Annotated in this window: 49 protein-coding genes, 3 tRNA genes, 3 pseudogenes and 1 riboswitch (2 of these 56 cut by a window edge); of the genes and pseudogenes, 33 read left to right on the forward strand and 22 right to left on the reverse strand. The window is 70.9% G+C overall.

Features of this window, described 5'->3' with window-relative positions:
* Positions 1-1,545 carry the beginning of a BTAD domain-containing putative transcriptional regulator gene (locus ACFT7S_RS14200; RefSeq protein WP_382731085.1) on the reverse strand. 1,689 nt of this gene lie to the left of the window's left edge, so only the first 1,545 of its 3,234 coding nucleotides appear in the window; the start codon lies at positions 1,543-1,545; the stop codon falls past the left edge of the window.
* A 325-nt stretch (positions 1,546-1,870) separates the two neighbouring features.
* Here ACFT7S_RS14200 and ACFT7S_RS14205 point away from each other — a divergent pair, with 325 nt between their 5' ends.
* Positions 1,871-3,559, forward strand: a complete 1,689-nt coding sequence (locus ACFT7S_RS14205) for a lysyl oxidase family protein (protein WP_382731087.1) — start codon at positions 1,871-1,873, stop codon at positions 3,557-3,559.
* Positions 3,560-3,633: 74 nt separating this feature from the next.
* Here the strand turns inward: ACFT7S_RS14205 and ACFT7S_RS14210 are convergent, their stop codons facing one another.
* Positions 3,634-3,777: a hypothetical protein gene (locus tag ACFT7S_RS14210; RefSeq protein WP_382731089.1), complete on the reverse strand. Its 144-nt coding sequence runs from the start codon at positions 3,775-3,777 to the stop codon at positions 3,634-3,636.
* 46 nt (positions 3,778-3,823) lie between these two features.
* On the reverse strand, positions 3,824-7,429 hold the full coding sequence (gene cobN / locus ACFT7S_RS14215) for a cobaltochelatase subunit CobN (protein WP_382731092.1): 3,606 nt from the start codon (positions 7,427-7,429) through the stop codon (positions 3,824-3,826).
* A 91-nt stretch (positions 7,430-7,520) separates the two neighbouring features.
* Positions 7,521-7,598, reverse strand: a riboswitch (cobalamin riboswitch).
* A 598-nt stretch (positions 7,599-8,196) separates the two neighbouring features.
* Here cobN and cobG point away from each other — a divergent pair.
* From cobG to ACFT7S_RS14230, 3 genes are read left to right on the forward strand one after another with little or no spacing between them, the layout of a single operon-like run.
* Complete coding sequence (gene cobG / locus ACFT7S_RS14220) at positions 8,197-9,504, forward strand: precorrin-3B synthase (RefSeq protein ID WP_382731094.1); 1,308 nt, start codon at positions 8,197-8,199, stop codon at positions 9,502-9,504.
* Between the two features lie 38 nt (positions 9,505-9,542).
* Positions 9,543-10,169, forward strand: a complete 627-nt coding sequence (locus ACFT7S_RS14225; protein WP_382731097.1) for a precorrin-8X methylmutase — start codon at positions 9,543-9,545, stop codon at positions 10,167-10,169.
* A 20-nt stretch (positions 10,170-10,189) separates the two neighbouring features.
* A complete protein-coding gene (locus ACFT7S_RS14230) occupies positions 10,190-11,725 on the forward strand; it encodes a precorrin-2 C(20)-methyltransferase (RefSeq protein WP_382731354.1) in 1,536 nt (511 codons plus the stop codon).
* A gap of 18 nt (positions 11,726-11,743) precedes the next feature.
* On the opposite strand, the gene ACFT7S_RS14235 is transcribed toward ACFT7S_RS14230, so the two are convergent.
* Positions 11,744-12,499 carry a cobalt-precorrin-6A reductase gene (locus ACFT7S_RS14235; protein WP_382731357.1) on the reverse strand — a complete coding sequence of 252 codons (756 nt, stop codon included), beginning with the start codon at positions 12,497-12,499 and terminating at the stop codon, positions 11,744-11,746.
* 20 nt (positions 12,500-12,519) lie between these two features.
* Between ACFT7S_RS14235 and ACFT7S_RS14240 the strand changes: the two genes are divergently transcribed.
* A complete protein-coding gene (locus ACFT7S_RS14240) occupies positions 12,520-13,638 on the forward strand; it encodes a cobalt-precorrin-5B (C(1))-methyltransferase (RefSeq protein WP_382731100.1) in 1,119 nt (372 codons plus the stop codon).
* A 115-nt stretch (positions 13,639-13,753) separates the two neighbouring features.
* Here ACFT7S_RS14240 and cobM read toward each other — a convergent pair whose 3' ends face one another.
* Genes cobM through cbiE form a run of 4 tightly spaced genes read right to left on the reverse strand, consistent with a single transcriptional unit; the run spans position 13,754 to position 17,860 of the window.
* The gene (cobM, locus tag ACFT7S_RS14245; RefSeq protein WP_382731103.1) at positions 13,754-14,503 is read right to left on the reverse strand and encodes a precorrin-4 C(11)-methyltransferase; all 750 of its coding nucleotides are present in this window, start codon (positions 14,501-14,503) and stop codon (positions 13,754-13,756) included.
* 25 nt (positions 14,504-14,528) lie between these two features.
* Positions 14,529-15,941: a zinc ribbon domain-containing protein gene (locus tag ACFT7S_RS14250; RefSeq protein ID WP_382731106.1), complete on the reverse strand. Its 1,413-nt coding sequence runs from the start codon at positions 15,939-15,941 to the stop codon at positions 14,529-14,531.
* A complete protein-coding gene (locus ACFT7S_RS14255) occupies positions 15,938-16,549 on the reverse strand; it encodes an IS607 family transposase (RefSeq protein ID WP_382731109.1) in 612 nt (203 codons plus the stop codon). Before ACFT7S_RS14255 ends, ACFT7S_RS14250 begins: the two co-directional genes overlap by 4 nt.
* A 45-nt stretch (positions 16,550-16,594) precedes the next feature.
* Entirely contained in the window at positions 16,595-17,860 is a 1,266-nt protein-coding gene (cbiE, locus tag ACFT7S_RS14260; protein WP_382731112.1) for a precorrin-6y C5,15-methyltransferase (decarboxylating) subunit CbiE, read from the reverse strand.
* Positions 17,861-18,064: 204 nt separating this feature from the next.
* Between cbiE and ACFT7S_RS14265 the strand changes: the two genes are divergently transcribed.
* The 7 genes from ACFT7S_RS14265 (at position 18,065) to ACFT7S_RS14295 (ending at position 25,397) form a co-directional block, all read left to right on the forward strand.
* Entirely contained in the window at positions 18,065-18,481 is a 417-nt protein-coding gene (locus ACFT7S_RS14265) for a YciI family protein (RefSeq protein ID WP_382731115.1), read from the forward strand.
* Positions 18,482-18,491: 10 nt separating this feature from the next.
* Positions 18,492-19,724 carry an RNA polymerase sigma factor gene (locus ACFT7S_RS14270; protein ID WP_382731117.1) on the forward strand — a complete coding sequence of 411 codons (1,233 nt, stop codon included), beginning with the start codon at positions 18,492-18,494 and terminating at the stop codon, positions 19,722-19,724.
* Positions 19,725-19,922: 198 nt separating this feature from the next.
* Positions 19,923-21,554, forward strand: a complete 1,632-nt coding sequence (abc-f, locus tag ACFT7S_RS14275; protein WP_382731120.1) for a ribosomal protection-like ABC-F family protein — start codon at positions 19,923-19,925, stop codon at positions 21,552-21,554.
* Between the two features lie 55 nt (positions 21,555-21,609).
* Positions 21,610-22,248, forward strand: a complete 639-nt coding sequence (locus ACFT7S_RS14280; RefSeq protein WP_382731123.1) for an HhH-GPD-type base excision DNA repair protein — start codon at positions 21,610-21,612, stop codon at positions 22,246-22,248.
* Between the two features lie 128 nt (positions 22,249-22,376).
* Entirely contained in the window at positions 22,377-23,900 is a 1,524-nt protein-coding gene (locus ACFT7S_RS14285; RefSeq protein ID WP_382731360.1) for a M28 family metallopeptidase, read from the forward strand.
* 462 nt (positions 23,901-24,362) lie between these two features.
* On the forward strand, positions 24,363-24,659 hold the full coding sequence (locus ACFT7S_RS14290) for a type II toxin-antitoxin system VapB family antitoxin (protein WP_003955420.1): 297 nt from the start codon (positions 24,363-24,365) through the stop codon (positions 24,657-24,659).
* A 141-nt stretch (positions 24,660-24,800) separates the two neighbouring features.
* Complete coding sequence (locus ACFT7S_RS14295) at positions 24,801-25,397, forward strand: LytR C-terminal domain-containing protein (protein ID WP_382731361.1); 597 nt, start codon at positions 24,801-24,803, stop codon at positions 25,395-25,397.
* Between the two features lie 81 nt (positions 25,398-25,478).
* Here the strand turns inward: ACFT7S_RS14295 and upp are convergent, their stop codons facing one another.
* Complete coding sequence (gene upp, locus ACFT7S_RS14300; protein WP_382731126.1) at positions 25,479-26,114, reverse strand: uracil phosphoribosyltransferase; 636 nt, start codon at positions 26,112-26,114, stop codon at positions 25,479-25,481.
* Between the two features lie 103 nt (positions 26,115-26,217).
* Between upp and ACFT7S_RS14305 the strand changes: the two genes are divergently transcribed.
* From ACFT7S_RS14305 to ACFT7S_RS14345, 9 genes are all read left to right on the forward strand, one after another.
* Positions 26,218-26,454, forward strand: a complete 237-nt coding sequence (locus ACFT7S_RS14305; protein WP_382731129.1) for a hypothetical protein — start codon at positions 26,218-26,220, stop codon at positions 26,452-26,454.
* Between the two features lie 204 nt (positions 26,455-26,658).
* A complete protein-coding gene (locus ACFT7S_RS14310) occupies positions 26,659-27,225 on the forward strand; it encodes a hypothetical protein (protein ID WP_382731364.1) in 567 nt (188 codons plus the stop codon).
* Positions 27,226-27,306: 81 nt separating this feature from the next.
* Positions 27,307-27,735 (forward strand): tRNA adenosine(34) deaminase TadA, encoded by a 429-nt coding sequence (gene tadA, locus ACFT7S_RS14315; protein WP_382731367.1) that lies wholly within the window; start codon positions 27,307-27,309, stop codon positions 27,733-27,735.
* 45 nt (positions 27,736-27,780) lie between these two features.
* Positions 27,781-27,865: transfer RNA gene (locus tag ACFT7S_RS14320), tRNA-Ser, on the forward strand.
* A gap of 362 nt (positions 27,866-28,227) precedes the next feature.
* On the forward strand, positions 28,228-28,398 hold the full coding sequence (locus ACFT7S_RS14325; protein ID WP_382731388.1) for a hypothetical protein: 171 nt from the start codon (positions 28,228-28,230) through the stop codon (positions 28,396-28,398).
* 9 nt (positions 28,399-28,407) lie between these two features.
* A complete protein-coding gene (locus ACFT7S_RS14330) occupies positions 28,408-28,701 on the forward strand; it encodes a Dabb family protein (protein ID WP_382731132.1) in 294 nt (97 codons plus the stop codon).
* Positions 28,702-28,888: 187 nt separating this feature from the next.
* Positions 28,889-29,746: an RNA polymerase sigma factor SigF gene (locus ACFT7S_RS14335; RefSeq protein ID WP_382731135.1), complete on the forward strand. Its 858-nt coding sequence runs from the start codon at positions 28,889-28,891 to the stop codon at positions 29,744-29,746.
* Positions 29,747-29,980: 234 nt separating this feature from the next.
* Entirely contained in the window at positions 29,981-30,847 is an 867-nt protein-coding gene (locus tag ACFT7S_RS14340) for an RNA polymerase sigma factor SigF (protein WP_382731138.1), read from the forward strand.
* Positions 30,848-30,927: 80 nt separating this feature from the next.
* On the forward strand, positions 30,928-31,779 hold the full coding sequence (locus ACFT7S_RS14345; RefSeq protein WP_382731140.1) for a hypothetical protein: 852 nt from the start codon (positions 30,928-30,930) through the stop codon (positions 31,777-31,779).
* 28 nt (positions 31,780-31,807) lie between these two features.
* Here ACFT7S_RS14345 and ACFT7S_RS14350 read toward each other — a convergent pair whose 3' ends face one another.
* The gene (locus tag ACFT7S_RS14350) at positions 31,808-32,023 is read right to left on the reverse strand and encodes a hypothetical protein (RefSeq protein ID WP_382731143.1); all 216 of its coding nucleotides are present in this window, start codon (positions 32,021-32,023) and stop codon (positions 31,808-31,810) included.
* A 278-nt stretch (positions 32,024-32,301) separates the two neighbouring features.
* Between ACFT7S_RS14350 and ACFT7S_RS14355 the strand changes: the two genes are divergently transcribed.
* The 5 genes from ACFT7S_RS14355 to ACFT7S_RS14375 all read left to right on the forward strand — a co-directional run bounded on the left by ACFT7S_RS14355 (position 32,302) and on the right by ACFT7S_RS14375 (position 37,809).
* A complete protein-coding gene (locus ACFT7S_RS14355) occupies positions 32,302-32,814 on the forward strand; it encodes a MarR family winged helix-turn-helix transcriptional regulator (protein WP_382731146.1) in 513 nt (170 codons plus the stop codon).
* A gap of 23 nt (positions 32,815-32,837) precedes the next feature.
* Positions 32,838-35,306, forward strand: coding sequence for an MFS transporter (locus ACFT7S_RS14360; protein WP_382731149.1), 2,469 nt, complete (start codon positions 32,838-32,840; stop codon positions 35,304-35,306).
* 222 nt (positions 35,307-35,528) lie between these two features.
* On the forward strand, positions 35,529-36,344 hold the full coding sequence (locus ACFT7S_RS14365; RefSeq protein ID WP_382731152.1) for a YceI family protein: 816 nt from the start codon (positions 35,529-35,531) through the stop codon (positions 36,342-36,344).
* A gap of 28 nt (positions 36,345-36,372) precedes the next feature.
* On the forward strand, positions 36,373-36,843 hold the full coding sequence (locus ACFT7S_RS14370; RefSeq protein ID WP_382731155.1) for a PPOX class F420-dependent oxidoreductase: 471 nt from the start codon (positions 36,373-36,375) through the stop codon (positions 36,841-36,843).
* 3 nt (positions 36,844-36,846) lie between these two features.
* Positions 36,847-37,809, forward strand: coding sequence for an NAD(P)-dependent oxidoreductase (locus ACFT7S_RS14375; RefSeq protein WP_382731158.1), 963 nt, complete (start codon positions 36,847-36,849; stop codon positions 37,807-37,809).
* Here the strand turns inward: ACFT7S_RS14375 and ACFT7S_RS14380 are convergent.
* The 8 genes from ACFT7S_RS14380 to ACFT7S_RS14415 all read right to left on the reverse strand — a co-directional run bounded on the left by ACFT7S_RS14380 (position 37,803) and on the right by ACFT7S_RS14415 (position 48,181).
* Entirely contained in the window at positions 37,803-38,579 is a 777-nt protein-coding gene (locus ACFT7S_RS14380; RefSeq protein WP_382731160.1) for a TetR/AcrR family transcriptional regulator, read from the reverse strand. The two genes, ACFT7S_RS14375 and ACFT7S_RS14380, sit on opposite strands and share 7 nt — an antisense overlap.
* Before the next feature lie 120 nt (positions 38,580-38,699).
* A complete protein-coding gene (locus ACFT7S_RS14385) occupies positions 38,700-40,253 on the reverse strand; it encodes an MFS transporter (RefSeq protein ID WP_382731162.1) in 1,554 nt (517 codons plus the stop codon).
* Positions 40,254-40,397: 144 nt separating this feature from the next.
* Positions 40,398-42,638: a glycosyltransferase family 39 protein gene (locus ACFT7S_RS14390; RefSeq protein ID WP_382731165.1), complete on the reverse strand. Its 2,241-nt coding sequence runs from the start codon at positions 42,636-42,638 to the stop codon at positions 40,398-40,400.
* Complete coding sequence (locus tag ACFT7S_RS14395) at positions 42,635-43,915, reverse strand: glycosyltransferase (RefSeq protein ID WP_382731167.1); 1,281 nt, start codon at positions 43,913-43,915, stop codon at positions 42,635-42,637. The genes ACFT7S_RS14390 and ACFT7S_RS14395 overlap by 4 nt, the downstream gene beginning before the upstream one ends.
* A gap of 103 nt (positions 43,916-44,018) precedes the next feature.
* On the reverse strand, positions 44,019-45,536 hold the full coding sequence (locus ACFT7S_RS14400; protein ID WP_382731369.1) for an ATP-binding protein: 1,518 nt from the start codon (positions 45,534-45,536) through the stop codon (positions 44,019-44,021).
* A gap of 22 nt (positions 45,537-45,558) precedes the next feature.
* The gene (locus ACFT7S_RS14405; protein ID WP_382731170.1) at positions 45,559-46,302 is read right to left on the reverse strand and encodes a response regulator transcription factor; all 744 of its coding nucleotides are present in this window, start codon (positions 46,300-46,302) and stop codon (positions 45,559-45,561) included.
* Positions 46,303-46,369: 67 nt separating this feature from the next.
* Positions 46,370-47,242: an amidohydrolase family protein gene (locus ACFT7S_RS14410; RefSeq protein ID WP_382731173.1), complete on the reverse strand. Its 873-nt coding sequence runs from the start codon at positions 47,240-47,242 to the stop codon at positions 46,370-46,372.
* Between the two features lie 54 nt (positions 47,243-47,296).
* Positions 47,297-48,181: a DUF2797 domain-containing protein gene (locus tag ACFT7S_RS14415; RefSeq protein ID WP_382731372.1), complete on the reverse strand. Its 885-nt coding sequence runs from the start codon at positions 48,179-48,181 to the stop codon at positions 47,297-47,299.
* Positions 48,182-48,255: 74 nt separating this feature from the next.
* On the opposite strand from ACFT7S_RS14415, the gene ACFT7S_RS14420 reads away from it, so the two are divergent.
* The 4 genes and pseudogenes from ACFT7S_RS14420 to ACFT7S_RS14435 all read left to right on the forward strand — a co-directional run bounded on the left by ACFT7S_RS14420 (position 48,256) and on the right by ACFT7S_RS14435 (position 50,209).
* On the forward strand, positions 48,256-48,711 hold the full coding sequence (locus tag ACFT7S_RS14420) for a GNAT family N-acetyltransferase (protein ID WP_382731176.1): 456 nt from the start codon (positions 48,256-48,258) through the stop codon (positions 48,709-48,711).
* Positions 48,708-49,100, forward strand: a complete 393-nt coding sequence (locus ACFT7S_RS14425; RefSeq protein WP_382731178.1) for a winged helix-turn-helix transcriptional regulator — start codon at positions 48,708-48,710, stop codon at positions 49,098-49,100. The genes ACFT7S_RS14420 and ACFT7S_RS14425 overlap by 4 nt, the downstream gene beginning before the upstream one ends.
* A 47-nt stretch (positions 49,101-49,147) precedes the next feature.
* A pseudogene (locus ACFT7S_RS14430) lies at positions 49,148-49,360 on the forward strand (hypothetical protein); the annotation flags it as partial.
* Between the two features lie 150 nt (positions 49,361-49,510).
* Positions 49,511-50,209, forward strand: a complete 699-nt coding sequence (locus ACFT7S_RS14435; RefSeq protein ID WP_382731179.1) for a hypothetical protein — start codon at positions 49,511-49,513, stop codon at positions 50,207-50,209.
* A 118-nt stretch (positions 50,210-50,327) separates the two neighbouring features.
* Here ACFT7S_RS14435 and ACFT7S_RS14440 read toward each other — a convergent pair.
* Positions 50,328-50,437 (reverse strand): annotated as a pseudogene (locus tag ACFT7S_RS14440) (NUDIX hydrolase); the annotation flags it as partial.
* Here ACFT7S_RS14440 and ACFT7S_RS14445 point away from each other — a divergent pair.
* Positions 50,422-50,601, forward strand: a pseudogene (locus ACFT7S_RS14445) (replication initiator); the annotation flags it as partial. The pseudogenes ACFT7S_RS14440 and ACFT7S_RS14445 sit on opposite strands and share 16 nt — an antisense overlap.
* A 127-nt stretch (positions 50,602-50,728) precedes the next feature.
* Here ACFT7S_RS14445 and ACFT7S_RS14450 read toward each other — a convergent pair.
* Together ACFT7S_RS14450 and ACFT7S_RS14455 are read right to left on the reverse strand one after the other, a co-directional pair.
* Positions 50,729-50,801: transfer RNA gene (locus ACFT7S_RS14450), tRNA-Arg, on the reverse strand.
* 238 nt (positions 50,802-51,039) lie between these two features.
* A tRNA-Ser gene (locus tag ACFT7S_RS14455) sits at positions 51,040-51,130 on the reverse strand.
* A 214-nt stretch (positions 51,131-51,344) separates the two neighbouring features.
* Here ACFT7S_RS14455 and ACFT7S_RS14460 point away from each other — a divergent pair.
* Complete coding sequence (locus tag ACFT7S_RS14460) at positions 51,345-51,863, forward strand: SSI family serine proteinase inhibitor (RefSeq protein WP_382731182.1); 519 nt, start codon at positions 51,345-51,347, stop codon at positions 51,861-51,863.
* Positions 51,864-52,112: 249 nt separating this feature from the next.
* A complete protein-coding gene (locus ACFT7S_RS14465) occupies positions 52,113-56,105 on the forward strand; it encodes a PAS domain-containing protein (RefSeq protein ID WP_382731184.1) in 3,993 nt (1,330 codons plus the stop codon).
* 60 nt (positions 56,106-56,165) lie between these two features.
* On the opposite strand, the gene ACFT7S_RS14470 is transcribed toward ACFT7S_RS14465, so the two are convergent.
* On the reverse strand, positions 56,166-57,671 hold the 3' portion of the coding sequence (locus tag ACFT7S_RS14470) for a long-chain fatty acid--CoA ligase (protein WP_382731187.1). It continues 141 nt past the right edge of the window; the window shows 1,506 of its 1,647 coding nt (coding positions 142-1,647); its start codon lies off the right edge, out of view — the gene reads right to left on this strand; the stop codon is at positions 56,166-56,168.

Raw genomic sequence — 57,671 nt, forward strand, 5'->3', positions numbered from 1 at the left:
CTGGCGCGGCAGCGCGGTCCTGCTCCCCGAGGTCAGCAGCCGGAACCGGTCGTCGAGCCGCCGTGCGATCTGGTCGACGCCCATCGAGCGCAGTCTGGCCGCGGCCAGCTCCAGCGCGAGCGGCAGGCCGTCGAGACGCCGGCAGATCTCCACCACGGGGCCCACCGTGGAGTCGTCGAGCGCGAAGCCCGGCCGGACCCCTGCGGCGCGGTCGATGAACAGGCGCACCGCGGCCGAGGCACCGGCCTCGGCGACTTCGGGGGTGCCCGTGGGTACGTCGAGCGGGCCGAGGTGGCAGAGCGCTTCTCCCGTAATGGCGAGGGGCTCTCTGCTGGTGGCGAGGATCGTCAAGTGCGGGAGCCGGTCGAGCAGTTGGTACGTGAAATCGGCGGCCGCCGCGACGAGATGCTCGCAGTTGTCCAGTACGAGCACGGCCTCACCGACGTCCAGTACCTCCCTCACCCGGTCTTCCGGCGCGTCCGGTGAGTCCGGCCCGGTCCGCCCCGCGTCCGGCAGCCGGAGGTCCCCGGTACCGAGCGCGGTGCGCACCGCGTCGGCCAGCTGGTCCGGTGTGCGCACCCCGGCGAGCGGTACGAACCACACCCGGCCCCGCCGGTACGCCCTGTGCCGGGTCACCGCTTCCAGGGAGAGCCTGGTCTTGCCCGCGCCACCGGGTCCCACCAGGGTGACCAGGCGGGAGTCCGCCAGCAGCCCGGCGAGCCGGTCCAGCTCCGCTTCCCGGCCGACGAAACCGGTAAGCCGGGCGGGGAGCCGGTTCGGTACGGCCGCGGGCGGCGGAGGCGGGCTCTCCACCTCGCCCCGCAGTACGGCGAGGTGGGTGTCCCGCAGGGCGGCGGACGGATCGACGCCCAGTTCCTCGCCCAGTCCCGCGCGCATCTCCTCGTACACGGCCAGCGCCTCGGACTGACGTCCCGCAGCCGCCAGCGCGCTCATCCGCAGCCCGGCCAGCCGCTCGCTCAGCGGGCGTTCCGCGCTCGCCGCCGTCAGATCGGGCAGCACCACGGCGCCCCGTCCGAGCCGCAGTTCCGCGTCGAACCGGTCCTCTTCGGCGGCCGCCCGCAGATCCTCGAGGCGCGCGGCACAGGCGCGGGCGAACGGCGCCTCAAGCACATCGGCCAGCGCCGCTCCCTGCCACAGTCCCAGCGCCGTACCGAGCACCGCCGCCGCTTCCTCGGGCCGGTCCGCCGCCAGCTCACGCCCTCCCCGGCCGGCCAGCTCCTCGAAGCGGTGCGCATCCACGTCCTCCGGCCGCACCGACAGCCGGTAACCCCCGGGCGCGGAGTCCAGCGTCCCCGCCCCGCGCAGGGCTTTGCGCAGCCGGGAGACCAGTGCCTGGAGTGCGTTGGCCGCGTCCGCGGGCGGCCGCGTACCCCACAGGTCGTCGACCAGTGCGTCCACGGAGACCGGGCGGCCCGTGTCCACGGCCAGCCTGGCCAGGAGCATGCGCAGCCGTACGCCACCAAGGGCGACGGGCATCGCGTCGTCGGACCAGGCCCGCACCGGACCGAGCACGGAAATCCTCACGAACACCAGCCTCCCCCGGGCCCCACCCCACCGGTGCCGCCCGCCCAACGCCGGGTCAGCATCGCCCACTTGATGTACGCAGTAAAGCGAGGACCGCCCACCACGACGCCTCGGAGCGCCTTACGACACACACGTCCCCCGCACCCCCGAAACCGTCCTCCTAAGGCTCAAACCCACGCACCTACAACACTTTTCAGCCAACAATGGGTGACTCCTGGGTCCGCAGACAACCTTTGATGCCATTCACCGGCTCTCCACAGGTGGGGAAAGAGTTCCGCTCCCAGCAGGCATGCGGAACCCGTGTAAGAAACGGAGTACGGGGAAAATGACCACATCCCGCCAAACCCGTCTGTGGCGCTCGACGATGGCCGCCGCCGCGGCGATCACCGTGACCGCCGGAGTCGTGGCCGCCGCGCCGGAAAGCAAGGCGTCGAGCACGCCGAAGCTCAGCCTGATCGCGGCCTCCACCTCTGTGACCCTCGACTCGTGGAAGGACGACCCCGGTGTCTATCTCGACCTCGGTACGTACGTCACCGCCGAGAACGGGCCCTTCGAACTCAAGGTGACGCGTAAGTCCTACAAGGACCCGGTCGTCGCCACCCAGATCATCCGCGAAGGGAAGAAGACCCGGACCAAGACCCTTCCCCCCGGTGTGGTGAAGGACTTCGCGGGGCTGCCCGACTTCTCCCGGATCGTCATCACCGACGCCGCGGGCAAGGTCGTGACGAACCGGACGGAGGCCTTCTGCCCGAACAACGCCTCCGGGCGGCTACGTCCCGACGGGCCGTCCACGTCGAAGTATCCGGAGAGCTGCCCGATCAACCCGTTCACCATGGGTTCGGTGTGGGGCGTCGAGAACGGCTGGGCGTCCAACACGTACGCGGGCTACTACGGCACCCCGGTCGCCATGAAGCCCGGCAAGTACACCGCCAAGGTGTCCGTGACAAAGAAGTACCGGGACCTGTTCGGCATCGCCGACCAGCCCCGGACCATCAAGGTGACGGTCCGCGAGCGCAGTTGGGACAACGAGCCCGGCGAGGGGCAGACGCAGGGCAAGGCGTCTGCCATGGCCGGGCACGCCGGACACGGCGCGGTGCGCTCACCGGCCCCCGCGTCCGCGACGAGCGGCGCCGGTCCCTCGTACAACGTGGGTCACGGCCCCCTCACCCCCGCACCGCCCGCCCTCCCCTGGGCGCTGAAGAAGAGCGCGCTGCGGGCGTCGAACACGGGTGACGCTCCCGGCCAGACCGACGGCTCCAGGAAGGCTCCCGCCGTCGCGCCCAACGCCGCACGGCCGAAGGGCAAGGCGTCCGTGCCTGACGTGCCCAAGCCGGACCTCCGCTCGCTGCCGGCCTACGGCATCACGATCAGCGACGGCGAGGAGAACGTGAAGGGCAAGGACTACCTGGCCTTCAGCGCCAACGTATGGAACGCGGGCCCCGCCCAGCTCGTCGTGGACGGCTTCCGCGCCCCCGGCAAGAAGCTGATGGACGCCTATCAGTACTTCTACGACGCCAAGGGCAAGCAGGTCGGCTACACGCCGACCGGCACCATGGAGTGGGACCCCCGCCCCGGTCACGAGCACTGGCACTTCACCGACTTCGCCAGCTACCGGCTGCTCAAGGCCGACAAGAAGGAGAAGGTGCGCAGCGGCAAGGAGGCGTTCTGCCTGGCCAACACCGACGCCGTCGACTACACGGTGAAGAACGCCAACTGGCACCCGGACAACACCGACCTGTCCACCGCGTGCGGCCAGGAGAACTCGATCTCCGTGCGCGAGGTGCTCGACGTGGGCTCCGGCGACACGTACACGCAGGACCTTCCGGGTCAGTCCTTCGACATCACCGGTCTGGCGAACGGCACCTACTACATCCAGGTGCTGGCCAACCCGGAGAATCGGCTCAAGGAGACCAACCTCAAGAACAACAGCGCCCTGCGCAAGGTGGTCCTGGGCGGCACGCCGGGTGCGCGCACGGTGAAGGTGCCCGCGCATGACCTGGTGAACGCCAACTGACGTCGCTCCACACCAAGCACGACGCACTGCGGCCCCTGGAACCTACGGTTCCGGGGGCCGTTCCCGTGATCAGGTCACTTCACATGCCGCGCGCGCTCGATGACCACCCCGGAGACCATGCACGCCAGGGCCGCACCGGTCGTCCCCCCGACCAGGAATCCGCGGATCAGGGATATCGGCCCCGTGGTCTCTTCCAGCCTGGCATCAGAGGTCCCCATGACCGCGATTGTGCCGTGCCGGAAGAGTCACCACGCGTGGTTCGACTCAGTCCTCGCCCTCCAGTTCGCCTTCCGTCTCCAGGAAGACCTTGCGCAGGGCGTCGAGCACCGCAGGGTCGGGCTTGGCCCACATACCGCGCGACTCGGCCTCCAGGAGGCGTTCCGCGATGCCGTGCAGCGCCCAGGGGTTGGCCTGCTGGAGGAACTCGCGGTTCGTCGGGTCCAGGACGTACGTCTCGGTGAGCTTGTCGTACATCCAGTCGGCGACCACGCCCGTCGTCGCGTCGTACCCGAAGAGGTAGTCGACCGTCGCCGCCAGCTCGAACGCCCCCTTGTACCCGTGGCGGCGCATCGCCTCGATCCACTTGGGGTTGACCACCCGGGCGCGGAAGACGCGGGACGTCTCCTCGACCAGCGTCCGTGTCCGGACGGTCTCGGGGCGGGTCGAGTCCCCGATGTACGCCTCCGGGGCGGTGCCCTTCAGCGCGCGGACCGTGGCGACCATGCCGCCGTGGTACTGGAAGTAGTCGTCCGAGTCCGCGATGTCGTGCTCACGGGTGTCGGTGTTCTTCGCGGCGACCTCGATGCGCTTGTACGCGGTCTCCATCTCGTCCCGCGCCGGGCGGCCGTCCAGCTCGCGGCCGTACGCGTATCCGCCCCACACCGTGTAGACCTCGGCGAGGTCGGCGTCGGTACGCCAGTCTCGCGAGTCGATGAGCTGGAGCAGGCCCGCGCCGTACGTACCGGGGCGGGAGCCGAAGATACGTGTGGTGGCGCGGCGTTCGTCGCCGTGCTCGGCCAGGTCGGCCTGGGTGTGCGCGCGTACGTAGTTCTGCTCGGCGGGCTCGTCCAGCGAGGCGGCCAGCCGCACCGCGTCGTCCAGCAGGCCGATGGTGTGCGGGAACGCGTCCCGGAAGAACCCGGAGATGCGCAGCGTCACATCGATACGCGGCCGGCCGAGCTCCTCGTACGGGATCGGTTCCAGCCCCGTGACACGGCGCGAGGCGTCGTCCCACACCGGGCGGACACCGAGCAGCGCGAACGCCTCGGCGATGTCGTCGCCCGCCGTACGCATCGCGCTCGTACCCCACAGCGACAGACCGACCGAGGTGGGCCAGTCGCCGTTGTCGGTGCGGTAGCGCTCCAGCAGCGAGTCGGCGAGCGCCTGTCCGGTCTCCCAGGCGAGCTTGGAGGGGACGGCCTTCGGGTCGACGGAGTAGAAGTTCCGGCCGGTCGGCAGGACGTTGACCAGACCGCGCAGCGGCGACCCGGACGGACCGGCGGGCACGAATCCGCCGTTCAACGCATGGACGGTGTGGGTGAGTTCGTCGGTCGTCGCGGCGAGGCGCGGCACGACCTCGCGGGCGGCGAAGTCGAGGATGTCGGCGACCGCCTGCGGCTGCCCTGCGGCCACCGCCGACACTGCCGACGGGTCCCAGTCCGCGTCCTCCATCGCCTGGACGAGGGCGCGGGCCTGCTCCTCGATCTCGTCGGCCGCGGTGCGGGTGGCCGCCGACTCGTCGAGGCCGAGGGCCTCGCGCAGCCCGGGCAGCGACGACGTACCGCCCCAGATCTGGCGGGCGCGCAGAATCGCCAGGACCAGGTTGACGCGCTCCTTGCCGGTCGGGGCGCCGCCCAGGACGTGCAGACCGTCGCGGATCTGGACGTCCTTGATCTCACAGAGCCAGCCGTCGAGATGCATGATGAACTCGTCGAAGCCCTCGTCCTCGGGCCGGTCTTCGAGCCCGAGGTCGTGGTCGAGCTTCGCGGCCTGGATGAGGGTCCAGATCTGGGCGCGGATCGCCGGGAGCTTCGCCGGGTCCATCGCCGCGATCTGGGCGTGCTCGTCGAGGAGTTGTTCCAGCCGGGCGATGTCGCCGTAGCTGTCGGCACGGGCCATCGGCGGCACGAGGTGGTCGACCAGGGTGGCGTGGACCCGGCGCTTGGCCTGGGTGCCCTCGCCCGGGTCGTTCACCAGGAACGGATACACCAGCGGCAGATCGCCCAGGGCCGCGTCCGGGCCGCAGGCGGCCGAGAGACCGGCGTTCTTGCCGGGCAGCCACTCCAGATTGCCGTGCTTACCGAGGTGGATCATCGCGTCGGCGCCGAACCCGTTGTCCTCGGCGGACGCGGCGATCCAGCGGTACGCGGCCAGGTAGTGGTGCGAGGGCGGCAGATCGGGGTCGTGGTAGATCGCGATCGGGTTCTCGCCGAAGCCGCGGGGCGGCTGGATCAGGATGAGCAGATTGCCGCGGCGCAGGGCCGCGAGGACGATGTCGCCCTCGGGGTTGCTGGACCGGTCCACGAACATCTCGCCGGGCGCCGGGCCCCAGTGCCGCTCGACGGCCTCGCGGAGCTGGGCCGGGAGCGTGGCGAACCAGCGGCGGTAGTCGGCCGCCGGAATCCGGACCGGGTTGCGGGCCAACTGCTCATCGGTCAGCCACTCCTGGTCGTGGCCGCCGGCCTCGATCAGGGCGTAGATCAGCTCGTCGCCGTCGCCGGAGACGAGGCCGGGGATCTCCTCCTCGGGGCCGAAGTCGTACCCCTCGGCCCGGAGCCTGCGCAGGAGCGCGACGGCGCTGGCGGGGGTGTCGAGGCCGACCGCGTTGCCGATACGGGAGTGCTTGGTCGGGTACGCGGAGAGGACGAGCGCGATCCGCTTCTCGGCGGCCGGGATGTGGCGCAGCCGCGCGTGCCGTACGGCGATTCCGGCGACCCTGGCCGCGCGTTCGGCGTCGGCGACGTACGCGGGCAGGCCGTCCTCGTCGATCTCCTTGAAGGAGAACGGCACGGTGATGAGCCGGCCGTCGAACTCGGGGACCGCGATCTGGCTCGCGGCGTCCAGCGGGGACACGCCCTCGTCGTTGTCCTCCCAGTCGCTGCGCGAACCGGTCAGGCAGAGCGCCTGCAGGATCGGTACGTCCAGGCCGGTCAGCGCACCCGCGTCCCACGACTCGTCGTCGCCGCCCGCGGAGGCCTCGGCGGGCCGGGTGCCGCCGGCCGCGAGGACCGTGGTCACGATGGCGTCCGCGGCGCGGAGTTCGTCGATGAGCTCGGGCTCGGGGGTACGGAGCGAGGCGACGTACAACGGCAGGGGACGGGCCCCCGCGTCCTCCACGGCCGAGCAGAGGTCGTCGATGAACGCGGTGTTCCCGCTCATGTGGTGGGCGCGGTAGTAGAGCACCGCGATGGTGGGCGCGGACTCGTCGAGCGGGCGGGCGGTCCGCTCCAGCGGGCCCCAGGCGGGGGCCGGGGCGGGCGGGTCGAAGCCGTGGCCGGTGAGCAGGACGGTGTCGGACAGGAACCGGCCCAGCTGCGCCAGGTTGGCGGGGCCGCCGTGCGCGAGGTAGGCGTGCGCCTCGGCTGCGATCCCGATGGGGACGGTGGAGGCAGCCATCAACTGGGCGTCGGGCGCCTGTTCGCCGGTCAGTACGACGACGGGGCGGCCGGTGGCCAGCAGCTGATCGAGGCCGTCCTGCCAGGCGCGTACGCCGCCGAGCAGACGGACGACGACGAGGTCCACGCCGTCGAGGAGTGCGGGGAGGTTGTCGAGCGGGAGCCGGGAAGGGTTGGCGTAGCGGTAGCTGACCGGGCCTTCCGATGCGCGGGCGCTCAGCAGGTCGGTGTCGGACGTCGACAGAAGCAGAATCATGCTGCGTCAGGCCTTCCTCGGGGTGTCCACGCCCCGGGCGGTGTCGGAATGGGGTTCCCCTGCCCGGGCGGGTCCGAGCGTGCGGGGAAGGGAGTTCCTGACTCGCCCGGCCGGTTCTCGGCCGGGCTCACAGTGGCGGGACCGCGCCGGAATCTCACCGGGCTTCCTCCCCTGTCGCCGTCTGGCGATGGCGGTCCGAGTGGACCGCCATGTGCATCCTAAGCGGCGGGGGTGTGCGGGTGGGGGGCGCCCGGGATCTTGTCCTCGGTTGCCGGACGGGCGGCGTGCGGGGCCCGGACCCCGGCCCTGGGTTCCGTCCTCAAACGCCGGACGGGCTGGTTGGTGGGCCCGGACCACGAGCTCGGTTCCGTCCTCAAGCGCCGACGGGCTGGGGATTGCCGGGGTACGGGCTGAGGGTTGGCTGGCTGCGGGCTGGGTTGGGGACCGGGCCACCGGCTGCGGGGGGCGGTCGATCAGTTGAGCGGACCCGGGGTCTGGGGGGTTGTGGCCGGAAAAATGGCCGGGTGCGGGTCCGTGGGGCGAGCGGCGACGGCCTTTTGGCGCCGGACGTTGTCGAGGGGGCGTGCAGGGGGGTCCCCGCAGGGGCGGGCGTACGTGCCGGTCTCGTCGGCGTTCCGGGTGCCTCGCCCGTTCCGAGGAGACACCCCGGAGGGACCCCGACCCCACCCACCGGACATCGCGCACCGTTCAGCGTCTCCGTTCCGGCCATCGCACTGGGCCCGGCCGACGCCGGTGTGATGGTCGGTATGCTCGCCGCCATGTCCGCATCCGCCCTTTCGCCCCGGTCCCAGGGCGCCGCCTGTGCCCGGAGCAGTGGTGATGCCTGCCCCGGCACACTGCGCCTGCACCGCGCGGACGACGGCGCGCTCGCCCGGGTCCGCATACCCGGCGGCATCCTGACCGTCGCTCAGGCGGAGGCCCTGCACGAAGCGGCCCGGCGACTCGGCGACGGCGACGTGCACCTCACCTCACGCGGCAACGCCCAGCTCCGCGGCCTCGCCCCGGACTGCGGCCCCGAGCTGGCCCAGGTGCTCGGCGACGCCGGACTCCTGCCCTCCGAACGCCACGAACGCGTACGGAACATCGTCGCCTCCCCCCTCTCGGGCCTCGACGACCGCGAGCTGCCCGACATCCGCCCGTGGCTGACCGAGCTGGACCGGCTGCTGTGCCGGAGCGAGAACGCGACGGCGCTCTCCGGCCGCTTCCTCTTCGCCCTCGACGACGGCCGCGGCGACGTGGACGCCCTCGGCGCCGACGTGACCCTCATCGCGGACTCCACGACCGCCCTGCTGCGCATCGGCGACAGCGACACCGTCCTGCGCCTGCCCGCCACCGACGCCCCCCGCGCCGCCCTCCTGGCCGCCGAAGCCTTCCTGGACGCCGCCCGGACATCCGGCGCCTGGCGCGTGAAGGACCTGCCCGACGACACCCGCGCCGCACTGCTGGCCCGCATCGCCCAGCAGCTCACCGGGACCACCCCGGCACAGGTCCCCCGCCCGGCCAGCGCGACCCCGCCGACCCCCGGCCCCGTACCCGCCGGTCACCACAACACCGTCGCGCTCTCCGCGGGCGTACCGCTGGGCCGCCTCGGCCCCGCCCAGTGGCAGCTGCTCGTCGACACCGCCCGCCGGTGCGCCGGCGAGCTCCGCCTCACCCCGTGGCGCGGCGTCATCGTGCCCGGCGCACCCACGGACCGGGCCCCCGGACTGCTGGCCGCCCTCGACGCGGCCGGGCTGATCACCGGCCCCGCGTCCCCCTGGACGGGAGTGGGCGCCTGCATCGGACGGCCCGGCTGCGCCAAGTCGCTGGCCGACGTACGCGCCGACGCGGCGGCCACCGTCGGCCCCCCGGGGCGGCTGCCCGTCTACTGGTCCGGGTGCGAACGCCGGTGCGGCCACCCGCACGGGGAGTGGGTCGACGTGGTCGCCACCCCCGACGGCGGCCACCGGATCACCGTCGTACGGGACGACGACAGCCCGCACGACCCGGTGAACGTCCCGCCCGGCACGACCTCGCTCGCCACCGCGGTGGCGACAGCACGCACCACCACATGACAACCCATCACCAAACCGACAGAGAAAGCGAAGGCACTGTGCATCAGTACGAGAAGGACGGACCGGCGATCTACCGCCAGTCCTTCGCCACCATCCGCGCGGAGGCGGATCTGGCAGGGCTGCCCGCCGATGTGAGCCAGGTCGCCGTCCGTATGATCCACGCCTGCGGCATGGTCGACCTCGTACGCGATCTCGCCTTCTCCCCGGACGCCGTGGCGCACGCCCGCGCCGCGCTGCGGTCCGGCGCACCGATCCTCTGCGACGTGGCCATGGTCGCGAGCGGCGTCACCCGCAAGCGGCTGCCCGCGGACAACGAAGTGATCTGCACCCTGTCCGACCCGTCCGTACCGGACCTCGCGGCGAAGATGGGCACCACCCGCAGCGCCGCCGCCCTCGAACTGTGGCGGGACCGCATGGGGGGCGCCGTCGTCGCCGTCGGCAACGCGCCCACCGCCCTCTTCCGGCTGCTGGAGATGATCGAGGAGGGCGCCCCGCGCCCCGCCGCAGTCATAGGCATGCCGGTCGGCTTCATCGGAGCCGCCGAGTCCAAGGACGCCCTGGCCGCCCACCCGTCCGGCCTGGAGCACATGATCGTGCGCGGCCGTCGCGGCGGCAGCGCGATCGCGGCGGCGGCCATCAACGCCATCGCCAGCGAGGAGGAGTGACCGTGAGCACCCAGCAGAGCGTGGAGAACACGCAGCGCGCGGAGAACACGCAGAGCTCACGGACCACCGGCCGGCTGTACGGCGTGGGCCTCGGCCCCGGCGACCCGTCCCTGATGACCGTACGGGCCGTCCAGATCATCGCCGAAGCCGACGTCGTGGCGTACCACAGCGCCCGCCACGGCCGCTCCATCGCCCGTTCCATCGCGGCCGAGCACATCCGTGCCGACCACATCGAAGAGGCCCTGGTCTACCCCGTCACCACGGAGACCACGGACCACCCGGGCGGCTACCGGGGCGCGTTGGAGGAGTTCTACACCGAGGCGGCGGCCCGTCTCGCGGTGCATCTCGACGCCGGGCTCACCGTCGCTGTGCTCGCCGAGGGCGACCCGCTGTTCTACGGCTCGTACATGCACATGCACAAGCGGCTCGCGGACCGTTACGACACCGAGGTCATCCCCGGCGTCACCTCCGTCAGCGCCGCCGCTGCCCGCCTCAAGACCCCGCTCGTCGAGGGCGAGGAGGTGCTGACGATCCTGCCGGGCACCCTGCCCGAGGAGGAGCTGACGGCACGTCTGGCGGCCACGGACTCCGCGGTCGTGATGAAGCTGGGCCGTACGTTCCCCGCCGTGCGCCGCGCCTTCGAGGCGTCCGGGCGGCTGCCCGAGGCGCGGTACGTGGAGCGGGCGACGATGGCCGGGGAGCGCACCGGCGACCTCGCGGACACGGACGCCGACTCGGTGCCGTACTTCGCGGTCGCCGTGCTGCCGAGCCGTATCGACGCGCCGCGCCCCGAGCGGACACCCGGCTCCGGCGAGGTCGTCGTCGTCGGCACCGGCCCCGCGGGGCCGCTGTGGCTGACGCCCGAGACGCGCGGGGCGCTGGCCGCCGCCGACGACGTGGTCGGCTATACGACGTATCTGGACCGGGTCCCGGTCCGGCCCGGCCAGTCGCGCCACGGCTCCGACAACAAGGTCGAGTCGGAGCGCGCCGAGTTCGCTCTCGACCTGGCCGGGCGCGGCCGGCGCGTGGCTGTCGTGTCGGGCGGCGACCCGGGGGTCTTCGCGATGGCGACGGCGGTACTGGAGGTGGCGTCGCAGGACCTCTACAAGGACATCGCGGTACGGGTGCTGCCGGGCGTGACCGCGGCCAACGCCGCCGCCGCCCGCGCGGGCGCACCGCTCGGCCACGACTACGCCACCATCTCGCTGTCCGACCGCCTCAAGCCGTGGGAGGTCATCGCCGAGCGGCTGCGCGCGGCGGCCACGGCCGACCTGGTGATGGCGCTGTACAACCCCGGGTCGCGCACCCGGACCTGGCAGGTCGGCAAGGCCCGCGACCTGCTGCTGGAGCACCGCTCCCCGGACACGCCCGTAGTGCTGGGCCGCGATGTCGGCGGGCCGACGGAGAGCGTCCGTACGGTACGGCTGGCCGATCTCGACCCGGAAGAGGTCGACATGCGAACGATCCTCATCGTCGGGTCCTCGCAGACCCAGTGGGTGCGGCGGGGCGACGGCCAGGAGATCGTCTGGACGCCGAGGCGCTACCCGGAGGCCTAGGGCCTGTCCGCCCGCCCCTTAAGGACGGGACGCCACCGTCGCCCGCAGCCAGGCCACGGCCTGCTCGGGTGTGCCGGCCACCGGGACCCCTTCGGGTACCGGTGGCCGGCCGACCACGACCACCGGGATTCCGGCCTCCCGGGCCGCGGTGAGCTTGGGGGCGGTCGCGTCGCCGCCGCTGTCCTTGGTGACGAGGACGTCGATGCGGTGGCGGCGGATCAGGTCCCGTTCCCCGTCGAGGGTGAACGGGCCCCGGTCGAGCAGGACCTCCATGCGCGCGGGATACGGCGCGTCCGGGGCGTCCACCGAACGCATCAGGAACCACAGCTCGTCCAGCTCCGCGAACGCCGCCAGTCCCATCCGCCCCGTCGTGAGGAAGACGCGAGGGCCCAGCGCGGGCAGCAGGCCGGCGGCAGCGGTCAGGGAGCCGGCCGGGTGCCAGCGGTCGCCCACGACGGGCACCCACCCTGGGCGGCGCAGCGCCAGCAGGGGAACATGGGCTGCGGCGGCGGCCGCGGCCGCGTTGAAACTGATCGTCCCGGCGAAAGGATGGGTGGCGTCGATGAGGGCATCCACCCGGTGCGCCCGCAGCCACTCGGCCAGCCCATCGGCCCCGCCGAAACCGCCGATCCGCACCTCGCCGGGCGGGAGTGCGGGACGGGCCACGCGGCCCGCGAGCGAACTGGTCACCCGCGTTCCGGCGGGCAGGGTGTCCACCAGCGACCCGGCGAGCCGCCGGGCTTCCGTCGTGCCGCCGAGCACGAGTACATGCAGACGCATCGGATGGTCCATCCATGAGCAGTGAGGCGAAGGGCGGGCGCAGCGCCCAACTCAAACACACCGGTCTGCGGTCCGGGTGGACGACCGGGGCCTGTGCGACCGCCGCGGCCACGGCCGCGTACACGGCGCTGCTGACCGGCGACTTCCCCGACCCGGTGACGATCACACTGCCCCGGGGGCAGACGCCGTCCTTCGCCCTGGCGGTGGAGGAGCTGTCCGCCGACCGGGCCATGGCCGGGGTGGTCAAGGACGCGGGCGACGACCCGGACGTGACGCACGGGGCGCTGGTACGGGCGACCGTGCGCCGCTCCGCACCGGGTTCCGGTGTGGTGTTCCGGGCCGGCCCCGGCGTGGGCACGGTCACCCTGCCCGGGCTGCCGCTCGACGTCGGGGAGCCGGCGGTCAACCCCGTGCCCCGGCAGATGATGCGCGAGCACATGGCGCGGGTGGCTGCGGAGCACGGCGGCTCGGGGGACGTGGAGATCACCGTCTCCGTCGACCACGGCGAGGAGATCGCCCGCTCCACGTGGAATCCGCGCCTCGGCATCCTGGGGGGCCTGTCGATCCTGGGGACGACGGGGGTCGTCGTGCCGTACTCCTGCTCGGCCTGGATCGACTCGATCCGCCGCGGGGTGGATGTGGCCCGGGCCGCCGGTCACACGCATGTGGCGGGGTGCACCGGCTCGACGTCGGAGAAGACCGTGGTGGCGGAGTACGGGCTGCCGGAGATCGCCCTGCTGGACATGGGGGACTTCGCGGGTGCGGTGCTGAAGTACGTACGCAGGCACCCGGTGGACCGGCTCACGGTGTGCGGCGGCTTCGCGAAGCTGTCGAAACTGGCGGCAGGTCATCTGGACCTGCACTCGGCCCGCTCCCAGGTCGACAAGCCGTTCCTGGCGCAGCTGGCGCGGAAGGGGGGCGCGGACGACGCCCTGGCGGCCCGGATCGCCACCGCCAACACCGGTCTGGCGGCACTCCAGCTGTGCGCGGCGGCGGGCGTCCCCCTGGGCGACCTGGTGGCGGTGACCGCGCGCGACCAGGCACTGTCGGTGCTGCGCGGGGCGCCGGTGGCGGTGGACGTCATCTGCATCGACCGCGCGGGAACGGTGGTGGGTCGCAGCGGAGTGCGGTGACCGCTTCGAGCCCGTCCGGCGTTTGAGGACGGAACCCCGCCGGACCGGGCCCAGCAATCTCAGCCCGTCCGGCGATTGAGGCCCCTCCGGAGGGGCGGGCCCTCAGGCGCACGCCTCAGCACACGTGCCGGTCACGACCAGGCGAATACAGGTGGCTGTCCCGGAACTGCTCCGCCCCCAACGTACGGCCCACCATGATCACCGCGGTCCGGATCACCCCCGCCTCCTTCACCTGCTCCGCGATGGAGTCCAGCGACCCCCGCAGAATCAGCTCGTCGGGCCGCGACGCCATCGCCACCACGGCCGCCGGGCAGTCCGCCCCGTAGTGCGGCAGCAGTTCCTCGACCACCCGGTCCACGTACCGCGCCGCCAGATGCAGCACGATCAGCGCACCGCTGCGCCCGAGCGTCGCCAGGTCCTCGCCCTCCGGCATCGCGGTCGCCCGCTGCGCGATCCGCGTGAGGATCACCGTCTGGCCGACCGTCGGCACGGTCAGCTCCCGCTTCAGCGCAGCCGCCGCCGCGGCGAACGCCGGCACCCCCGGCACCACCTCGTACGGCACATCCGCCTCGTCCAGCCGCCGCATCTGCTCGTTGACCGCGCTGAACACCGACGGGTCGCCCGAGTGCAGCCGCGCCACGTCGTGCCCCGCCGCGTGGGCCCGTATCAGCTCAGCCGTGATCTGCTCGATGTCGAGCTGCGCGGTGTCCACGAGCCGCGCGTCCGCCGGGCAGTCGTCGAGCAGTTCGCGCGGCACGAGGCTGCCCGCGTACAGACAGACGGGGCTCGCGGCGAGGATGCGGGCGCCGCGCACCGTGATCAGGTCGGCCGCACCGGGGCCCGCGCCGATGAAGTACACGGTCATGTGTTGTCTGCTTCCTATTCGTTGCTCATTGCTGAGCAGATCGGATATTTCGCTCTCCGCACACGCATAGCGACTGTGTGCTGGAGTCCTGGTCCATCGGCAGTCGGGACCGTTGGCGCTCGTGCCGTTCCTGGATGATCTGCTTCACCCGCATGTGCGGGGTGTACAGCGTGATGTCGGGATCACTGTCTCGGTTCAGGATGGTGAGCGCACCGGCATGGTCTGCTTGCCACACGGCCCCGCACTCGGTGCAGTGAAGCCGGTCCCCTTTCCGGACACCAAGGATGTTCGTAAAGGGGACGACTTGTGACGTGTAAGCAGCGTTGACCAGCCGCACCGCAGAACCTCTGCGGTCCGACACGGCTCGAAGTGCTTCGGCGGTGACACCCTTGGTCCACGCCGCGAGCCTTCGGTTGGTGTTCTTCCCCAGCTTCTTCTTGCCGGCGAAAGTCTTGGTGAGGTCTTCGGCCACGATCACGGTGGCCTTGTCGGCTACCGCGTGTACAGCCTGGAAGGTGACGCTGCGGACGCACTGTTCCCATCGGGAAGACCTGCGGTTCCGCTTAAGGGTTCCGAGGTTGTTGTCCCGGATCCGCTGGGCCTTGCCCAGGTCGCCACGCTTCTCTGCCTTCTCCGCGAGAGCGCGGAGCTTTGACCTGCAGACGTTCTTAACCTTGCGGTGGTTGGACTCAGAGGTCAGCAGGTCGCCGAGCTGGGTGCCGTGGTGCTGTCCGTCGGAGTCGGTGAGGACTTCGGTGTATCCCTTGTCCACGCCGGTCGTCCTGGTGCCGCAGGGGCGCTGAGAAGATTTCATGTCGGCCGCGTCGATGGCGTAGTGCACCTCAACGCGCTTGTCCCGCAGGATCAGGCGCAGCGTCCCTGTGGGGGCCACCGTGGTGTTCAGCGGGATCTTGACGAGCTGCCGCCGTTCCAGGCCGGGCACCGCGAGCCAGATGTTCCCGCCCTCGGTGAGGGTGAAGGTCTTGTACTGGTCGGAGCGCACCACGATCTGATTGCGGGTCTTGTTACGGCCCCGCTTCCAGTGCTTACGCATGAGTCGGCACAGGTACGGGTCTGCGGTCCAGGTGTCGCGCTTGAGCGCCGTGTACAGGCGCTTGCGTTCCGTCTCGTCCTTAACGCGGCGGTCGATGGCGCGGCGCACGGGCACCTTGGCGGCTTCCCGGTTCGCGGTGATGCCGACGCCCGCGTCCCGGACGGTTTCCTTCCAGGCGTTCGCCAGCACATCGAAGGTGGCGGCGGTGCCGTTGGCCATCCACTGGTCACGGATGGTGCGGTCCTTGACTCCGACACCGCCTGTCGAGCCGTACTCGCGCCACACCTTCGAGCGCACCTGTCCGAGTCGTCGTGCCTGCTCTTCGAGCTGGCACGACTTCCCGGCATTGAGCTGCTTCGAGTAGGCGATGCGGGTGACCTTCACCGGCCACCACCGGACAGCTCGTCCTTGAGTGTCTTCTCGTAGCGGCGCAGCCCGTACAGGCGGCAAGAGAAGGTGTGCACGATGGCAAGGAGATCCTGGACCATCTCTTCCTGCGGGGACAGGGACTCCTGGTTGGCGACCAGAAACGTGCAGCCGTTCTTCGCGGACACGTGCTCCAGATACTCGAAACCGAACCGGGCAAGCCGGTCCTTGTGCGCGATCACCACCGTCCCCACCTCCCCTCGCTCGATCTGGTCCATCAGCGCCAGGAACTTCTTGCGTTTGAGGTCCATCCCGCCGCCGATCTCCTTGACCCACTCGTCAACGGCGAGACCACGGCCCCGGCAGAACTCCTCCATCGCCCCCACCTGCGAGGCGAGGTCGTCTCTCTGGCCGGGCGAGGAGACGCGGCAGTACACGACGGTCTTCCGGCTGGCCTCATCAAAACCGGGCTGGAGAACCTGACGCACGTCACCGTCCGTGAAATACCTCTGCCCGGTAGCAGTCCGCTTCGCGGTAAGACGCCCCTCTCGCTCCCACCGACGCACGGTGGAAGCAGAGCGGCCGACCCGCTTCGCGAACTCGCTGATCCGGTACATGCTGGCCACTCTAGACAACACTGAGCATGAGTAGGCAAGAATCAGTGCCTAGATTCACTCTCCTGAGCGTTTGCGTACGGACCACTGGGTTACGGGCATGGCCTGGCGCCAGCCGGTGAAGCCGCCGACCGGAACGGCATGGGCCACCGCCAGGCGCACCAACTCCCCGCCGTGCACCCGGTACCGCTCGGCGAGCAGCGCCTCGGATTCGAGGGTGACCGTGTTGGCGACCAGCCGGCCGCCGTCGGGCAGTGCGTCCCAGCAGGCGTCGAGCAGGCCGGGGACGGTGAGCCCACCGCCGATGAACACGGCGTCGGGCACGGGGAGTCCGGCGAGGACGTCCGGCGCCCGGCCGCTGACGACCCGCAGACCCGGCACCCCGAGCCGGTCCGCGTTGCGCGCGATGCGCAGGGCCCGCTCCGGGGCGCGTTCCACGCTGATCGCCCGGCAGGACGGCGCGGTCCGCATCCATTCGACGGCGATCGAGCCCGAGCCGCCGCCGATGTCCCAGAGGAGTTCACCGGGGGCGGGCGCGAGCGCGCCGAGCGTCGCCGCCCGGACATGCCGCTTGGTGAGCTGGCCGTCGTGCTCGTACGCCTCGTCGGGCAGCCCCGGTACGGCACCGAGCCGCAGGGCGTCCGGTGCGCGCCTGCACTCCACCGCGACGACGTTCAGCGGATCGCCCGCCGGATGCGCCCACGTCTCGGCGACCCCTTCCGCGCAGGATTCCCGCTCCCCGCCGAGCTGTTCGAGCACCCGCATCCGGCTCGGCCCGAAGCCCTGTTCGCACAGCAGGGCGGCCACGGCGGCGGGCGTGGCGGCACCGGCGCTCAGGACGAGCAGCCGGCGCCCGTCGTGGAGCGCGGCGGCCAGCCGGGCGGCGGGGCGGCCGACCAGCGTGACGACCTCGGTCTCCTCCAGCGGCCAGCCGAGCCGCGCACAGGCGTGGGAGACCGAGGACGGATGGGGCAGGACGTGCAGCGCTCCGGCCCCCAGCTCTTCGGTGAGGGTGCGGCCGATGCCGTAGAACATGGGGTCACCGCTGGCCAGGACGGCGACGGCACGTCCGGCGTGTGCGGCGAGCAGCCCGGGGACGGCCGGCCTGAGCGGCGAGGGCCAGGGCACACGCCGCCCCGCGCAGGACGCCGGGAGAAGCGCGAGCTGGCGTTCACCGCCGATCACGACGTCGGCCGTCAGAAGCGCCGTACGTGAGGCATCGGGCAGACCCGCCCATCCGTCGGCACCGATCCCCACGACGCTCACGGCACGCGAGGACTGAGGGGCGGATGGTTCGGACGGTATGGAGGGTGCGGAAGACAAGGCCGGTACCTCGGTGATCGGGGAAAGACGCAGCCGAACTCTACTGTCAGGACCCGCCGGGCACCCCGGCCGGACCCGGTGCCGCTCGGCCGCCGAGTGATTCCGGAAAGGCCTCCGCGCGGTGTCGAGAATCCCCGCCCGGTTCCGACGTCCCCTGTGAGAGCCGCCCACGGGGGGCGGCACCCCGACCGAGGAGAAGGAATCATGAAGTACCTGGTGATGGTGCAGGGCTCGCAGGCCGACTACAACGCGATGAGCGGCAAGGCGTCCGCGCAGAGCCCGGCCTGGAGCGAGAAGGACGTGCAGGACATGTTCGCCTTCATGCAGGGGATCAACGACGACCTCGCGGAGACCGGGGAGATGGTGGACGGCCAGGGACTGGCCGAACCCGCGAAGACCCGCTTCGTCGGTCTCGGTGACGACGGGCGGACGGTGATCACGGACGGGCCGTACGGCGAGACGAAGGAACTGCTCGCCGGGTACTGGGTCCTCGACTGCGAGAACCTGGAGAGGGTCACCGAGATCGCCGCACGCATCGTGCGCTGCCCGCAGCCCGAGGGCGCGCCCGTGTACCCGGTGGTGATCCGGCCGATCGACGAGGGCCCCGGAGAGAAGTCCTGAAAGGCGCCGTGTGAGACGTACGACCGAGGTCGAGGATCTGCTGCGCCGGCATGCGCCGCAGGTCCTCGGCGCGCTCGTACGGCGGTACGGACACTTCGACGCGGCCGAGGACGCCGTACAGGAGGCACTGCTCGCGGCGGCCCGGCAGTGGCCGGCCGACGGGCTGCCGGACAATCCACGCGGCTGGCTGATCAGGATCGCCTCGCGCCGGCTGGCCGACCAGTTGCGCAGCGAATCGGCGCGGCGCAGGCGCGAGGAGACGGCGGCGGCGCTCACCCCCCGGGACGCGTTCACGGCCCCGCCGCCCGGCGAGAGCCGCGCCCCGTCCGAGGACGACACCCTCACCCTGCTCTTCCTGTGCTGCCATCCCGCGCTGTCCCCGGCGGCGCAGGTCGCCCTCACCCTGCGTGCCGTGGGTGGTCTGACCACTGCCGAGATCGCCCGCGCCCATCTGTTGCCGGAGGCGACCATGGCGCAGAGGATCAGCCGGGCGAAGCAGAAGGTGCGGGGCACACCGTTCCGGCAGCCGGTGCCCGAGGACCGTGACCATCGGCTCGCCGTCGTGCTCCAGGTGCTCTACCTGATCTTCAACGAGGGTCATACGGCGACCTCGGGCCACGATCTGCACCGTGCGGACCTGGCCCGCGAGGCGATCCGGCTGACCCGTTCCGTACGCGGGCTCCTGCCCCGGGAGGGCCGGGTGACGGGCCTGCTGGCCCTGATGCTGCTCACCGAGGCCCGTAGTGCGGCCCGCAGCGGACCGCACGGTGAACTGATCCCGCTGGACGAGCAGGACCGCACCCGCTGGGACCGCCACGCGATCGCGGAGGGCACCGCCCTGGTCGCCGAGGCTCTGTCCGAAGGGCCTGCCGGGGCCTACCAGGTGCAGGCGGCGATCGCCGCACTCCACGACGAGGCCGAGCGCGCCGAGGACACCGACTGGCCGCAGATCCTCGCGCTGTACGACGTCCTCGTACGGCACGCGTCCGACCCCATGGCCGAGCTCGGCCGGGCGGTCGCCCTCGCCATGGTGCACGGCCCCCGCGCCGGGCTCGCGGAGATCGACGCGCTGGAGGACCGGCTGTCGGGCCACCACCGGCTGGATGCCGTACGGGCCCATCTGCTGGAGAAGGCCGGGGACCCGGACGGGGCCCGCGCCGCCTACGAACGGTCCGCCGCCCGCACCCTGAGCGAGCCCGAGGCCCGCTATCTGCGCATGCGGGCGGCCAGGCTGCCGCCCTGACACCAGCGGGATCATCGGCACCTCGCCCCCGATCAGCCACGACAGCACCACCTGGCACGAAGCAGCCACGAAGGACGCACCGTGCCTCCGCGAGACGAAACGTCTTGCCGACATCGCATCAGTGGAGTACGTTTCCTTAACGAGACGCAACGTCTCGTCTAGATATCACACCCCTGTCGCCCACGAAAGAAGTCGCCCTTGCACCCGGTCCCGACCACCACCGCCACCACCACCGCCCCCCTCCTCCTCACCGAGGTCTCCAAGCGTTACGGCGACCGCACCGTCCTCGACCGGGTCACCCTCACGGTCCGCCCCGGCGAACGGATCGGCGTCGTCGGGGACAACGGCTCCGGTAAATCGACGCTGCTCCGGCTCCTCGCGGGCCGCGAACAGCCGGACAACGGCACCGTCCTCGTCACCGCCCCCGGCGGCACCGGCTACCTCCCGCAGGAACCCGGCCTGCCCGCCACCGCACTGGTCGGCGACGCCATCGACCTCGCGCTGGCCGAACTGCGCACGATGGAACGCCGCATCCGCGAGGCCGAGTCGGCCCTGCGCCACGCGGGCCCCGCGGAACTGGCGGCGTACGGGGACCTGGTCACGGCGTACGAGGCGCGCGGCGGTCGCGACGCGGACCGCCAGGTCGAGATCGTGCTGCGCAGGCTCGGCGAACGCGTCGCACCGGACCGCAGCCGTCCGCTGGCCACCCTCTCCGGCGGGCAGCGTTCCCGGCTGGCCCTCGCCGCGACCCTCGCGGGCTCCCCCGAACTGCTGCTGCTCGACGAACCGACCAACGACCTCGACGACGAGGCGGTCGACTGGCTGGAGCAGCATCTGCTCGCCCACCGGGGCACCGTCGTCGCCGTCACCCACGACCGCGCCTTCCTGGACCGGGTCACGACCACCGTCCTGGAGGTCGACGAGGCACAGCACACCGTCGCCCGCTACGGCAACGGCTATCAGGGCTTCCTCACCGCGAAGGCCGCCGCACGGGCCCGCCGGCACCGGCAGTACGCCGAGTGGCGCGAGGACCTCGCCCGGCACTCCGCCCTCGCCGAATCGAACATCGGGCTGCTCTCCGCCATCCCCCGCAAGGCACCAGCTGCCTTCAGCGGCGCGGGCGCCTTCCGGGCCCGCTCACGGGCGCACGGCGCGATGAGCCGTATCCGCAACGCCCGCGAACAGGTGCACCGGCTCACCGAGAACCCGGTGCCCCCGCCCCCGGAGCCCCTGCGGTTCACCGGCAGCATCCGGAGCCTGACCGCCGGCGGGACCGAGCTGACCGGAGTGCGCGTACCGGGCCGGCTGACCCTCGACGCCCTGCGCATCGAACCGGGCGGGCGCCTCCTGGTGACCGGCCCCAACGGAGCGGGAAAGTCCACCCTGCTTCAGGTACTCGCCGGTGAACTGGTCCCCGAACGGGGCACGGTCCGCCGCCCCGACGGCATCGGCTTCCTCCGCCAGAACACCGCGCTCCCCGACGACGACCGCACCGTGCTCGCCGCCTTCGCCGCCGCCCGGCACCACAGCGACCCCGAGGAGGCCGCCGCCGAACTGCTCCCGCTCGGCCTGTTCCGTACGAGCGACCTGGCCACCCCCGTACGCGCACTCTCCACCGGCCAGCGGCGCCGGCTCGAACTGGCCGTCCTGGTCAGCGCCCCGGCCGGCCTCCTGCTCCTCGACGAGCCGACCAACCACCTCGCTCCCGCCCTGGTCGAGGAGATCGAAGCGGCCCTGGCGCAGTACACCGGCACGCTGGTGGTCGTCACGCACGACCGCCGGATGCGCGCCGCGTTCGAGGGCGGCACCGGCTCCCGCCTGGAGCTGTGAGCCAACGGCAGCAACCCGACTCGCAGACGTTCCCCGCTCTCGTGATGATCAAAGAATGACCAAGAGCAACAACAGCAAAGACGTCACCCTGCGGATCGCCCAGCAGCCCGAGGCGGACGAGCTCCTCGGCCGCAGCGCGCTCGCCGCTCTCGTCGGCATGCTGCTGGACCAGCAGGTGCCGATGGAGTGGGCTTTCACCGGCCCGTACACCCTGGCGCAGCGGATGGGAGGCGACGATCTCGACGCCCACGAGATCGCCGCCCACGACCCGGACGCCTTCACCGCTCTCTTCACCGAGAAACCCGCACTGCACCGGTATCCCGGCTCCATGGCCAAGCGGGTGCAACAGCTGTGCCAGTACCTCGTGGCGGAGTACGACGGCGAGGCAAGCGCCGTATGGGCGGACGCCGCGACCGGGGCCGAGCTGCTGGAACGGCTGAACGCACTGCCCGGATTCGGCACCCAGAAGGCGCAGATCTTCCTCGCACTGCTGGGCAAGCAGTTCGGTGTACGGCCCACGGGCTGGCGGGAGGCGGCGGGAACGTACGGCGAGCCCGGCTCGCACCGCTCGGTCGCCGACATCACCGGTCCCGAATCGCTCGCCGAGGTGCGCGCATACAAACAGGAGGCGAAGGCAGCGGCGAAGAAGGCCGCGGGCGCCGGCGCGTCCAGGAAGCCCGGAGCCAAGAAGTGATCACGAACAAGCCACACAACTGATCACAACGGGCCACAGCAGTTCCCAGATGTCACTGCACTCGCTAGCTTTCGTGCACATCTGTTCACACCGGAAGGACTCCTGTGCACGCAACTCGTCGCAGAGCCATGGCTGTTGTGGCCGCCACCGCACTGGCCACACCGCTCCTCCTGGGCGCATCCCCGCACCAGGGGCAGTCCTCGCACGACCCCGCGAAGGACGCGGCCAAGCTGGCGCGCAAGCTGGTGAAGCGCTCGTCCGCGGACGACGCGTACCGGCACCTCCAGCGGTTCCAGGCGATAGCCGACTCCGCGGACGGCCACCGCGCGGCCGGTTCCCTGGGCCATGACGCCTCCGCCGCGTACGTCTACCAGCTGCTCCGGAAGGCCGGCTACGACGTCAGTTACGAATCCTTCGACTTCATGTACACCGAGACCCTCGCCGAGAAGCTCGCCGTCGTCTCGCCCACCCCGCGCGACATCACCATCAAGGCGATGACGTACACGAAGTCCACCAAGGTCGGCGGCGTACAGGCGGCCCTCGTCGCCGTCCCCCTCGACGGCACCACCGGCTGCGAGGAGGCGGACTACGCCTCGGCGAACTTCACCGGCAAGATCGCGCTGATCAAGCGCGGCGGCTGCTCCTTCGCCCAGAAGCAGGCGACCGCGGCCACCGCCGGAGCGGCCGGAGCGGTCATCTACAACAACGTCGATGGCGTGCTCTCCGGCACCCTCGGCGACGTCGAGTCGGGGAAGATCCCCACCGGCGGACTCACCCTGGCCGAGGGCGAGAAGCTCGCCGCGGACCTGGCCAAGGGCGAGGTGACGGTCGCCTTCGAGATCCGTGAGTTCCAGGAGGAGCGCACCACGCGCAACGTCATCGCGGAGACCCGCGGCGGCAACGCGGCGAAGACCGTGATGCTCGGCGCCCACCTGGACTCGGTCACCGAGGGCCCCGGCATCAACGACAACGGCTCCGGCTCGGCCGGCCTCCTCGAAGTCGCGCTGGAACTCGCCAAGACCCACCGCACCCCCGCCAACAAGGTGCGTTTCGCCTGGTGGTCGGCGGAGGAGAACGGCCTCCTGGGCTCGGAGGCGTACGTCGCCGCGCTCACCGAGAAGCAGCGCGAGCAGATCTCGCTCTACCTCAACTTCGACATGATCGCCTCGCCTAACGGTGTGCAGTTCGTCTTCGACGGCAACAACTCCGACGGCGTGGGCGAGGGCCCCGGGCCCGAGGGTTCCGCGCAGCTGGAGCGCGACATCAACGACTTCCTCGACGGGAAGGGCCAGGCGCACGAGGGCACGGACTTCACCGGGCGCTCCGACTACGGCCCGTTCATCGAGGTCGGCATCCCGTCCGGCGGTACGGACACCGGCGCCGAGGGCATCAAGACAGCGGCCCAGGCGGAGAAGTTCGGCGGCGAGGCGGGCATCGCGTACGACCCCTGCTACCACGCCGCCTGCGACGACATCGACAACATCGACATGGGCCTGTTCGACACGAACATCGACGTGATCGCCAACGCCGTGGGCACTTACGCCTACGACCTGCGCTCGCTGACCCGTCCGGTCCCGGCCGACCCCACGACCGGTGAGCCCGGCAGCGGCGGCGGCCTCCGCGAGGGCCACGCGCACGGCGTCACCGAGTAGGACCGACCGGCAATTGGGGGGTGGGAGAAGGAGCGGGGCTGGGTGCGTGCAGCTGCAAGGCGGAGGATTGAGCCAACGCGATGGGGTCTCCCCTGCTCGAGCGGAGCCGAGAGCTTGGGGAGTTGGTGATTGACGACAACGCCGCAGATGTGCGTGCCCAGCCCCGCGACGCCGCCCCCCAATTTGCCGGTCGGTCTAACCCCGCACTCCGGGGCGTACGTCCCGAGTTGCCCGGTACCCGGGGCGTCGACGGCCACCGGCACGCCGCGGGCGGAGCACCACCCGCCCGCGGCCGTGCCGCTCCCGGCACCTTTCGGGGGAACCGGCCGCACCGTCGGGCGAACCCGCCCCGCGTCCGCCACGGCAGAGCGCTCCGCCTTCGGGGGTTTTGCCGGTTTCGGCCGGCATCACAGTCCCCGTCCCCGGCTGCGCCCGGAGCCCCTTGCCCGGTAGGCTTTCCGTGTGATCTTCAAGCGCATCGGAAATGGGCGGCCATATCCCGACCACGGCCGGGAAAGCACCCGACAGTGGGCGGATGTCGCCCCGCGTCCGGTCCGCCTCGACCAGCTCGTGACCACCAAGGGTCAGCTGGACCTCGAAACCCTGCTCGCCGAGGACTCCACGTTCTACGGCGACCTCTTCGCCCACGTCGTGAAGTGGCAGGGCGACCTCTACCTCGAGGACGGACTGCACCGCGCGGTCCGCGCGGCGCTCCAGCAGCGCCAGGTGCTGCACGCCCGCGTCCTCGAACTCGGCTGACCCCTCCGCCGCCACCCGTGGCCCTCTTCGGACCTTTCGGGTGCTTTCCGGCTCATGTGGGTGCAATCTATTGATCATTTAGTAGGCATCATCACTTGGTCGCACTACGCTTTGCCCATGAGCATGCTCACTCCCCCCGGCATGGGCGGAAAGTACCGCATCACGGGCAGCACGTACCCGCGGATGCGCCGCCCCCGTCACCGTCGCAGGCTGGTCCTGGCGGCCGTCGCCGCAGTGGTGGCCCTCGGCCTGGCCGGCTGGGGCACGCTGCAGCTCATCGACGTCTTCACCGGCGGCGACGAGAAGGCCGTCGCCGCCGACCACAAGAAGAAATGCGCCGCGCCCAAGCCGACGACACCCGCGAAGGCGCTGCCGAAACCGGCCGGCATCAAGGTGAACGTCTACAACGCGACCCCGCGCAGCGGGCTCGCCAAGGCCGCGGCCGACGAGCTGAAGAAGCGCGGCTTCACCATCGGCAAGGTGGGCAACGCCCCCGCCGCGTACGACAAGAAGGTCCCCGGCCCCGGGATGCTGCTGGGCGCCCCGACGGCCGCGGACGGCTCGTTCACGGTGCTCGGCACGCAGCTGCCTGGCAGCAGGCAGGAGACGGACGCCCGCAAGACGGCGGACGTCGACCTGATTCTCGGTACGAAGTTCAAGGCGTTCAACACGCGCCGGGCAGCCGCCACAGCCCTGACCGCCCTCACGAAGCCGGCTCCGGCCCCGTCGTCCTGCTGACTCCGGAAAGCCATCGGGGCGGGCCCCCGCATCCCGCGGAACCCGCCCCGTCACAGCCTCGGACCGGCCCCAGTGCGTGTCCTAGTCCGCCGTGCCGTACATCCGGTCGCCCGCGTCGCCCAGCCCGGGCACGATGTAGCCGTGCTCGTTGAGCCGCTCGTCGACCGAGGCGGTGACCACGGTGACCGGCGTGCCGGCCAGCTCGCGCTCCATGACCTCGACGCCCTCGGGCGCCGCGAGCAGCACGACCGCGGTGACATCGTCCGCCCCGCGCTTGATCAGCTCCCTGATGGCCGCGACCAGCGTGCCGCCGGTGGCCAGCATGGGGTCCAGGACATACACCTGGCGCCCCGAGAGGTCCTCGGGCATCCGCGTCGCGTACGTCTCCGCCTGGAGCGTCTCCTCGTTGCGGATCATGCCGAGGAAGCCGACCTCGGCGGTCGGCAGGAGCCGCACCATGCCGTCGAGCATGCCGAGACCGGCGCGCAGGATCGGTACGACGAGGGGCCGGGGGTGCGAGAGCTTCACGCCGGTCGTGGGCGTCACCGGGGTCACGATGTCGACCTGCTCGGTGCGCACATCCCTGGTGGCCTCGTAGGCGAGCAGGGTGACCAGCTCGTCGGCGAGACGCCGGAAGGTGGGGGAGTCGGTGCGCTTGTCGCGCAGCGTGGTGAGTTTGTGCGCCACCAGCGGGTGGTCGACGACATGAATGCGCATGCCGTCAACAGTAGCCGGGCCTCCCGGCACTCCGCGCTGGCATCAACCACCTGTTCGGAGGGAAGGTGGTGGCATACGGACCCAGCATTGGGGTGGTGTGTCGATGGCGGACGGCGAGCAGCCGAAACGGGCACGAGCCGCACGTGTCCCACCGGACGCGCCGGGCGACGCGCCGGACGCACCGGGCATCCGGGAGAGTGAGACGTCGCGCCGCAGGCGCCGCGCCCAGTTCCTCCGTGAGCTCCACGAGGCCAAGCAGCTGCGCGACCGGGTCCAGCCGCGCAGGGCCCGTGCGGCCCGGATGCGCCAGGCCATGCGCATGCGTACGTTCCGCTGGTGACGGGCGCTCTACGCGCCGGTGGACCGGCCTCGGCGTACCGCCGCCGAGCAGGTACTCCGGCAACTGATGGCCGACGCAACGGTCGAAGACGTCTCGCTCCGCCGCTGTTTCTGCCACGATGCCGATTGGGCGGGCACAGAGCAGCCGGAACAACGGCTGCCCTCCCGTCGGACCGATTCACCTATGACAAGTGGGAGAGTCACGGTGTACTTCGCCGCACTGCTCGCGCGCACCGAAGACGGGTGGGAAGCGAGCGACACGGAGCTGGACGATGTGGAGACCCTGTCCGATCTGACCGATCTGGCCCGGGACGCCTCTGTGGACGAGGACACGGTCCTCGTCTACATCGAGCAGGAGGACGCCTGGTTCGGCGTCGTCCGGGTGGACGGTGAGGAGGACCCCCGTATCTACGTCTCGGACGCGTCCGCCGCCGCTCGCTCCTCGTACGGGGAGATCCTGCTCACCGACGAACTGCTCGGCCGCGAACCGGGGGCCGAGGACGAGATCGCCGCACTGGAAGAGCTCGTCGACCTCGGCGGTACGGAGGACGGCGAGCCGGAAGTGTCCGAAGCCGTGGACGGCCGGGCGGAACCACTGGCCGACGACGACGACATCCCTCTCGACGCCGTACCCTCGGGGCCGCTCGGCGACCTCGGGCTTCTCGCCGATTTCGGCCTTTCGGAGAAGGAGCTGCTGACCCTGCGCACCGATGCGCTGGTGGAGATCGCGGACGCGCTGGGAGCGGCCGAGGTCATGGAGTCCGTCCGTTAGGGTCCGCGGGTGAACGCACCACCACCCCCACCCTCCTCACCGCCTCTCCACGACCCGGTACGGGACCCGTGGCAGGCACCCATGCGCCATGCCCTGGCCGAGGCCGCGCAGGCGGCGCTGACCGGCGATGTGCCGGTCGGCGCCGTGATCCTCGGCCCCGACGGCTCGCTGCTCGCGACGGGCCACAACGAACGCGAGGCGACCGGCGACCCGACCGCCCACGCCGAGGTGCTCGCCATCCGCCGGGCCGCCGCCGCGCTCGGCGAGTGGCGGCTGTCCGGCTGCACCCTGGTCGTCACCCTGGAACCGTGCACGATGTGCGCGGGCGCCCTCGTCCAGTCCCGCATCGGCCGGGTGGTCTACGGGGCACGCGACGAGAAGGCCGGAGCCGCCGGTTCGCTCTGGGACGTCGTACGGGACCGCAGACTGAATCACCGGCCCGAGGTCGTCGCCGGAGTGCTGGAGGAGGCGTGCTCCGCCCAGCTGACGGCCTTCTTCCGCGCGCTCTGAGATCTGATTTCTGATCACGGCCCGGGATGGTCTAAGCTCTCTCTCGGTAGCGTGTCCGAGCGGCCGAAGGAGCTCGCCTCGAAAGCGAGTGTGGGGAAACTCACCGAGGGTTCAAATCCCTCCGCTACCGCTCATAACGAAGGGCCCGACGCATCGCGTCGGGCCCTTCGAGCGTTCCGGGTGATGAGAGTGCCCGGAACGACCGGGGAGATCAGGTCGGGGGAAGCGGCATCGGGGGGACAAGCCGCTTCCCCCGGTGAGAACAGGGCCCTCGCCCTGCGGATTCCTGCCGGATCCGCCGGGCTCGTTGTCCATCCTGCCTCCGCACGAAAGCCGCATGGCCGGGCGAAGGACCCCGATGGCAGGGCCCTGGGCCCTTGGTCCTTAAAGGCCACATCAGCGTCTGATCCCTGATCGGAAACATCTTCTGGATACGGCCATTCGTGCGGCTAGAATCGCCCGACCGTGCAGGGGAGCGAAACGGGAGAGGCAGTGACTGTGGTGCAAGCGAAGAAGATCGTGCTCTACATGGTTTCGGTCTTCGTGCTGTACACGATCATCACGTCCCCCGAACGGGCCGCTGATCTTGTCCAGGTAGGGTTCGAAGGCATTGCGAGTGCCGCCACGGGCGTCGGTGACTTCATGTCCGAGCTCATCAAGTAGGAGAACCCGATGATCCGTCACCTGGTCCTGTTCAAGCTGAACGAAGGCGTCGAACGGGACGAGCCGCGGGTCGTCGCCGGCGTGGAGGCCTTCCAGGAGCTGGCCGGGCAGGTCCCGGAGCTGGAGTTCTGGGAGTGCGCCTGGAACATCACCGACCGGCCGATCGCGTACGACTTCGCGATCAATTCGGCGGTCGGCGACGAGGACGCGCTGAAGCGCTACATCGGGCATCCGGCTCATCAGGCCGCGGCCGGACAGTGGCGCGAATTCGCCACCTGGGTGATCGCCGACTACCCGTTCTGACGCACGAGGACCCTTGGTCCGCCTGGCCCCTCACCACTCAGGTGAGGGGTTTTTCTGTGCGTTTAGACCAACTTGTTCTCAACACGGCTATAAGCGGTGCTTGCACACAGTGGACATGTCTTGTGATGCTATGACCGCTTTTGACGGATGAGTTGACCGTAGTTGACCGCAAAGGGGTGGCGTCACCGTGCCGGCCAGTACAGCGCCTCAAGTGCCTCCCCAGAACGTCCAGACCGACGACATCCAGACCGAGACGCCCGATCCCACCGCGCCCACCCGAACCCGGGGCGCGGACACCAGGGCCCTCACGCAAGTGCTGTTCGCCCGGCTCAAGGGGCTGGAGCCGGGCTCTTCCGAACACGGCAGGGTCCGCGCGGCCCTGATCGAGGCGAACCTGCCGCTCGTGCGGTACGCCGCGGCCCGCTTCCGCAGCCGGAACGAACCGATGGAGGACGTCGTCCAGGTCGGCACCATCGGCCTGATCAACGCGATCGACCGCTTCGACCCGGAACGCGGCGTCCAGTTCCCGACCTTCGCGATGCCGACCGTGGTCGGCGAGATCAAGCGGTACTTCCGGGACAACGTACGGACCGTCCACGTACCGAGGCGGCTCCACGAGCTGTGGGTCCAGGTCACCGGCGCCACCGAGGACCTGACGACCGCTCACGGCCGCTCCCCCACCACGGGAGAGATCGCCGAGCGGCTCAAGATCGCGGAGGACGAGGTGCTCGCCTGCATCGAGGCGGGCCGCTCGTACCACGCGACCTCACTGGAGGCCGCACAGGAGGGTGACGGACTGCCAGGGCTCCTGGACCGGCTCGGGTACGAGGACCCGGCCCTCGCGGGCGTCGAACACCGCGATCTCGTACGACATCTGCTCGTCCAGCTGCCCGAGCGCGAGCAGCGCATCCTGCTGCTGCGCTACTACAGCAATCTGACGCAGTCACAGATCAGCGCGGAATTGGGCGTTTCCCAGATGCATGTGTCAAGACTGCTGGCCAGAAGCTTCGCCCGACTTCGATCCGCAAATAGGATCGAGGCGTAACCGGATCGGGTAGACCGTGCCCCATCCGGTTCAGGCGGCGTAAAAGCCTCATACCCCCTGCTTCCTGCGCAGACATGGCGCATACTTGTCGACATGTCACTACAGCGTGTTGCCGACATGTGACATTCTGCTGGAAGCGCGTTTGCCGCAGCCTCCCCTCCGGTATTCAGGTGGAGGCTGCGTTCCTCCGATGGTCGCGGCCACCGCGACCGTCCGCGACCTCAAGGGGGTGGCATGTCCGCAGAACAGGGCAGCTCGAAGGTGCTCACGCTCACGAAGAGCGTGCCGGCACCGACCGTGCTCACCAGCTCGTCGGAAGCCATCGACACCCGCACGCTGTCCCGCTCCCTGTTCCTGCGGCTCGCCGCACTGGGCCCCGCACCGGGCCCCGATGGAACGGACAGCCCGGAGCGGGCCTATGTGCGGGACACGCTCATCGAGCTCAACCTCCCGCTCGTCCGCTACGCGGCGGCGCGGTTCCGCAGCCGCAACGAGCCCATGGAAGACATCGTCCAGGTCGGCACCATCGGCCTGATCAAGGCGATCGACCGCTTCGACTGCGAACGGGGCGTCGAGTTCCCGACCTTCGCGATGCCCACCGTGGTCGGCGAGATCAAGCGCTTCTTCCGCGACACCTCGTGGTCGGTGCGCGTGCCACGCCGGCTCCAGGAGCTGCGGCTCGCTCTCACCAAGGTCAGTGACGAGCTCGCCCAGAGGCTCGACCGCTCGCCGACCGTGCCGGAGCTGGCCAAGGCGCTCGGGGTCTCCGAGGAGGACGTGGTCGACGGCCTGGCCGTCGGCAACGCGTACACCGCCTCGTCGCTGGACTCCCCCTCGCCCGAGGACGACGGCGGCGAGGGCTCGCTCGCGGATCGCCTGGGGTACGAGGACACGGCCCTGGAAGGCGTCGAGTACCGCGAGTCCCTGAAGCCGCTGCTGGCCAAACTCGCCCCGCGCGAGCGGCAGATCATCATGCTGCGCTTCTTCGCCAACATGACGCAGTCACAGATCGGCGAGGAGGTCGGCATCTCGCAGATGCACGTCTCGCGCCTGCTGACCCGTACGCTCGCCCAGCTCAGGGAGGGGCTCATCGCCGACTAGGACAGGCCCTAGGGCCTGTCCGGACCCCGCGCTGCCGCGCGAGGGTTCCGAATTGACGGACCGTCAGCCACACTGGCGCGATGCGACGTCAGACATTCGGCTCGACCGGCCGCCGGGGCACCGTGATCGCCGCCTCGGCGGCCGTGCTGTGCCTGGGCGGCGCGGTCGCCGCCTGCGGCGGCGGTGCGGGCGACGACGGTTATGTGGCGGTCGGGGCGGCGGGCACGGGTCCGGCCGAGACTCCGAGGGCGGCAGGCCTGCCCTCGGACAAGGTCACGCTGATCCCGCTGGATACTCCGGGCGCGGAGCGCGACGGGGACGGGGGCGGGGGCCACGGAGAGAACGCTGACGAACCAGGGCCGGGCGCTGAGCTGCCCGGCGTACCGGACGGCGTACCGGAAGCCGGGGAACGTACGGCCACCACGGGCCCCGGCAGCGGCAGCGGAACGAGCGGCTCCGGCGGCTCGGGGACGGCAGCCCCAGGAAGTGCGGGAGGAACCGGCAGCGCGGACCCGGGAAGTGCGGGAGGAACCGGCAGCGCGGACCCGGGAAGCACCGGCGGTTCCGGCGGCACGGGCAGCACCCCGCCGCCTTCCAGCAGCCCCGCACCCACCGCACCCGCCACGCCCGCCGCGCTCCAGGTCGGCGACCCGGTGCCCGCGGAGGCGGATCGGCGCTGGTGCGAGAAGGTGACCGTGGAATTCCGCAACACCGGTGGCTCACCGGTCCGTTCGGGCACCGTCACCTTCGAGACGCACATCATCGGCGCGCTCGGGATCGACTGGGCGACCGTCGAGTCGACGCAGCCGCTTCCCGCGCCCATCGACGCGGGAGCGGTGCGGAAGAAGACGTACACCGTTTGTGTGGAGTCCTGGCGGGTGCCCCTGGGCATGCGGACAGAGACCCAGGACGTCACCGCCACCTGGAAGTGACCCCCACACACGTGGGGGACCGGAAAGGTCAGCCGAGCGCGAGCCAGGCGACCGCACCGAGGACGACGACAACGGCGACGACAGCCGCGATCACCCCGACCCTCGGTCCGGACGAGGTCGCGGCCGGCTGCTGCCGGCGCTGCGGTTCGCCCTCGTCGACGAAAGCGCGGAACATCTGGGTGCTGCCCGCCGGGTCGTTGGTGCCCTCGGGGCCCTGCTGAGGGGCGTGGGGGTTGTGTGCCATGGGCCAGGACCCTAGCGAACTCGGCGTTGCGGCCCAACCCCCGGGTGCGCAGGGACAGGCGATCCGCCGGTGATCCACCGCCTCGGCGGGCCCTGCCGGGTGGCGCGAATCACAGCCGCAGACGGGCCCTGCCGTACATGCTGCACGTTTGACCCGGACCCTACTCAGCCTTTTGCGTTCCTTTACTTCTGCAAGCCCCATTTCGTTTGCCTGTAGCAACCATCGGCTTCTATGGTTGCCCTAAGCAATTAGTTGGCGCCGAGATGTCAGGAGGGCCCATGGCCGCTCGGAGTCACTACCAGGAGCTGGCCCGGCAGCTCAGCGCGGTCGGCGCCGTCAAGCGCGGACTCGCACGGGCCCTTCCTCCCGAGTGCCCGGGTGGCTCCGCCGCCGTGCTGGCACTCCTGGCGGAACACGGCGAGATGCGGATCAGCAGACTGGCCGAACTCCTGGCCGTGGACATGTCGGTGACCAGCCGCCATGTCGCACATGTGGCCGAACGCGGCTGGATAGAACGGTCCCCGGACCCCGCCGACAAGCGGTCCCGCATCCTGCGGCTGACCCCTGCGGGAGACGAGCAGCTCGACGAACTGAGCCGCCGGACGACCGAGATGTTCGCCCGGAAACTCATCGACTGGTCCGACGAGGACGTCGGCCGGCTCAATGCCTTGCTGTCCCGGCTGCGTGACAGCTTCGCCTGTCGCGGCTCCGGTGAGTGCCTTCCCGGAAAGCACAGCGGGGACTGCCGCACGCGCCCCTCCGAGGATTCGCACACCCGTACACCTATGTAACAGATGCAAAGAGAAGGAACTCAATGGCTACGACCACACCCACCGGTGTGCGGGGCGGCCACGCCAAGCACGGGGGCTCCGAAGCCCCCGACGGCACGCCGATGACACACCGGCAGATCATGGAAGCGCTGACCGGGCTCCTGCTCGGCATGTTCGTCGCGATTCTGTCGTCGACCGTCGTCTCGAACGCTTTGCCCGAGATCATCAACGACCTCGGCGGCGGCCAGAGCGCCTACACCTGGGTCGTGACGGCCTCGCTGCTGGCCATGACCGCCACCACCCCTCTGTGGGGCAAGCTCTCCGACCTGTTCAGCAAGAAGCTGCTGGTCCAGATAGCACTGGTCATCTACGTCGCCGGCTCGGTCGTCGCCGGTCTCTCCACCAGCAGCGGCATGCTGATCGCCTGCCGCGTCGTGCAGGGCATCGGCGTCGGCGGCCTCTCCGCCCTCGCGCAGATCGTGATGGCCGCGATGATCGCCCCGCGTGAGCGCGGCCGGTACAGCGGCTACCTCGGCGCGGTCTTCGCCGTCGCCACCGTCGGTGGTCCGCTGCTCGGCGGTGTCATCACCGACACCAGCTGGATGGGCTGGCGCTGGTGCTTCTACGTGGGCGTGCCGTTCGCGGTCATCGCGCTCGTCGTGCTCCAGAAGACCCTGAAGCTCCCGGTCGTCAAGCGCGAGGTCAAGGTCGACTGGGCGGGTGCCTTCTTCATCAGCGCCGCCGTCTCCCTGCTCCTGCTCTGGGTGACCTTCGCGGGCGACAAGTACGACTGGATCTCCGGACCCACGTACGCGATGCTCGGCGGCACCGTCGTGCTCATCGGGCTCTTCCTGCTCGTCGAGTCGAAGGCGAGCGAGCCGATCATCCCGCTCCGCCTCTTCCGCAACCGCACCATCACGCTGGCCTCGGTCGCCTCGCTGTTCGTCGGTATCGCGATGTTCGCGGGCACCGTCTTCTTCAGCCAGTACTTCCAGTTGGCGCGCGACAAGTCGCCGACGATGTCCGGGGTCATGACGATTCCCATGATCGCGGGGCTCTTCCTCTCCTCGACCATCTCCGGCCAGGTCATCACCAAGACCGGCCGCTGGAAGGCATGGCTGGTCAGCGGCGGCTTCCTGGTCACGGCCGGGCTCGGCATGCTGGGCACCATCCGGTACGACACGGAGTACTGGCAGATCGCGGTCTACATGTTCGTGATGGGTCTCGGCGTCGGCATGATGATGCAGAACCTGGTGCTCGCCACACAGAACCAGGTCGCTCCCGCCGACCTCGGTTCGGCCAGCTCCGTCGTCACGTTCTTCCGTTCGCTCGGTGGTGCGATCGGCGTATCGGCGCTCGGCGCCGTCATGGCGAACCGTGTCACCCACTACGTCAAGGACGGCCTGGCCGACCTCGGTCCCGAGGGCGCGGCCATGGGCCACGGCGGTACCGGCGGCGGGGGCATCCCCGACCTGGACACCCTGCCCGGCCCGTTCCGTACGGTCGTGGAGGCCGCGTACGGGCACGGTGTCGGCGATGTCTTCCTGTACGCCGCTCCGGCCGCGCTCGTCGCCTGCATCGTGACGATCTTCATCAAGGAGGTCGCGCTGAAGACGAACGCGTCGAACGACACCCCGGCCGCCACCGAGGCCGTCGAGGCCGTCACGGAACCCTCCCAGGTCGCCGAGGGCGTCGCCGGGGTCACCTCGGTCGCCACCCTCGGAGCTCCCGTGGAGACGGTGCGCGGCACGGCGGTACGCGGTGTGGTGCGCGGCGCCGAGGGCGTACCCGTCGCACGGGCCGCCGTCACGCTGATCTCACCGGCCGGCCGGCAGCTGGGGCGCTCCGTCGCCCAGGCCGACGGCGGCTATGTACTGGACGCCCCGGGCGCCGGTTCGTACGTCCTGATCGCGTCCGCCGACGGCTTCCAGCCGCAGGCGTCCACCGTGGTCGTCGGCGACGAGCCGGTGGCGTACGACATCCTCCTCGTCGGTACGAGCGGTCTCACCGGGACCGTGCGGGCCGAGGCGACCGGGGCTCCGGTCGAGGGCGCCATGGTCGTCGTGACCGATGTGCGCGGCGATGTGCTGGCGACCGGCAGGTCCGGCGAGGCGGGCGAGTTCACCTTCGGTGAGCTGGTCCCCGGCGCCGTGACCGTCGCGCTGAACGCCACGGGCTTCCGCCCGCTGGCGCTGCCCGTCGAGATCGGCGGCCAGGGGGGCGTCACCCGGGTCGAGGCGGCGCTGCGGGCCGGTGCGCTGGTCCAGGGCGTCGTACGGGCCGGGTCCGCCCGGACCCTGCTGTCCGACGCCCGCGTCACACTGATCGACGCGGCCGGCAACGTGGTCGCCACCGCGACGACCGGGGAGGACGGGGCGTACGCCTTCACCGACCTGGACGCGGGCGAATACTCGGTCATCGCGACCGGCTACCCGCCGGTGGCCGGCTCCCTGACCGTGGCCGGTCACGGGGTCGACGGCCACGACATCGAGCTCGCCCACCCCGGCGAGTAACCACGTCGCTCGGGTATCTGAGCTCAGGTAACTCAGGTATCTCAGACAACTCGGGTAACAAAGACCCCTGGCGGGACGGCACTTCGAGCGGAGAGGCTGTCCCGGCCGGCGGAAATGGGCCCCGGGGGCGGGTACGGCAGGCAGGGGACGGCCTGCCGCACCCGCCCCCGGGGCCCGACTCATTTGACCCTCCGGGTCATGGAGCGAGGAGAGAGAAACGGGATGGCACTTCGTGCACAGGTACGGACGCGGGACGGCTGGGCGGTCCAGCACGCGGTCGTGACAGTCACCGACATGACCGGCATCCAGGTGCTGCGCGCCGACGCGAACGAGGACGGGGCGGTCCGCACCGAGGACCCTCTGCAGGCCGGCGCGTACACCGTGATCGTCACGGCGGTCGGGTACGCCCCCACCGCCTCCACCGCGCTCGTCACGGCCGGCGGCCGGATCGACGCGGGCACGGTCGTGATGTCCCGGCAGGGCGGGGCGGAACTTCCGCCTCCGGGCGTCTGGTCGCTGGACCCGGCGCACTCCTCCGTGGGCGCGGCCGCGCAGCACCTGGGGATCTCCAGCGTGCACGGCAGGTTCACCGACTTCTCCGGCCGGATCGAGATCGCGCCGGACATCGAGCGGTCCCGCGTGGAGGCGGTCATCGGCGCGGCCGGCATCGAAACCGGCAACGGCATGCGGGACAAGCACCTGCGGTCGCCCGACTTCCTGGACGCGGACCGCTTCCCGGAGATCACGTACCGCTCCAGCGGGCTGACCCCGGCGGGCCCCGACCGCTGGACGGTGCACGGGGAGCTCGTACTGCACGGCGTCACGCGCGCCGTGGACCTCGACCTCAGCTACCTGGGCACAGGACCCGACCCGTGGGGCGGGGTCCGTGCGGCCTTCCACGCGACGACCGAACTGCGCCGCGACGACTTCGCCATGAACTACAACCAGGTGGTGCGCGCGGGCATTTCGGCGATCGGTACGACGCTCCGCGTGGAGCTGGACATCCAGGCGGTGCAGGGCGAGTCCCTGCCCTCGTAGGAGTTCGGGGGCGGCATAGGGTCGGAGGATGGCACCCCACATCGCGACCAACACCGCCGTGGAGCTCGATGAGCTGCTGGCATTCGTGCGGCCCCGGCACCGGGCGATCCTGCTGACCACCCGGTCCGACGGCCGCCCCCAGGGCTCCCCGCTCACCTGCGGCGTCGACGACGCGGGCAGGATCGTCGTCTCGACGTATCCGGAGCGCGCGAAGACCCGTAACGCCAAGCGGGACGAGCGGGTGAGCGTGATCGTCCTGTCGGACGACTGGAACGGCGCCTGGGTCCAGATCGACGGGTCGGCCGAGGTGATCGACTCACCGGATTCGGTCGAGCCGCTCGTCGAGTACTTCCGGAACATCTCCGGCGAGCACCCGGACTGGGACGAGTACCGGGCGGCGATGGTCAAGCAGGGCAAGTCGATCATCCGGATCACTCCGGAGCGCTGGGGTCCACTCGCCACCGGCGGCTTCCCTGCCCATCTGGCCCCCGGGAACTGACTCGTGACAGAACTCCCCGAGACCGCACCGCCCGTCCCGGACCTGCTTGCGCGGGCCCGGCTGCTGGTCGCGCCCGACGTCGGCGACCCCGTGGTCCGGGAGCTGGAGCGGATCACCGGGCGTCCGGTGGAGCGGGCGTCCGGGAGCGCGCCGGACGGTCCGTACCTGTACGTGGGTGCCTCGCTGCCTGACGCGCTCCGCGGTGGGCGGCTGGTCTGGTTCCACAGCGTCAACGCCGGTACGGACGCGCTGCTCGACTCCGGCCCCTGGCCACCGGACGCGCTGCTCACCCGGACGGTGGGGCGCATGGGCGAGCGGATCGCCCAGTACGTCCTGGCCTGGGTGCTCGCCGAATGCCAGGCCGTCCCGGAGTTCGCCGCGCAGCACGCGCGGGCCGAGTGGCGGCGTATCCCCTCCGAACTCGCCGCGGGGCAGACCGCCCTGGTCTACGGCACCGGGCGCATCGGTTCGGCGGTCGCCGGTCTGCTGCGGGGATGCGGTATCCGGACGGTGGGGGTGGCCCGCAGCCCGCGTGCCGTACCGCCGCCGGACTTCGACCGGGTGATCGGGGCGGACGCGGATACGGAGGAGCTGGGCGCGGCGCGCTGGGTGATCGCCGCGCTGCCGCTGACGGACGCGACGGAGGGCTACTTCGGTGCCCGCCGCTTCGCGGCCGTGCGGGGTGCGAGCTTCGTCAACGTCGGGCGCGGGGCGACCGTGGACATGGAGGCTCTGGGGGCGGCCCTGCGCGCCGGGACCGTACGGCGGGCCGTACTCGACGTGCTTCCCCAGGAGCCCGCGGCGCCCGACGCCGGCTGCTGGCAGCTCCCTCGTACGGTGATCACGTCGCACTCCGCCGGGATCACGGCCGACGAGGACGTCGTCAGGGACTTCGAGGCCTGCTGGGACGAGCTGCGTACAGGCAAGGTGCCGGCGCTCGCCGTGGACGCGGACCGGGGCTACTGAGCGGAGACGCCCGCCCGGGCGCACATCGCCTCGATGCCCGCGATCACCAGGTCCAGCGCGAAGACGAAGTCCCGCTCGCGCATGTCGTCGACCGTGCCGCCGCCGCGCGCCTCCATCACGTCGACGGAGGCCTCGACGAGCTTCTTGAGGTGCGGCTCGGCCTTGATGGTGCCCATCGCCTGCTGGAAGTACTCGTCCTGGCTGAGCCCCGCGTCCTTGCACCGCTCCACGAAGTGGCCCTCGATGGTGCCGAATCCGTACACGAAGTGGAACGCGGCGGCCAGTGCACCCGTCTGGTTCTTCATCGGCAGCCCGGTGGCGCGGATGATGTCCTGGACGGCGTACGAGAACAGCATGGCCTGCGGGCCGATGTTGAGGAAGTGACCGGCCAGCGGCGACACCCAGATGTGGCGGACGATCAGTTCGCGGTAGCTGCGGGCCATCGCGCGCAGCCGGTCGCGCCAGTCCTCGTCCTCGCTGGGGGGCACGATCTCGGCGAAGACCGAGTCCATCGCCAGTTCCAGCAGGTCGTCCTTGGTGTCGACGTACCAGTAGAGGGACATCGCGGTGACGTCCAGCTCCGCCGCGAGGCGGCGCATGGAGAACTTGGCGAGGCCCTCCGCGTCCAGCAGCCGCACCGACGCCGCGGTGATCCTGTCCCGGTCCAGGCCCACGGGCGACTCGGTCCTGCGGGCACGCGAAGGTGTCCGCCGGTCCAGCCACACACTGGTCCGCGCGGGGTTCTTCACACGGTCGGCCGCGGACACCATGGCGCACTCTCCTCGTTCTGGCGGACCGGACGGACCGGGGCGGTGGGGGCACGTACCGGACGGCACGTACCGGACGGCACGTACCGGACGGCCACGGTCCGGTACGCGTCCCCTCCGATGCTATGCCGCTGTTCCGGCCGAGTCTGCCGCAGCCGGGTCCTTCACGGCAGGGCCCGCAGGCCCTGATTCCATCCGCTCGGCCCGCCTCAGCAGCGCCGCGGCGAGCAGGCCGCCCGCGAGCACCGCGACCGCGCCGACCAGCTGACTGGTCTCCAGTCCTGAGGCAAAGGCATCCGTGATGCGCCGGCGCTCCCCCTCGCCGTCCGCGGCGGCGAGCGCCGCAGGCAGCGAGGCCGCTCCCACCGCCGCGGGTACGAGGGCGGCGAAGCGCGAGTTCAGTACGGCGCCGAGCACGGCGACCCCGAGGCCGTTGCCGAATTCGGCGAGCGTGCCGTTGACCCCGGCGCCCACGCCCGCCTTCTCGGGCGGAATGGCGCTCATGATCGCGTTGGCCATGGCGGGCATCGCGAGCGAGATCCCCGCACCCATGACGACGAGGCCGATGAGCATGCCGCCGTATCCGTCGCTGCCGAGCACCGCGATGGCGCCGAGCCCGGCGGCCAGCAGGCTCATCCCGGCGGCGATGGTGGCGGGCGTCCCCAGCTTCGGTACGAGGCGGGCTCCGAGACCCGTGAGGTTGAGCGCGACCACGGTGAGCGCGAGCGGAGCCGTACGGAGTCCGGCCTCCAGGGGCCCGTATCCGAGCACGAACTGCAGGTGCTGCGTCAGCAGGAAGAGCGAACCGCCCATCCCGAAGGCGACGAGGATCGCGCCCGCGACCGCCCCAATGAACTTCTGGTTCCGGAAGAAGTGCATGTCCAGCATCGGGTACGGGATGTGGAGCTCCCACAGGACGAATCCGGTGAGGACCGCGACCCCGGTGAAGGCGGTGAGCAGGACCTGACCGGACGCCCAGCCGTGTTCCGGGCCGGAGATGATCGCGTACACGACGGCGGTCATACCGATGGTGGAGAGCAGCGCGCCGAGCAGGTCGGGCCGGTCGCCCTGCGGGTTCTTGGACTCCGGCACGAGGCGCAGGACCGCGATCAGGCCGACGATCGCGACCGGGATGTTGATGAGGAAGATCGCACCCCACCAGAAGTGGTCGAGCATGATCCCGCCGATGAGCGGACCGGTGGCGAAGCCCAGCGAGTTGACGGTCGACCAGAGGCCGATCGCCTTGACGCGCTCGCTGTCGTCGAAGATCTGGACCACCACGGCCAGGGTGGTGGTGATCAGCAGCGCACCGCCGATACCCATTCCGGCGCGGGCCGCGATGAGCTGGCCGGAGGACTGCGAGAGCCCGGCCACCAGCGAACCGATGCCGAAGAGGGCGAGTCCCGCGACCAGCATCCGCTTGCGGCCGTAGCGGTCGGCGGCGCTGCCGGCCGTGAGGAGCAGACCGGACTGGACGAGCGAGTAGGCGTTGATCATCCACTGCACGTCGGCGGTGGACGCGTCCAGTTCGGTGGTGAGGGAGGGGATGGCGACGTTCAGGACGGTGTTGTCGAGCAGCACGGTGAGCTGGGCCAGACAAATGACGCCGAGGATCAGCCAGCGCTGCGGGTGCCCCTGGGGGACTAGGTCGTTCGGCTCGGCGGTGGTCGCCGTCATGCGGGCTCCTTGAGCTCCATGGCTACTCGTACGGTGTATGGGAGTGCGTGGCGTCGTACACCGTAAAGCACTCCTTGTACGCCGTACAAGTCCATTTCACGACCACCGCCCGGAAGGGTTTCCGGCCCCCCGTACTTCCCTCGCCTACTCCGCTGCGTCCGTCGGCCGGGTCAGGTCGTAGAAGGTCGCGCTGCCGACGGTGACCTTCTTGAAGGAGTCCTCCACCCACGAGGAGATCTGCGAGGAGGTGCCGCTGTTACCGCCGCCACCACCGCCCATACCGCCCGAGATGAAGTAGTGGATCTTCCCGTCCTCGACGTAACTCTTGAACTGGGCGAGCGTCGGAGCGGGGTCGCTGCCGTTGAAGCCGCCGATGGCCATCACGGGCTCTCCGGTGGCGAGCTGGTAACTCGCGGCGTTCTGCGAACCGATGGCCGCTGCGGCCCAGGTGTAGTCCCCGGCGTTCGCCTCCAGGAGTTTCTTGGCCTCGGCGCCGACGGACGCACCGTTGAGCAGTCCGCCCATACCTCCTCCGCCGCCACCGCCCATGCCGCCTTCGGCCGTGGTGCCGCCGGGTGCGGTACCGCCAGGTGCCGTACCGCCGGGCGTCGTACCGCCGGGCGCAGTGCCGCCGGGCATGGCACCGGGCTGCTGACCCTGGCCCTGACCCTGCTGGCCCTGGCCCTGGCCCTGCTGCCCCTGGCCCTGCTGGCCGCCGCCCGGCGGCCGGCCCATTCCGCCGCCGCCCGGGGCCTCGCCGCCGGGGCCGCCCCGGCCGCCGCCCATCACGCTGGCGCCGGACGGACCCGCCGTGACGATCGAGCCCTGGTGCCCGGTGTCGAGCGTGCTGATCGTGTACGCCGTCGGCCCCGCGAGCGACGCGGCGAAGCCAAGACCCACGACGGCGAAGGCGAGTCGGCGCCCCAGCCGGGAGGCGAACAGCAGGCCCACCGCGCCGACGAGCCCGACGATCAGGACGGTCCAGCGCAGCCACGGCAGATAGTCCGGGGTGCGCCCCAGGAGGACGTACGACCAGTACGCCGTGACGGCGAGCGTGCAGGCGAGGACCGCCCGCGCCCACCACAGGGCGCGCTCCTCCCACAGCACCGTGACGCCCATGCCGACGAGAGCCGCGAGGTAGGGAGCCAGGGCCACCGTGTAGTACTGGTGGAAGATGCCGGCCATGAAGCTGAAGACGAGCGCGGTCATCAGCAGCGAGCCGCCCCAGGCGAGGAACGCCGCGCGGGCGGTATCGGTCCGCTTCGCCTTCCGGGTGAGCCACACGCCCGCGATCAAGAGGATCAGCGCGGCGGGCAGCAGCCAGGAAATCTGGCCGCCGATCTCGGAGTTGAACATCCGGCCGATGCCGGTCTCGCCCCAGCCGCCGCCCTGACCGCCGCCGCCCCCACCGCCGACGCTGCCGGTCTCCTCGCCGTTGAGACGGCCGAGTCCGTTGTAGCCGAAGGTCAGTTCAAGGAAGGAGTTGTTCTGCGAACCGCCGATGTACGGACGCGAGGAGGCGGGCCACAGCTCGACGATCGCCACCCACCAGCCACCGGCGACGACCATCGCACCTGCTGACAGGGCGAGTTGGCCCAGCCGCTTGCGTACGGAGGTGGGCGCGCACACCGCGTACAGCACGGCGAGCGGCGGCAGGATCAGGAACGCCTGGAGGGTCTTCGTCAGGAACGCGAGCCCGACCGCGACACCCGCCCAGACCAGCCACTTCGTCCGCCCGTTCTCCAGCGCGCGGAGCACGCAGTAGACGGTGACGGTCATCAGCAGCGCGAGGAGCGCGTCCGGGTTGTTGAAGCGGAACATCAGGGCGGCGACGGGCGTGAGCGCGAACACCGCCATCGCGATCAGTCCGGCGGGCGCGCTGAAGCGGCGGCGCACGGCGGCGTAGAGCACCCCGGCCGTGGCCACACCCATCAGCACCTGCGGGACGAGGACCGCCCACGCGTTGAGGCCGAAGATCCGTACCGCGAGGGCCATCGGCCAGAGCGTGGCCGGGGGCTTGTCGACGGTGATGGCGTTGGCGGAGTCCAGCGAGCCGAAGAAGAACGCCTTCCAGCTCTGGCTGCCCGCCTGCACGGCTGCGGAGTAGAAGGAGTTGGCGTACCCGGACGCACTGAGGTTCCACAGATAGGCCAGGCCCACGACGAGCAGCATGCCGAACATGGCCGGCCGCACCCAGCGCGGGTCGTCCGCCCTGCCGCGCAGGGTGCGGCGCAGGAACGGCTCCCGGGGGCGGCCGTGTCCTGCGGAAACGCCCGGGGAGACGCCCGGGGAGACGCCCGGGGAGACGCCCGGGGAGACGCCCGGGGAGACGCCCGGCGGGTGGGCGGGGAGGTGACCGGGGAGATGGTCGGGGTAGGTGGTCATCGGACGTTCCTCAGTTCGTGTTCGGAGGCGCTCCGGTCCGGGAAGACCCAGGCGCGGAAAAGCAGAAACCGCAGCACCGTCGCCGCGAGGTTGGCCGTGATCAGGACGGCGAGTTCCGTGCCGTGCGAGGGCGATCCGGAAGCCGCGCCGAGTGCGGCGAGCGAGCCGCTGGTCAGCGCGAGACCGATGGCGAAGACGACGAGCCCCTGCGCCTGGTGCCGTATGGCTCCGCCCCGGCCCCGCACTCGGAAAGTGAGCCTCCGGTTGGCTGCCGTATTGGCGACGGCCGACACCAGCAGAGCGCCGCCGTTGGCGAACTGCGGGCCGAAGCCCATCCGGAACAGCGAGTACAGGGCGAGATAGAAGAGCGTGGAGAGAGCGCCCACGACACAGAACCCGACCAGCTGGCGGGCCAGCCCGCCCGGCACCCCGGGCAGCGCGCGGTCGCGCGGATCGTCCCCGAAGGGCCGGGCCAGCCGGTCCAGCGGCAGGGCGCCGACGGCCAGCGCCCGCCCCACGCGCCACACGCCCTTCAGGTCGTCGGTCGCCGTCCGCACGATGTGCACGGTGGAGTCGGGGTCGTCGACCCAGTCGACCGGCACCTCGTGGATACGCAGACCGGCACGCTCGGCGAGCACCAGCATCTCGGTGTCGAAGAACCAGCCGGTGTCCTCGACCATCGGCAGCAGCCGCTGCGCGACCTCACGCCGTATCGCCTTGAATCCGCACTGCGCGTCGCTGAAACGGGCGGCCAGCGAGGAGCGCAGGATGAGGTTGTAGGCCCGCGAGATGAACTCCCGCTTCGAGCCGCGCACCACCCGCGAACTGCGCGCGAGCCGGGAGCCGATGGCAAGGTCGGAGTGGCCCGAGATCAGGGGCGCGACCAGCGGCAGCAGCGCGTTGAGGTCGGTCGAGAGGTCGACGTCCATATACGCGAGGACCGGCGCGTCCGAGTGGGACCAGACCGTGCGCAGGGCCCGCCCGCGGCCCTTCTCCTCCAGCCGGTACGAGCACACCTCGGGGACGGTGGCCGCGAGCCGGGCCGCCACCTGGGGCGTACGGTCGGTGCTCGCGTTGTCCGCGACGGTGATCCGGAAGGGGTACGGGAAGGTCCGCACGAGGTGCTCATGCAGCCGGAGCACACACGTTTCGAGATCCTTCTCCTCGTTGAAGACGGGGACCACGACGTCGAGTACGGGTGCACCGGCCGCGTCGACCGCTCCGGCCAGGAGATGTTCCCGGGCCGGCAAGGTGCTCCAAGGGGTGTCGGTTCTCATGCCCTTGACGCTCGTCGACCGCGCTGTCACACCGGTGTGCTGAGCCTGTGCCGGTGCTGTGAGCCACGATCGCTGGAGGCCAGGACAGCTGCGGCGAGAGGCCCTAGTTCCCCGCGTACACCGGATCGGCCGGAAGCCGCACGGCGAACACCGTGTTCCCCGGCACCGACCGCACCTCCACCCGCCCGTCGTGCGCGGCGACGACGGCCTGCACGATGGCGAGCCCGAGACCTGTGGAGCCCGCGTTGCGCGAGCGCGAGGCATCGCCCCGCGCGAACCGTTCGAAGACGTGCGGCAGGAGGTCGGCCGCGATGCCCGGCCCGTCGTCCTGCACCTCGAGCGTCACCCAGGGATGCCCGGCGCCCGCCGCACGGACGCGCGCGGTGACCGTGGTCCCGGGCGGGGTGTGGGTACGGGCGTTCGCCAACAGGTTGACCAGCACCTGATGAAGCCGGGTCGGATCGGCCCGTACGGGCGCGGGAACGTCCGGCAGCTCCAGCCGCCAGTGGTGCTCGTCGTCCCACGCACCGGCCTCGCCGGTCCGGCCGGCGGCACGCGCGTCGCTCACGGCGTCGACGACGAGCGGCGACAGATCAGTGCTCTCGTACGAGAGCGGGCGCCCCGCGTCGAGCCGCGCCAGGAGCAGCAGGTCCTCGACCATGCCGGTCATCCGCTGTGCCTCCGACTCGATACGCCCCAGCGCGTGCCGGGTGTCGGGGCCGGTCTCCTCGCGTCCGCGCCGGGTCAGTTCGGCGTAGCCGCGTATCGAGGCCAGCGGGGTGCGCAGTTCATGGCTGGCGTCGGCGACGAACTGCCGTACCCGTGTCTCGCTCTCCTGGCGCACCTCAAGCGCCGAACCGACGTGCCCCAGCATCCGGTTGAGGGCCGCACCGACCTGTCCGACCTCGGTACGGGGATCGGCCTCGGCGTCCGGTACGCGTTCGGCGAGGTCCACCTCGCCGCTGTGCAGAGGGAGTTCGGAGACCCGGGTCGCCGTGGCGGCCACCCGGCGCAGCGGGCGCAGGGCGACGCCGACCATGGCGGCGCCCGCGATCCCGGCGGCGACGAGTCCGGCCGCGGTGACGCAGACCTCCACGAGGATCAGGGCGGTGAGGTCACTGCGCACCTCGTCGGCGGGAATGCCGACGAGGATCGTGGTCCCGTCGGACGTAGGGACGGCCTCCACGCGGTAGCTGCCGAGGCCCGGCAGATCGACGCCGTGCACCCCGGAGCCCGCCTCGGCACCTGCTGCCACCAGCGCGTCCGACTCGGCGTCGGTCAGCGCCCTCGAACTTTCCTGGGCGCGCTGCCCCTTGTCCTCGACGACCTTCGAGCCGGTGACGGAGCCCTCGTCGTCCAGAACGGCACCGACCGTACCGAAGGGCTGGCCACCCCCGCCGATGAAACCCAGCGGCCCGGTGCCCTGGAGCCCCATGGGGAGCGGCGAACCGGGCGGCCGTTCGGCCCGTACGGCGATGGAGTGCAGCTGGTCGTCCAGCTTGCCGTACATATAGCTCTGGAACGCGATGGCGGTCACCGTGCCGATGACGGCCGCCACGACCGCGATGAGCGAGACGGCGGACACGACGAGCCGGGTCCGCAGCGTCCACGGCCGCCTCAGCCGGCCCGCCGGCCGCACCCGCCTACTCACCGGGCTTGATCAGATACCCGGCCCCGCGCCGGGTGTGGATCATCGGGGAGCGCCCCGCGTCGATCTTCTTGCGGAGATACGAAATGTAGAGCTCGACGACATTGGCCTGGCCGCCGAAGTCGTAGTTCCACACCCGGTCCAGGATCTGGGCCTTGCTCAGCACCCGGCGCGGATTGCGCATCAGGAAGCGGAGCAGTTCGAATTCGGTCGCCGTGAGATGGATGGACTGCTCACCCCGGCTGACCTCGTGGCTGTCCTCGTTGAGCACCAGGTCACCGACGGCGAGCGTGGAGTCGCTCCGCGCCGCGGCGGCCGTACCGGACCGGCGGATCAGCCCGCGCAGCCGCGCCACGACCTCCTCCAGGCTGAACGGCTTGGTGACGTAGTCGTCGCCGCCCGCGGTGAGCCCGGCGATGCGGTCCTCGACCGAGTCGCGCGCCGTAAGGAACAGGACCGGCACATCGGAGAGCTCACGGCGCATCCTGCCGAGGACGGCGAGCCCGTCCATGTCGGGCAGCATCACGTCGAGCACGACCGCGTCGGGCCGGAAGTCGCGCGCCGCGCGCACGGCCCCTGCGCCGTCCCCGGCACTGCGCACGTCCCAGCCCTCGTACCGCAGGGCCATGGAGAGCAGCTCGGCGAGCGGAGCCTCGTCGTCCACCACGAGTACGCGGACCGGACTGCGGTCCGGCCTGAGCAGTTCGGTACGCCCCTGGGGCGAGGTCGTCATCGTCATGCCTCCACCCTGGAAGGCGCCCGTGAGAGAGCTCTTGCCCGTTCCTGTGAATTCCCTGAGAAAGGCCTCAGCGGAACAACGCGCTCGCGTTCCCATGACACACAGCCCGCAACCACGCATCGCCCAGCTCCAGCCGCTCCAGAGCGTGCAGCTGGTGGACGTACGGGTACGGGATGTTCGGGAAGTCCGTGCCCAGCAGAATCCGGTCCTCCAGATCCGCGAGCCGCCCCCGTTCCCCGACGGGGAACGGGGTGAGTCCCTCGCTGAAGTCCGTGAACGCCATCGTCGTATCGAGCCGCACCTCGGGGTACGTCTCCGCAAGCGCCAGGAAGTCCGCGTACTCCGGCATCCCCATGTGCGCCACCACGAGCCGCAGCCGCGGATGCCGCGCCAGCAGCCGGCCGACCGGTCCCGGCCCCGTGTACTTGCCGGGCGTCGGCCCGGACCCGCAGTGCATCACCACCGGAACCCCGGCCTCCGCGAGCAGCCCCCACACCGGCTCAAGGAGCGGGTCGTTCGGGTCGTAAGCCCCGACCTGGAGGTGCGACTTGAACACCCGCGCCCCCGCCTCGACGGCCTCCCGCACATACCTCTCCACGCCCTCCTCCGGAAAGAAGGTCGCCGTGTGCAGACAGTCGGGCACCCGCTCCGCGAAGTCCGCGGCCCAGCCGTTCAGCCAGGCCGCCATCCCCGCCCGGTGCGGATAGAGCATCGAGGTGAACCGGAGCACGCCGAACGACCGCAGCAGCGCGAGCCGTTCGTCCTCGTCGTGCCGGTAGGCGATCGGCCACTCCATACCGGTCAGCGGCCCCACCGAGTCGAAGTACGCCCACACCTTGCGGAGCACCTGCTCCGGCATGAAGTGCGTATGGACATCGATGATCCCGGGAAGCCCGAGCCGCTCCCAGAACCGCACGACATCCGCGCTGTCACCACTCACACCAGCCACCCCGCTCACTCCCTGCCCACCCCTCTCACTCCCTCCCCGACCCTCTCAGAACAACCCGTCCTGCACCCCGCCACCCCCGATATCGACGACGGGCACACTCACCCCTGCCCCCGCGTCGGCCCCCGTGAGCTCCCAGCCGGTGACCAGCCGGGTGTCCAGCACCACGACACCCCCCGCCCCGGTCTCCAGATGCAGATCCGGCCCGGCCGCCGCCACCAGCCGCCCGGCCACCACACCCCCGTCGACCAGCCCGGTCACCGCCCGCGCCACCTCGACCGTCCCGCCGAGCCCGAACACCGCACCATGGTCGACGGCCTCGAACGGCAGACGCTCCAACGACTCCGGCCACCCGCCCCCTTCGAGCGCCGCGGCCCGCCCGTACAACTCAGCCACCTCAGCGGCCCGCTCCTCAACCCCCGGCAGCACGGCGCGCACAGCTCTCTTCCTCGCGTACGGAATCCGGTCCGGCACTCCGAGCGCGGCCCGCAGCAGCTCCTCCGTGCGCCGCGCGGCCATCAGCGGCCCGCGCCCCAGCCAGCTGAACACCACGGCCCCCTGCTCCCGCAGCCGCGCCGCACCCCGCTCCTCTGAGGTGATCCCGACCTTGACCATCCCGGGCCCGAACCAGGCGACATAGACGCGGTACGTCCGCGGGTCGTCGGCGATCGTGTCGGCCGCGACCGAATGCGCCCGGTCCAGCCGCGCGCACTCCGGACACCGCGCCCCCGTACTGCGCGCCGGCACCACGGCCGCCACCGGACAGACGTTGCCCCGCGCCCCGACACAGTGCCGCTCCCCAACGGCCCGGAACCCGAGCTCCTTCCCATACGAAAGGACACTCACCCGCCGAACAGCGGTCACACCATCCTTCTGCCACCCCAGCTCGGGCCCGTCATCGGGCCACCGCAGACCGGTGCACCGCCATCCCACGCGCAACCCCCGCACTCCACAGAAACATCAGCGCACCCACGGTACGGGCGCCACGGGTGGTGCATCCTGTTGCGATGACCGGCCTCCGTATCGAACAGCCCGTCGGCGACGCCATGCTCAAGGACTGGCAGCACGCCCACAACGTGATCATCCCGGCCCACGCCCTGTCGCTCGACGACGTGCGGGAACGCGCCCTGCGCAACCACCTGGAGGTCGCATACCTCGACGACGTCCTCGTGGGCTGCACGACCGTACGTCCACCGGCGGACGACTCCTCCACAGTGACCGTCATCGCCCGCGTACTCACCGCCCACCGCGGCCAGGGCTTCGGCACCGAGCTCTACGAACGCTCTCTGAAGCAGGCACACACCCTCGGCGCCCAGGTGATCGAGACGGTGGTCCTGGCCTCCGACACGGACGGCCTGCGGTTCGCGCTGAAGCACGGGTTCGTCGAGACCGAGCGCTATCAGCTGCTGCCGGGCGACAGCGTCCACTGGATCACGTTGCGACTCGAAGGGAACGACGCATGACTGTGGACGAAGCCCACCCCGCGCTCACGGCGGTGAGCCCGCTCAGCTGCCCCGTTGGCCCTGTCATCGACATCGTGTTCAGCCGCTGGACCACACCGATCCTGCTGAATCTGAACGAGTACGGCCGCCAGCGCTTCGTCGAACTGGAACGCCGCATCGGCGTCATCACCCCCAAGGTGCTGACCCAACGCCTGCGCCAACTCGAACGCGACGGCCTCGTGGAGCGCACGTACTACCCCGAGGTCCCCCCGCGCGTGGAGTACGAGATCACCGAACTGGGCCGCAGCCTGGCCCCCCTGTTCGCCACCCTGGCCACCTGGGCAACCACCAACCTGCCCAAGGTCGAACAGGCCCGCCTGACGTACGACGCCACCGATCAGAGTCGGTAACGGACGAGGACGGTTGCTGTGGTTGCGGTACTGCGCTGCTGTACCGGACCACGACGGGGGCACTGGAACCCGCATCATCGGTGGCGTCCGAGCGGGTGGCCTGGCGCCTACGCGAGTTCCACGACGAACTGGCGCCTCACCGGCGAGAGCCCGTAGCTGTCGTCTTCGAGTCCCGTCTCCGGGAAGTCCTCCCGGTCACCCAATGGCGGACGCTCGCGCCCTTCGAAAAGACCTCTGACAGACATGACGAGGGTCGTTGATTTGATAAACAGCCCGGATCGGACTCGCGCGATCATTCGCGGGCGCAAGCACAGTGCCACAGAAAATCCGTCTGGCGTGATCACTGGGCCTTTCGAGTGACAATCCGCTGTTGACCAGCACATTCCAACAAAAGAAACGTTGTTCCAATCATGGATCCGCAGCAGTCCTGGAGTCAGCACAAAGTCCTAGCGGAAGAATTCTGTTTGCATGACAAACGGGTCAGATTGGTGGAAGAAGCGCTACGAGAGGCGCAGCTGTACCGCAGCCGTCTACTGGCAGCGTTTGCCGTCACAGTGGGGCGGGACAGGTCCGCAGCCGACCTGTTGGGCCTGCCTGAGCGTGAGGTGAGGTCAGCACGCCGCGAGGTGGGCAAGAGTAATGCGCGGATCGTTGCTGGCGACATGCTCGACGGCCAGACGGCTTCCGACGAGAACCGTCCGGCCGCCGAGTGGTCGGGAGACCTGGATGCTGCCCTCGGTACCGGCTGGAGCCAGGGGGTCGATCTGCATGTGCTGGCTGCGCAGATCGGCACCGACGTGGCAAGCGTCGTAGCGCGGCTGAAGGAGTTGTCCACGCAGGGGATGCTGCGCGGAAATGGCGGTGCCGCATCCAAGGGGCGCCACCGTAAGCAGGGCGAGAGGGCTGGCTCCCATGCAGCCGAGGACGCTCCTGACCAACAGCCACAGCAGCCGGCGGGATCGCAGACGGTCAATCAGGACATCGCAGGGAATTGGGATGCGTGGGAGACGCAGCTCACACATGAGTCGAACAACCCCACCGTGGGTGCGGTCAGTGGCGTCGTCCTGGAAGGCGAGGTCTACTCGCCGTCTCGGTACGATCACTATTAGGCAGTGAGACTGATCGTCCTCGACACGGTGACCCAAAGCCCGTGTCGAGGACATGACCGCCCACCCACTAACAGGGGTGACGATCAATCGGGAGGCCCGCTGTCAACTCCCCGCGAGGTCAGCGGATCGCCTCATCCATGAGCACGTACAGCACGCCACGAGAGATCCACTGCTGACGATCTCACGGCGGTCGATCATGCCTCGGATGTCCGCGATCGGGATCCACTCAAATGGCAGCCCGCGAACAATCCCGGCTCTCCTTCGGGAAGGTCGCCGAATACCGAAAGCGCTGCGCGGTCCACCTCCACGCCGTGATCCGCTTCGACGGACCCGACGGGCCCGATTCACCGCCCCCGGCCTGGGCCACCCTCGACCTGCTCGACGACGCGATTGGTCGGCTGTCGGACGCGATGGGCGGTACCGGCTGACGCGGTTGCTGTACTCCGCTGCTGTACTCCGCTGCTGTACGGGCAACGCGAAAGGCCCCCGGGATTTCTCCTGGGGGCCTTTCGCCTGCTGTGCACTCGGCAGGATTCGAACCTGCAACCTTCTGATCCGTAGTCAGATGCTCTATCCGTTAAGCTACGAGTGCCTGCCGTTGGTGTGACCCGCTGGCTTGCCTCCCGGGCTTTTCTGCCCCGTCGGCGTTGCGAGAACAACATTACATGACCTGCGCCGTCACGCGAAATCCATTAGCTCCACCAGCCCTGAGCTGCGGAAACGCCGTCTCGGGACCCTTGCGGGGCGGGTCGTCCTTCACCCGTACGGAGCCATCGGCGGCCGGAGACGACCGAAGCCCCGTGCCAGGGGCACGGGGCTTCGGGTGAGAGCGGAGGCGGAGGGATTTGAACCCTCGATGGGCTTTAAGACCCAAACCGCATTAGCAGTGCGGCGCCATAGACCGGACTAGGCGACGCCTCCAGCACACCCCGCGCGAGCGCGGGTGGTGCGTTGCAGATGATGACACAGTCGAGCGCGCTGTCACCAATCGCCGCCCACCGTACTAGGCATGCGGGTGCCAGGGCAAAGCACCGCTGCGGTTGCGCATCGTCGGGGCGTGCGGAGCGTTATAGGGAGAGGGGGCGCCGCCCCCTCCCGTCCGCCGCACGTCGTGTCCAGAGCACAGGAGCCCCGCATGCTGCGTCGTCTCGCCGTCACCGCTGTCGCCTCTCTCGCCGCACTCGCCGCCGCCGCGCCGGCGGCGATCGCCGTGGCCCCGGTCCCCGTACCGCTGCTGCCGCTGCTGCCGCTGCCGGTGTTCCTCCAGAACGACTTCCCGCAGAACGACCCGCAGGACCCGTGGAGCCGTGGGGGCCAGGATGCCGGGATGCGGATGACCGTGACCGTCACGGACTCCGGGGACCCGGCGGCCGACGGCACCTTCGAGCTCCTGTGCGGGCCCGACAGGGCGGGCGGCACCCACGCGAAGGCACAGGCGGCCTGCGGCCGGCTGGCGGAAGCGGAGGCCGCGGGCGAGAACCCGTTCCTGCCGACGCCCAAGGACGCCATGTGCACCCAGATGCACGGCGGTCCGGCCACCGCGCGGATCGTCGGGACCTGGCAGGGGCAGGACTTCTCCGCGTATCTGAACCGGGTGAACGGCTGCGAGATCTCACGCTGGAACAACCTGATTCCGGTCCTGCCCACCGTCTGACAGCCCTCCCGCAGGCCCTCCCGCCGGCCCGGCCGCCCGGTGTCCGCGCACGTCACACGGTGCGCGGACGGTCACAGGTCACGCCCCCGGCGTACACGGCTCGCACAGAACCTTGGTGAGAGCTCCCCCTCATAGGCCGCCCCGCTGCCCTCCCCTGCCTTTAGACTCCTCCAGTGACAGCCTGCGGCCCGAGGGGCAGGATGGGGCCCGCTGTCGGCAAGGTGCGGTAATCAGGGAGGAAGCGTCGTCGTGAGCAGCAGGCCATCCCGAGGCGCTGCTCGCCTCGCAGCCATACTCGACGCCCTTCCGGACGGGCTTCTGCTCGTCAATTGCAACGGCACGGTCGTCAACGCCAACACCATCGCCCTCGAAATGTTCGAGACCCCGGGCACCGCGCTCGTCGGGCGCGGACTGCTCGATCTGCTTCCGGAGTTCGACTCCAAGCTGATCCCGGGGTCGATGCGTCGGCCGGAGGCTGCGGACGAGCAGGGCAGGACCAAGCCGACGCGGATGACCGCGCGGCGTACCGACGGCATCGAATTCCCGGCGGAGATCACCAGCGCGAGCCTGGACAGCGGCCAGGCCGGGTACAACGACATCCACTCCAGCTACACCGGCGACGAGCTGCTGATGCTGGTCGTACGCGATCTGTCGGGCACCGTCGACACCGAGGCCGAACTGGCCCGTTCGCAGCGCCAGACGGAGATGATCCTGCGGGCCGCGTCCGAGGGCGTCGTGGGTACGGACACGGACGGCCGCGTCGTCCTCGTCAACCCGGCCGCCGCCCAGATACTCGGCTTCCGCGCCAGCGACCTCGGCGGCAAGGAACTGCACCCGCTGGTCCTTCACTCGCGTGCGGAGGGCGAGCCCTTCCCGTACGAGGAGTCCCCACTCGCCGACACCCTCAAGTCCGGGCGCAAGCACCGGGTGCGCGGGCAGGTGCTGTGGTCCAGGAGCGGCGCGCAGGTGCCGGTCGATCTGACGACCGCACCGGTCAGGGACGGGGACCAGCTGGTCGGTGCGGTGATGACGTTCACCGACCGCAGGCCGTACGAGGAGCTCACCGAGCAGCACACGACCGAGGTCGACGAACTGACCGGGAGCCACACCGCCGAGGTCACCCGGCTCACCGAGGCCCACGCCGCGGAGCTCGCCGAGCTGACCGAGCGGCACGCGGCCGAACTCGCCGACCGCACGGAGCGGTACGCCTCCGAGCTGGAGAAGCAGACCGACCTGGTCACCGGACTGAGCTCCCGGCAGGGCCAGCTGACCGCCGTACTCGGCGAGTCGCTGCGCGGCCCGCTGGAGGAGCTGCGCGGTGAGCTGTCCACGCTCGCCGCCGATCCGGCCGGCCAGCTGTGGCCGGAGGCCAACCAGATCCTGCACCACCTGGCCGCGGGCTACGCCCGGATGACGACCCTCGTCGACAACGTGCTGGGGTACCAGCGTCTGGACTCGGGTACGGAGGGTCTCGCCAAGGTCCCCGTACTGCTCGACGGTGTCGTGGCGGCCGGTATCGACGGCGCGGTGGAGCTGATCGGGCCGGGGCGCGCGCAGTTCGCGGTGCATGCCCCGCCGATCGAGGCCGAGGTGGACCCGGGGCGGCTGGCGACGGCGCTCGCCCACCTGGTCGCGGACGTCGCCGGTGTCGACTCGACGGGCAAGACCCGCCTGACGCCCGGCGGCGGTTACGTCGATTCGACGGTCGTCGTGGCGGCCGCGCAGCGCGGTGACGTCGTACGGATCGAGGTGCGCGGGCCGTTCGCCGGGGGAGACCCGGTGCACGAGCCGATCGTGCGCGGGATCGTACGGGCGCACGGCGGGGTGCTCCAGACGCACGAGATGCCGGGGATGAGCGGCAGTGCGTACGTACTCGAAGTACCGCTCGGAGCCGGCTCCGGCACGGTTGTGCCCCCGCCGGTGGAGGCCGTGCCGGCTCAGGAGAGCGTGCCGGCTCAGGAGAGCGTGCCGGCTCAGGAGATCGTCCTACAGGGCCAGGGCGCTACGAGTGGTGGTCGGCGCAGAGCGCGCAGGTCGTCGACCGACGCCTTCCTGGACAGTCCTGTGGGCGGCGCCGAGGCGACGGACACCGATGCGGCGGAGCCGACCGGGCGGCGCAGGGCCCGGCGCGGGACGGCGGCGCCGGAAGCCGCTGCCGAGGAGCAGCCGCAGCTCGCGGAACCGGGGCCCGGGGCGCCGAACGGCGGTTCCGGCCGCAGGCGCGGACGCCCCAGCCCGGCGGAGACGGGGGCGGTGAATCTGCCGGAGCCGGAGGAGGCTCAGGGGGCTCGGGGGGTGGTCCAGCAGGGCCAGGCGTTGGCGTTGCCCGCTGTTGCCTCGGGTCCCTCCGTGGTTCCCGCCCCTTCCGAAGGGTCCGTGGTGACCGCGGCCGAGGGTGCGCAGGGTCGTCCGCAGCTCGGGCAGACCGTGCCGCCGCAGGGCGTGCCGTCGGGCGCGCAGATGCCGGTTTCGCCGTCGGGCCACCGTGCGCGACGGGACGGAGAGCCCCAGCCGGCCCTTCCGGCCCTCGCCTCACCGCCCTCCCCTGACGGGCCTTCGGGCGCTTCGGGCGGCGACGCCCAGGGCTCGCAGCCCGGTGGGCGCCGGGCGCGACGCGCGCTGTCGGCCGCCCAGGAGCGTGCCGCTCAGGCCGAGCCGACGGGGCCGCGCACCGCGTTCGCGCTGCCGCCGGCCGACGCGGACCGGGTTCCGCCCGTGGCCGAGGCGGCGGGCGAACCGTCGCCCCAGCGCCACGACGCCGTACAGACCACGCCGGACGCCGACCACACACCGCCGCAGGCGCACCCCGTACCGTCCAGCCGCCGCCGGGCGCGCCGTCCCGTCGCGCTGGAGGAGCCGGGCAACGCGTCCACGCCCCCCGGCTGGGGTCAGGACGGCACCTCGGGCCAGGGCCTGGCCGCACTGGCGGGGGACACGAACGCGCCCGACGACGAGTCCTGGGCGGGCCGCGACCGGACCACGCACACCACCGGGGCCATCCCGGCCCCCGCACCGGTCCCGCCGCAGGAGAGCGCACGGCCCGCCGCGCCCCACCCCGCCGACCCCAGGACCCCCGTACAGGATGTGCGGCGCCAGCCGTTGCCCGCCGAAGCACCGATGCCCGCGTCCTCGGACTCGACCCAGGGCCGTGCGTTCAGCGTGCGGACGCTGGGGCAGGGTGTGCCGTTCGCGCAGCACCTCGCGCACCAGCAGAACCAGAGCCTCGGCGGGCGGCGCCGCAAGCTGGCCGCCCCGCCGGAGGCCGAGCCTCCGGCGCCGCCCGTTCCGCCGCAGCCCGGTGCCGCCCCGGCCGGCCCCGAACCGGCCGCCACGCAGGGTGGCGCCACGAAGGGCCCCGGGTCCGGTCAGCTGCTGTCGACCCCGGTGGCCGCAGGGCGCGCGTACGCCATAGGGGCGCCCGACAGGGGCGCCGCCGAAGGACCGGAGCCGCTGGACGGCCCCGGTGGCGCGGTCGAGGTCGCCAATCGGCCGCAGCCCCGCCCCGTCGACGACGAGCTCCCCCCGGAGCCGCTGGACAATCCGCGACGGCTGCTCGTCTGGCCGGCGCCCGACGTCTCCACCCAGCAGGCGCTGAGCGACCGCGGCTACCGCCCCGTGATCGTGCACTCCCGCGAAGAGGTCGACGCCCAGATCGCCGCGTTCCCCGCCGCGCTCTTCGTGGACCCGCTGACCGGCCCGATCACCCGGACCGCCCTCCAGTCGCTGCGCCGGGCGGCGGTGGCCGCCGAGGTTCCGGTGCTGGTGACGGCCGGGCTCGGACAGGCGACGCGCGAGGCGGCGTACGGTGCCGACCCCGCCGTACTCCTCAAGGCGCTCGCCCCCCGCGACAGCGAACAGCATCCGCCGCGGGTGCTCCTGATCGAGGAGCACGAGGAGATCGCGGTGGCGCTGACGGAGACGCTGGAGCGCCGCGGGATGCAGGTCGCGAGGGCGGCGTCCGACAACGAGGCGGTCGAGCTCGCCACCCGGATGCGGCCGAACCTGGTGGTCATGGATCTGATGCAGGTACGCCGCCGACGGGCCGGAATCATCGACTGGCTGCGCGCGAACGGCCAGTTGAACCGCACGCCGCTGGTCGTCTACACCTCGACCGGTCTGCACGAGTCGGAACTGTCCGGGCTCGGCTCGGGCGAAACCGTTCTGTTCCTGGCCGAGCGCTCCACCAGCGACGAGGTGCAGTCCCGCATCGTCGACCTGCTGGCGAAGATTGGCACCAACTGACGCGTGCATACGAAGAGGGCGGTACGGGAAGTCCCGTACCGCCCTCTTTCTCGAACCGGGTCAGAGCTGGGTGATGTCCAGCTCACCGTCCGCGTACTGCTTGCGGATCACCTTCTTGTCGAACTTGCCGACGCTCGTCTTCGGAACCGCCGGGATGATCGTCCAGCGTTCCGGCAGCTGCCACTTGGCGACCGACTGCGCGAGGAACTCCTTCAGTTCGGCGTAGTCGGCGGTGGCGCCCTCCTTGAGGACGACGGTGGCGAGCGGGCGCTCGCCCCACTTCTCGTCGGGGACGGCCACGACCGCGGCCTCGGCCACGTCCGGGTGCCCCATCAGCGCGTTTTCCAGTTCGACGCTGCTGATCCACTCCCCGCCGGACTTGATGACGTCCTTGGCCCGGTCGGTGAGGGTGAGGAAGCCGTCCGCGCTGATCACGCCGACGTCACCGGTCTTCAGCCAGCCGTCCTCGCTGAATTTGTCCTCGGGCCGCAGGTGCTCGCCGTCCGAACCGCCGTAGTACGCACCGGCGATCCAGGACCCGCGGACCTCCAGCTCACCGGCCGACTCGCCGTCCCACGGCAGGTGGTCGCCGCCGGGGCCGACCAGACGTGCCTCGACGCCGGCGGGGAAGCGGCCCTGCGTGATGCGGTACGGCCATTCCTCCTCCTCGGTCAGCCCGGCGGGCGGGTTGGCCATGGTGCCGAGCGGCGAGGTCTCCGTCATGCCCCAGGCGTGGCAGAGGCGGACGCCCAGCTTGTCGTACGCCTCCATGAGGGAGGGCGGGCAGGCGGCGCCGCCGATGGTGACGCTGGCCATGGACGTGAGGTCGCGCGGGTTGGCGGTGACCTCGGCGAGCAGTCCCTGCCAGATGGTGGGGACGGCGGCGGCGTGGGTCGGCTTCTCGCGCTCGATCATGTCGGCGAGCGGGGCGGGCTGGAGGAAGCGGTCCGGCATGAGCATGTTGACGCCGGTCATGAACGTCGCATGCGGCAAACCCCAAGCATTTACATGAAATTGGGGTACAACCACCAGGGTGGTGTCCTTGTCCGTCAGCCCCATCGACTCGGTCATGTTGACCTGCATGGAGTGCAGGTAGATGGAGCGGTGGGAGTAGACGACGCCCTTGGGGTCGCCCGTGGTGCCGGAGGTGTAACACATGGCGGCGGCCTGGCGTTCGTCCAGCTCGGGCCAGTCGTAGTCGGTGGCCCGACCGGCCAGCAGCTCCTCGTACTCGTGCACGCGCGGCGCGATTCCGCTGAGCCCGGAGCGGTCACCCGGGCCCGAGACCACCACATGCTCGATGGACGGCAGATGGGGGAGCAGCGGCACGAGCAGCGGCAGCAGCGACCCGTTGACGATCACGACCTTGTCGTCGGCGTGATTGACGATCCACGCCAGCTGTTCGGCGGGAAGCCGGAGGTTGAGCGTGTGCAGTACGGCGCCCATGGAGGGGATCGCCAGATAGGCCTCGACGTGCTCGGCGTTGTTCCACATGAGCGTGGCGACCCGCTGGTCGTCGTCGATGCCGAGCTCGTCGCGCAGGGCGTGGGCCAGCTGTCCGGCGCG

This window comes from Streptomyces sp. NPDC057136 (genome assembly GCF_042670885.1).
Classification (GTDB): domain Bacteria; phylum Actinomycetota; class Actinomycetes; order Streptomycetales; family Streptomycetaceae; genus Streptomyces.

Coding starts and splice junctions, on each gene's coding strand:
- ACFT7S_RS14205 (WP_382731087.1), top strand. CDS start 1,871: ATGACCACATCCCGCCAAACCCGTCTGTGGCGCTCGACGATGGCCGCC.
- ACFT7S_RS14210 (WP_382731089.1), bottom strand. CDS start 3,777: ATGGGGACCTCTGATGCCAGGCTGGAAGAGACCACGGGGCCGATATCC.
- cobN (WP_382731092.1), bottom strand. CDS start 7,429: ATGATTCTGCTTCTGTCGACGTCCGACACCGACCTGCTGAGCGCCCGC.
- cobG (WP_382731094.1), top strand. CDS start 8,197: ATGCTCGCCGCCATGTCCGCATCCGCCCTTTCGCCCCGGTCCCAGGGC.
- ACFT7S_RS14240 (WP_382731100.1), top strand. CDS start 12,520: ATGAGCAGTGAGGCGAAGGGCGGGCGCAGCGCCCAACTCAAACACACC.
- cobM (WP_382731103.1), bottom strand. CDS start 14,503: ATGACCGTGTACTTCATCGGCGCGGGCCCCGGTGCGGCCGACCTGATC.
- ACFT7S_RS14265 (WP_382731115.1), top strand. CDS start 18,065: ATGAAGTACCTGGTGATGGTGCAGGGCTCGCAGGCCGACTACAACGCG.
- ACFT7S_RS14280 (WP_382731123.1), top strand. CDS start 21,610: ATGACCAAGAGCAACAACAGCAAAGACGTCACCCTGCGGATCGCCCAG.
- ACFT7S_RS14285 (WP_382731360.1), top strand. CDS start 22,377: ATGGCTGTTGTGGCCGCCACCGCACTGGCCACACCGCTCCTCCTGGGC.
- ACFT7S_RS14295 (WP_382731361.1), top strand. CDS start 24,801: ATGGGCGGAAAGTACCGCATCACGGGCAGCACGTACCCGCGGATGCGC.
- upp (WP_382731126.1), bottom strand. CDS start 26,114: ATGCGCATTCATGTCGTCGACCACCCGCTGGTGGCGCACAAACTCACC.
- ACFT7S_RS14305 (WP_382731129.1), top strand. CDS start 26,218: ATGGCGGACGGCGAGCAGCCGAAACGGGCACGAGCCGCACGTGTCCCA.
- tadA (WP_382731367.1), top strand. CDS start 27,307: ATGCGCCATGCCCTGGCCGAGGCCGCGCAGGCGGCGCTGACCGGCGAT.
- ACFT7S_RS14330 (WP_382731132.1), top strand. CDS start 28,408: ATGATCCGTCACCTGGTCCTGTTCAAGCTGAACGAAGGCGTCGAACGG.
- ACFT7S_RS14340 (WP_382731138.1), top strand. CDS start 29,981: ATGTCCGCAGAACAGGGCAGCTCGAAGGTGCTCACGCTCACGAAGAGC.
- ACFT7S_RS14345 (WP_382731140.1), top strand. CDS start 30,928: ATGCGACGTCAGACATTCGGCTCGACCGGCCGCCGGGGCACCGTGATC.
- ACFT7S_RS14350 (WP_382731143.1), bottom strand. CDS start 32,023: ATGGCACACAACCCCCACGCCCCTCAGCAGGGCCCCGAGGGCACCAAC.
- ACFT7S_RS14355 (WP_382731146.1), top strand. CDS start 32,302: ATGGCCGCTCGGAGTCACTACCAGGAGCTGGCCCGGCAGCTCAGCGCG.
- ACFT7S_RS14360 (WP_382731149.1), top strand. CDS start 32,838: ATGGCTACGACCACACCCACCGGTGTGCGGGGCGGCCACGCCAAGCAC.
- ACFT7S_RS14365 (WP_382731152.1), top strand. CDS start 35,529: ATGGCACTTCGTGCACAGGTACGGACGCGGGACGGCTGGGCGGTCCAG.
- ACFT7S_RS14370 (WP_382731155.1), top strand. CDS start 36,373: ATGGCACCCCACATCGCGACCAACACCGCCGTGGAGCTCGATGAGCTG.
- ACFT7S_RS14380 (WP_382731160.1), bottom strand. CDS start 38,579: ATGGTGTCCGCGGCCGACCGTGTGAAGAACCCCGCGCGGACCAGTGTG.
- ACFT7S_RS14385 (WP_382731162.1), bottom strand. CDS start 40,253: ATGACGGCGACCACCGCCGAGCCGAACGACCTAGTCCCCCAGGGGCAC.
- ACFT7S_RS14390 (WP_382731165.1), bottom strand. CDS start 42,638: ATGACCACCTACCCCGACCATCTCCCCGGTCACCTCCCCGCCCACCCG.
- ACFT7S_RS14395 (WP_382731167.1), bottom strand. CDS start 43,915: ATGAGAACCGACACCCCTTGGAGCACCTTGCCGGCCCGGGAACATCTC.
- ACFT7S_RS14405 (WP_382731170.1), bottom strand. CDS start 46,302: ATGACGATGACGACCTCGCCCCAGGGGCGTACCGAACTGCTCAGGCCG.
- ACFT7S_RS14420 (WP_382731176.1), top strand. CDS start 48,256: ATGACCGGCCTCCGTATCGAACAGCCCGTCGGCGACGCCATGCTCAAG.
- ACFT7S_RS14425 (WP_382731178.1), top strand. CDS start 48,708: ATGACTGTGGACGAAGCCCACCCCGCGCTCACGGCGGTGAGCCCGCTC.
- ACFT7S_RS14435 (WP_382731179.1), top strand. CDS start 49,511: ATGGATCCGCAGCAGTCCTGGAGTCAGCACAAAGTCCTAGCGGAAGAA.
- ACFT7S_RS14460 (WP_382731182.1), top strand. CDS start 51,345: ATGCTGCGTCGTCTCGCCGTCACCGCTGTCGCCTCTCTCGCCGCACTC.